The organism is Bacillus mycoides, from assembly GCF_018742245.1.
GTDB classification, from domain to species: Bacteria; Bacillota; Bacilli; order Bacillales; family Bacillaceae_G; genus Bacillus_A; species Bacillus_A cereus_U.
On sequence record NZ_CP036132.1, the window covers coordinates 1,054,729 to 1,112,399 of the forward strand.

Below are 57,671 nucleotides of genomic sequence, written 5' to 3' on the forward strand. Positions count from 1 at the left end.
GGTTTACATATGTTGTCGGAGTATAGAGGTCAAGAAGGTATATTACGCGTTATCAATGAATTCATCGTAACTGCGACGCGAAATGAAAAGTATCAGAAACGCTTATTTGAAATACAAGAAGATTTCTTAAATGGATTTCACGATTTATTGAAGCAAGGTGTGGAACTTGGTGTTGTGTCACAACATGCAACTGAAGAAAATGCTCATACGTTAGCGCTTGTGATCGATAATATGAGTAATTACATACTAATGGGATTCCAGTTAAAGTATAAAGAAATTTGGATTCAAAATGTGAAAAACGTCATGAAGGGGGAATAAATAATAAATTTTCAATTTTATGTAAAGTTATGTAAAATATAGATTGAGACAATTCATATATTAGATTACTAGATTTGGAGTGGTTACATGGAGCCATTGAAAAATGAAATTCACCCTGACATGGTCAAGGTGTGGAAAACGCGTTCCTTAATTGAGCTAGGGATCAGTATTATAGTCATTTTGGCATATCTTTTCTTTATGATTAAGTTTAATTGGTGGGCTTGGATTTTCTATGTCCTCATCGGATTAACAATTGTATATACGCCGTTTGATTACTTTACGTTTCCGAAACTGCGTCAGCGTTATTATAGCTATCAATTAAATGAAGAAGAGCTTGAAATTCAGCACGGTCTTTTCGTTGTAAAGCGCGTATTAGTACCGATGATTCGTGTACAGCACGTTACAATTGAACAAGGGCCAATTATGAGAAAACATGGATTAGCAGAATTACATATTTCAACGGCAGCAACTTCTCATAGCATTCCCGGCTTAACGATGTATGAAGCTGAAATGCTGAAAACGAGAATCGCAGAATTAGCGAAAGTGAGTGATGAGGATGTATAAGAGGCAGCATCCAATCACGATGTTATTAGAATTAAAATTAACAGATTTTATACCATTAATTATTTTCATGTTTAGTTTAAACGGAAAGTTCCCATTTTGGTATTTAATTCCCGCTGGATTCGGTTTACTCACCGTTTTTTCAGCGTTTGAAAAATGGTATTACACAACATACTGGGTTGAAAATAACGTATTACATGTTAAACAAGGGCTCTTTGTGAAGAAGGAGAGCTACTTAAATAAAGAACGTGTCCAAACGATTAATACGAGTTCAGGCATGCTGTATCAAGTGTTAGGACTAAAGAAAATTAAAATTGAAACAGCTGGCGGAGGCGATGATGCAGAAGTTAGCTTAGCTGGTATTACAGTAGAAGAGGCGACTGAGCTTATTGCAATGCTAAATGAGCCAACTCCAGAAGTGAAAGCAGAAGAAACATTAGAAGAAGTAGTAGAAACAGAAATTATTACAGAGGAAAAACAAGCGACAGAGTACAAGTTAACGTGGAAAGAAATTTTATTAGCGTCTATTACATCTGGTCAATTTGGATTATTATTCTCTTTAATATTTGTCGTTTATAACCAAGTGGATGAGTACATTCCGAAATGGATAAAAAATAGCGTAGAGTCGTATGTAATGGATCATGATATATACGGCTGGATTTACATGGTAGCCATTTTGCTCGTCGTTTCTTGGATTATATCCACAATTGGATATGCGTTAAAACATGGTAATTTCACAGTAAATCGAAAAAATGATGAAGTCCGTATTTCGCAAGGATTACTTGAGAGAAAAGAACTCGTACTAAAGCTACACCGTATTCAAGGGATTTCAATAAGAGAAGGCATTTTACGCCAACCGTTCGGTTATTGTGCTGTGCAAGTAGAAGTCATTCAAAGTGAAGGAAAAGAAGAAAAAGTTACGCTACATCCTATCATTCGAAAAGATCGCGTGCAACACTTACTCGCTCATTTACAATTACCATATGAACTGAATACAAATATTATTTCATTACCAAAAGCAGCATTGCGCCGTTATTTAATTGATAGTTTCATTTTCTTCGCAATGCTAGCAATCCCGCTTACAGGAATAATCATATACTTTGGAAAGTATTTCATCATGTGGGCGTTATTACCGCTCGCTATCCTCATCTTTACACTTGGATACGCAACATTTAAAACAAACGGTTATGGTGTAACCGGAGAGCAAATTACAATGGTACATCGTAGTATTGGGAAACATACAGGACTTGTAAGAAGAAGACACGTCCAATCAATTGAAAAGACACAATCATATTTCCAGCGCCGAGCGGATTTATGTACGTATACGTTTTCTAGTGCATCATCGAATTATAAACTAGAGCATACGAGAGTAGAAGATACGGAGAGAATGCAGGATTGGTATAAGAAGAGAATAAGTGAGAAATAACCTGAAAAGGCTTGCCTAGTATGAAAGGCAGGCTTTTTTATTATAGAGAAATGAGTAGTTTACAATTGGATTAGGCTTTCTTTAGTTTAATCCATATATTAGTACAACTACAGCGCACATTTATCAATACGTATCAGAAAAAAAGGTAGCTGCTTCTATTTCAGGGAAATTCGTGGGATTTTTGATATAAATGGTATACTAGTGTAGAAATAGTATTAGGAGGTTATATATGATAAGTCAGTTGAAAAGAGAAGCACTTGATGCATTAAAAGGAAAATGGGGATTAGCGGTAGGGGCAACCTTATTACTTGGAATCCTTATTGGAGCTGTCGAACTTCTAACCACAGGTGTTTTCTCGATGTTTTGGGGCTGGAAAGAAGCAAGTGAGTCGCTTACAGTAAGTATTATTGCAATGCTTGTTATCGGTCCGTTAACAATAGGCGCCTATTATCTTGTTTTAAATGCAATCCGTGGGACTAGTGCTCGCATTGGTCATTTATTTAGATGGTTTAGTGATGGAAGTAAGCTTATGAAGTCGTTTTTAACATATTTATTAATGTATGTATACTTGATTCTATGGACATTACTTCTTATTATTCCGGGTATTATTAAATCATTTTCTTATGCTATGACGTATTTTATTTTGAATGATCATCCAGAATACACAGCGAATCAAGCAATTACCGAAAGTCGCCATATGATGAATGGACATAAAATGGATTACTTTTTATTATGCTTAAGTTTCCTTGGCTGGTTCATTTTAAGTATTCTTACGTTTGGAATCGGTTTCTTATGGTTAGCACCTTATTTCTACGCGACATCGGCAGCATTTTATGAAGAGATTTCAAAAGAATATTATAAAAAAGAAGGTACTACTTTCTAATAAACCACCTAAACCACTTATCCCCTAAAGAATATAGGGAACAGATGGTTTAGGTGTTTTGATATGTGTTCTGTTTTCGGGGTTCACTTCAGGATGAGGTATAGGTTTTTATATAGAAATTCTTCCCTCTATGTTTTATCATAGAGGGTTATTTTTTTATGTAAAAATGATAGAAAATAAAGAATAATATATGTAAAGGGAAAAGTGAGGTGAATGAGATTGAGCAAATTTTTAATTCCGTATTCATTTTCTATATTAAGTTTATTTATTTCATTAACGGTACTTGATTTATATGATAGGATGGAAAGATTTAATGAGGAGACTTCGACCATACTTGGAAATGTAATTCAAGCTACTGCGCAAATGGGAGTCCTTACATTGTATTTCGGAGTACCTATTATTTTAGGTGGATGTCTTCTTGGAGAGTTATTATTTAGAGGTATCATTTTACGATTTAAATTAAGCTATATTATATCTTTATTATTATATCTACTTTTAGCTTTTAGTATTGTTTTTATTTTTTTGTCTGTAATGGTAGGATTTCCAGCTGCATATGAAGAAGTTCGTACTCTTCAAATGATGTATTTCATGGGGATAACTATGATTTGCGCTGTTACATTCTTTGTGAACCGGAATATATGGGAGAAAAAACAAGTTAATAATGGAGTGACAAAATGAAAAAATACACGTGTCCATGCTGCGGATATAAAACATTAGAAGAAGAACCACCAGGTACATATGAAATTTGTAACATATGTTATTGGGAAGATGATCCTGTTCAGTTTAACGATCATGACTATGAAGGCGGAGCAAATAAGCCCTCGTTAAGACAAGCGCAGAAAAATTTCATTGCATTTGGTGCTTGCGAGGAATATTTCGTTGGATCAGTTAGAAAGCCGACTAGTGAAGATGTGAAGGATGCTAGTTGGAGAGAAATTTGTTAAGTGGTTTATAAAAAAAATGATATAAAAAAAGCATCTAGCAAAAGTACTAGATGCAAATAAAAACACAAGGGAAGATAAATGTCTTCCCTTTTCCCGTAAGTAATTATATCAAAAAAATTATAAAAAACTAGCTTTATTTTTAATATAATGAATGTGTGAAGCTATGAAAGTAAAAGATTACACTATTTTCGTAGTGTTTTATTAAGGAAAGGAGTTGTATAAATGATTAATTTCAAACCAGAAAATTTAAACCAACTATTAAAAGTGATGCTGATTAGTGCGAATAAGTCTTATGATGCGATTAAAGATTATGAATTTACGGGAGAAGCGGTAGCATTCCGTATAGATTTTGAGTATATAGATGTTGCTCTTATGGTTACAGATATGTTAGGAAGATCTGCTTCTAAATTTAACATTTTGCCATATGCTTGTCCTAATACGAATGAACTAGATTATATTCAGTTTCAGGTGTATTCAATTAATGAAGGGAATTTTAAAGAAATGCTCGACACGATGTAAGGAACTATAATTTTACAAAACTGTATATAACAACTAATATGTAATTAATAAATTCATATAATTGGAGTGATGAGATGCAGCCGTTAGAAAAGGAGATTCATTCTAATATGCTGAAAGTGTGGAGGATTCACGCTTTAATTGGGGCGGCGATTATACTAGCAGTCGTAATAGCGTATTTCTTTTTTATGATTAATTTTAATTGGTGGGGCTGGTTGTTTGGATTGTTAGTGACAGGAGCGGTTATATACATACCACTTGATTATTTTGTATTTCCAAATTTACGTCAACGTTATTATAGTTACAGATTAAATGAAGAAGAGATTGAGATTCAAAAGGGAATGTTCGTTGTAAAACGTGTGCTTATTCCGATGATTCGTGTGCAGCACGTAACGATTGAGCAAGGACCGATTATGAGAAAGTATAATTTAGCAGAATTACATATTTCAACAGCGGCAACTTCTCATAGTATTCCAGGTTTAACGAAAGAGGAAGCAGAGCAGTTGAAAAGACAAATTGGAGAGCTTGCGAAAGTGAGTGATGAGGATGTATAAGAGGCAACATCCGATTACGATTTTATTAGGTATTAGAATTGCGACTTTGTTGCCTTTTATTTTTCTTGTTCTATTTCGTTCAGATGGTGAAGTAGAGCCTTGGTATTTCTTACACCTTGTTCTTTTAGCTATATTATTCATGATGGCTATTTTTTCAGCTGTAAAATGGTATTTCAAAGTGTACTGGATTGAGAATAATATTTTACATATAAAACACGGTGTTTTTGTGAAGAAGGAAAGTTATTTAAATAAAGACCGTGTGCAAAACATTAGTACATCTTCTAATATAATTTATCAAATGCTTGGACTTACGAAATTAAATATAGAAGTAGCGGGCGGCGGTAGTGAGCCAGAAGTGATGTTAGCTGGTATTAGAGAAGATGAAGCGAAGGAACTGATTGCTTTATTACATAAAGAGAGAAGCGTTGTGAGTGAAGAGACGCTCGCAGAAGAAGAAAGTAAGACAGTTTATCAGTTAACAGCGAAAGAAATTTTATTCGCATCTATTACATCCGGCAGATTTGGATTAGTGTTTTCTATGTTAGTAATCCTTTACACAGAGTTTAATGAGTTTCTTCCAAAATGGCTCATAAATAAAGTGGAAGCGTATGTGATGGATAACGGTGTATATGAATTAATCGTTATGGCCGCGATTTTAATGGTGGTTTCGTGGGTCGTTTCGACAGCTGGCTATGCGCTAAAATATGCGAACTTTAAAATAGAGCGAAAAGGAAATGAAATTCGCATCGTTCAAGGGTTATTTGATAAGAAAGAGTTTGTTTTAAAATTACACCGCATTCAAGCGATTACTGTGAAAGAAGGAATTCTCCGCCAGCCTTTCGGTTATTGTTCTGTCGAAGTGGAAGTGATTCAAAGTATAGAATCCGCCGGGAATGAAGTGATGTTACACCCTTTTATGAAGAAAAAAGATGTACAGCAGTTACTCGCATATTTACAGTTGCCGTATGAAGTAGAAGAGGAAATCGTTCATTTACCGAAGGCTGCATTGCGCCGTTACGTCGTAATGGGCTGGATTACAAGTGCTGTGCTCGCAATGCCGATCGCCGGTGCGAGTATATATTTTAAACAACATACTGCGTTGTTCGTTCTTATACCGCTATTTATTGTATTTACGTTACTTGCATACGCTAGATATAAAAGTGGTGGATATATGATACGAGAAAATCAGTTAGTAATGGTGTACCGAGGCCTTGCGAAATATACAGGGATCATGCGAAGAAGGCATGTTCAAGTAGTAGGATATAATCAGTCGCATTTTCAAAAGAAAGACGAGTTATGTACAGCTGCCGTATCGGTAGCGGGACATGGTTATGAAGTGAAGCATATGCGAAAAGAAGACGCGCTTCGCATATATAATTGGTACAAAGAAAAAGGAAACACCAGTGTGTAATGGTGTTTCCTTTTTTGTGTCGTCATTTGTCGATAAGTCGATATATTCAAAAAATCGCTGATATAATTTGAGTTGCGCCGATATATTTCAAAAATCGCTGATATATTTCGAGTTGCGCCGATATAATTTCACATATCGCAGGCTCCGAACTCCGAAAATTAAACTAACACATCAAAAGTAGTCACGAATGACGGGCGAGAGAAAATGCTTTTTTGCTGTTCTGCATGTGGATGCGCTTGTGTCTGTCCTTGTCCTTCTGCTTGTGCAGGGCGTTTTTTATGAGCGTTTTCGAATGAACGTGATTCTGTCCAGTCTTTAAAGTTTTGCTCTGTTTCCCACATCGTTAAAATGACGTATGTATCATTACTTAATGGGCGAAGAACGCGAATTGCTTGGAAACCAGGTTCGTTTTCGATAAGACCTGCGCGGTTTTTAAAACGGTTTTCAAATACAGGGCGACCTTCGTCTGTTACAGAAATGTTGTTACAAACGATGTAGCCAGGTTGTCCTTTAAATTCTCCAACAGCGTCTAATACGTCATATTGAAGTGTGGATTCTACAGATTCTTCAGTATTTTCTTTATAAAACATATCTTTTTCGTTATTTTTTGCAGTGAAATGAGCTTGTTCTAGAGGTGTTTCGTATGAAATAATAGCCTTCATTTTAATGCCCCCTTTATAGTTTTGTCTCTATTATATCAACTCTTGTGAAAAACTTCGAAGATTATATACATAAAGATAGTCCTTTTTCAAATAATAAATGTACCATCATTTGGAAAGAAGGCCGATGTATGAAGAAAGCAAAGTGGACTTTATTAGGCGGGGTAGCAACGTTTGTAGTAGCAATTGTACTCTATAAACTTATTGTGTTAACTGGTGGCTATATGATGGATGAAAAGCAGCTTGTTTTCCACTCTTCATCACGTATCGTTGACCAGAAAGGAAAAGAAATTACGAAATTATATGTAGAAAATAGAGAGCTCGTGCCAATCGAAGAAATTCCAAAGTACGTACAGCAAGCATTTATTGCTGTGGAAGATTCTCGTTTTTATGAGCATCAAGGAATTGATTACCCTTCTATATTTCGGGCGCTTTATAAAGACGCTTTAGCTGGAGAGAAGGTAGAAGGTGGTAGTACGATTACGCAGCAACTAGCTAAAAATGTCTTTTTAACTCACGAAAAAACATTTACGCGTAAATTGAAAGAGGTCGCAATTTCTCTTCAATTAGAGCAAAAATATACGAAGCAGCAAATTCTTGAAATGTATATGAACCATATTTATTTCGGTCATGGGGCATATGGTATTCAAGCGGCGGCTAAATTGTATTTTAATAAAAATGTAGAGGATTTAACAGTGGAAGAGGGAGCGATGCTTGCAGGGCTTCCGAAAGCGCCAAATGGCTATTCACCGTACTTATCTCCTGAGAAGAGTAAAGAACGCCGTGATCTTGTTTTGTCACTTATGCATAAACAAGGCTATTTAACAGCAGAAGATAGTGTTCGTTACCAAGGAAAAACAATCGCTCTTTATAAAAATGCAGATGAACGTGAACTCGCATATATGCCGTATATCGATATGGTTATAGATGAAGCAGCGCGTTTATACGGTTTATCGCATCAAGAAGTACTGCGCGGAGGATATACATTTGTCGTACCAATGGATGAAAAAGTTCAAAAGGTAGCATATAACCAGTTTCAAGATGCGAGAAATTTCCCTGGTAAAGAAAATGGGGCGCAAGGTGCATTTTTATTAATGGATAACCAGACTGGCGGAATTAAAGCCGCGATTGGTGGAAGAGAGTATGTTCCGAGAGGGCTTAATCGTGTTTTTGCAAAAAGGCAGCCGGGTTCTGTTTTAAAGCCACTTATCGTATATGGACCAGCACTTGAGACGAAGAAATATAATCCATATTCTTTATTAACGAATGAAAAAAGTTCGTTTGAAGGCTATGAACCTCGAAATTATAATCATGAGTATACGAAAGAGATGACGATGTACGATGCGGTATTAGAATCAGCAAACGTGCCAGCTGTATCTTTATTAAATGAATTAGGGGTAGATGAGGGAAAGCAATATTTAGAGAAAGGAAATGTTCATATTTCGGACTCAGGTTTAAGCACAGCACTTGGCGGGCTAAAAAACGGCGTTTCTCCATTTGATCTTGTTAAAATGTACCGCTCTTTTTTAGCAAACGGGAATATTATCGAACCGCACGTTATTGATAAAGTGTTAAATAGACACGGGGCAGTCATTGGAGAATCATCAAAAGCTGAAACGAAAGTCTTTTCAAAGCAAACGGCATGGTATATGACAAAGATGCTTGAAGGAGTTGTGAAAGAAGGTACGGCGAAAGCTGGCGTATATAATGGAGCTTTAGCTGGAAAAACAGGCACAACTTCACTGCCGAATGATGACCATGGTGCGCGCGATATGTGGTTTGTTGGATATACACCGAATTTAGTAGGTGCAGTTTGGATTGGCTATGACCGCACCGATAAAGAGCATCAATTACAAGATGGAAATGCATCGGCAACGATGTTATTTAAAAAGATTTTAACGAAAGCAAGTATACAAGATAAAGCGAGTTTTCATAGGCCAAAAGGTGTTGAAACAATTGGACTGCCAATTCGTTTAGATAAGATTCAAAACGTGGAAGCAAAACTAGCTTTTAGTCCTTTCGGTTTATTTGCAATGAAACTAAGCTGGACGCCGCTTCCTGATGAGAGAATTATGTACCGGATTTATAAAGTTGAAAAAGGAATGCATACTCACGTTGGAACGGTAAAAGGAACAGGGAAATATGAGGAAAAGTTTATAAATATATTCTCAAAACCAAGTTTTTACATCGTACCATATAACACACAAACGAACCGTGAAGGAGAAAAGTCAAAAGTAGCTAAACCATAGTTTTTCTCTGTGTTATAATAAGAATGTTGTGAAAATAGTAAGCGGTTTTACGAATGTTTGTGTCAATTTAATGAACAACGTACATAATGTTATGCATTTTGTTTTTACAAGCTGTATAGTAAAAAAAGATAAATATCGGAATAGAGCATATTTAAAGAAAAAGCATTGGTAAGGAAGGGAGCTAGGGTCTTGGTAAGAACTATAAATGAGACATTTTTAAAAGCATGTAGGGGGGAACGTACAGAGTATGTACCAGCATGGTATATGCGTCAAGCAGGTCGTTCGCAGCCGGAATATAGAAAGATAAAAGAAAAGTATTCTTTATTTGAAATTACACATAATCCAGAGTTGTGCGCTTACGTTACAAAGTTGCCAGTTGATCAATATAACGTAGACGCAGCAATTCTTTATAAAGATATTATGTCACCACTACCTGCAATTGGTGTTGATGTGGAAATTAAATCTGGCATTGGTCCAGTTATCGATAATCCAATCCGTTCTTTACAAGACGTAGAAAAATTAGGGGAAATCAATCCAGAAGATGATGTACCTTACATACTAGATACGATTCGTTTATTAACGACAGAAATGTTAGATGTACCGTTAATCGGTTTTTCAGGAGCTCCATTTACGTTAGCGAGCTATATGATTGAAGGCGGTCCTTCTCGTAACTATCATAATACGAAAGCGTTCATGTATGCAGAGCCGAAAGCTTGGTTCGCTTTAATGGATAAGCTGGCAGATATGGTTATTACATATTTAAAAGCGCAAATTAATGCAGGAGTAAAAGCGGTTCAAATTTTCGATTCTTGGGTTGGAACAGTAAATGTAGCGGATTACCGCATATTCATTAAACCAGCAATGGAACGTATTTTTGCAGAAGTTCGCACGATGGGTGTTCCAATGATTATGCACGGCGTTGGGGCAGGACACTTAGTGAATGAATGGCATGACTTACCTCTTGATGTAGTCGGTTTAGATTGGCGCTTATCAATCGAAGAGGCACGCACGCGTGGTGTTCATAAGGCGGTACAAGGAAATATGGACCCTTCATTCTTATTAGCACCTTGGTCTGTTATTGAAGAACATGTAAAAGGTATTTTAGATCAAGGGATGAAGCAGCCAGGTTATATCTTTAACTTAGGTCACGGCGTATTCCCAGAAGTAAATCCAGATACATTAAAACGCTTAACTACATTTATTCATGAGTACTCTAAAGAACAGTTAGCGAAGTAAAGGAGATTGTCTGTATGAAAAAGAGAATTGGTTTGCTTGTAATGGCATACGGAACGCCGTATAAAGAAGAAGATATTGAACGTTATTATACACATATTCGCAGAGGAAGAAAGCCAAGTCCTGAAATGCTAGAAGATTTAACAGAGCGTTACCGTGCAATTGGTGGTATTTCTCCTTTAGCTACTATTACATTAGAGCAAGCTAAAAAGTTAGAGACGCGTTTAAATGAAATGCAAGATGAAGTAGAGTACCACATGTATCTTGGTTTAAAACATATTGAACCGTTCATTGAAGATGCAGTGCAAGCTATGCATAAAGATGGAATAGAAGATGCAATTGCACTCGTTCTTGCCCCTCACTATTCTACTTTTAGCGTGAAGTCGTATGTAGGACGAGCGCAAGAAGAAGCAGAAAAACTTGGAAACTTAACAATTCACGGCATTGATAGCTGGTATAAAGAACCGAAATTTATTCAGTATTGGGTTGATGCAGTGAAAGGTATATATAACGGTATGTCAGAAGCAGAACGTGAAAAAGCTGTGTTAATCGTATCTGCACATAGCTTACCAGAAAAAATTATCGCACTCGGCGATCCATATCCAGATCAATTAAATGAAACAGCTGACTATATTGCACGCGGTGCTGAAGTAGCAAATTATGCAGTTGGCTGGCAAAGTGCCGGAAATACACCAGATCCTTGGATTGGTCCAGATGTACAAGATTTAACGAGAGAACTAAATGAAAAGTACGGATACAGTTCATTCGTATATGCACCAGTTGGATTTGTTGCGGAACATTTAGAAGTTTTATATGACAATGACTTTGAGTGTAAAGTTGTAACGGATGAAATTGGCGCGAAATATTATCGTCCAGAAATGCCAAACGCATCGGACGCATTTATCGACTGTTTAGCAGATGTTGTATTAAAGAAAAAAGAATCTGTAATGTAAGTAGAAAGGGGGAGCTTACTTGAGGAAAAAAGTTGTGATCATCGGCGGTGGCATCACAGGATTAACAACAATGTATAACTTACAAAAAGAAATTCGTGAAAAAAACTTGCCGATAGATGCATTGCTTATAGAAGCGTCCGGTAAACTTGGTGGGAAAATTCAAACCGTTCAAAAAGATGGATTTACAATTGAACGCGGTCCTGATTCTTTCTTAGCAAGAAAAAAGAGCGCAGCTAAATTAGTGAAAGAATTGGGACTTGATGCTGAACTTGTAAATAATGCGACCGGTCAATCGTTCGTTCTCGTAAACAATCGGTTACACAAAATGCCGAGCGGTTCAATGATGGGAATTCCAACGCAAATTACGCCGTTTCTATTTTCCGGATTGTTCTCCCCAATTGGTAAACTAAGAGCTGGTTTTGATCTGTTAATGCCTAGATCAAAGCCAGTATCTGACCAATCACTCGGGCAGTTTTTCAGGCATCGCCTTGGAAATGAAGTTGTTGAAAATTTAATTGAGCCATTATTATCTGGTATTTATGCAGGGGATATTGATGAAATGAGTTTAATGTCAACATTCCCTCAAATTTATCAAATTGAACAGGAGCATCGTAGCATTTCACTCGGTATGCGTACGCTCGCTCCAAAGCAAGAGAAGGCTGAATTGAAAAAGGGAATCTTTAAAACTGTGAAAAACGGTTTAGAATCTATAGTGGAATCTCTTGAAGTGAAGATTCCTAATGATATGGTAATGAAGGGAACTCGTATTGAAAAAGTTGCAAAACTTGGTGATAGTTATACGATTACTCTTAGTAACGGAAAAGAAATGGAAGCAGACGCGATTGTAGTTACAGCACCGCATAAAATATTGCCGTCTATGTTTGCGCAGTACAAGCAGTTTCGTTTCTTCCGTAACATTCCGTCTACATCAGTTGCAAACGTGGCACTTGCTTTCCCGAAGTCTGCAATTCAGCGTGATATTGATGGTACGGGATTTGTCGTATCAAGAAATAGTGATTACACGATTACAGCGTGTACGTGGACACATAAAAAATGGCCGCATACAACGCCAGAAGGAAAGGCACTTCTTCGTTGTTACGTTGGACGACCTGGTGATGAAGCGATTGTTGAACAAACTGACGAAGAAATTGTGCAGCTTGTATTAGAGGACTTACAAAAGACAATGGATATTACAGAGGATCCAGAGTTTACAATTGTAAGCCGCTGGAAAGAAGCGATGCCTCAATATACAGTTGGCCATAAAGAGCGAATGAAAAAGCTCACAACATTTATGGAGAATGAGTTGCCAGGTGTTTATTTGGCAGGTAGTTCTTACGCTGGTTCTGGTCTTCCGGCTTGTATTGAGCAAGGTGAGTTAGCGGTGAAACGTGTGTTATCTCATTTAGAGAAAGAAATGGAAACCGAATTAGTCGCACATTAAAATAGTTCAAGCAAAACGCCTTTAATTATATTGAAGGCGTTTTGTTTATTATATGAAATACTTATTAACCAATAAACATATATAAGTTATTTGACTTTATAACGGCATCTCCCGCATAAATAACCCACTCTGTTAAGTTGTCAAAATCTAAATGATAAGAATTCCCTTCATGCATCTCTTCTATAAAATACGGTTCATTAATGAGTATTCCTTGAATGAGATCTTCCGTAAGGTCTTGCATTTCAAACCACATATGTTCACTTTTCCCTTCTTCGTAAGAGACACCAAACTTAGCGAGGAAACGGAAATCTTCATTTGATTGTTCAATTTGAAAAATGTTGCTGAAATACCCGAAAGTATTTTTTGCATTATAAGCCATACGAGCCGTTTCACTATTTGTTTTATAGAACATGAGCCCTGTAGCTTCTTCATGTTCTTTGAAAAAGCTTTCTATATATTCTCCGGAAGTATTATATTGGAACAAGAGAACAGATGGAGATTGATGGTACTCATCTCGGGCATCCATCCCGCCAAGGAATACGTTTTGTGCATCTATTGGTTGTAATTTCACTTCTTCATCTTCAATTGAAGATAATTGATCCATACTCGTTTTACGTCCAATATAAGACAAACCTTTTTCCCACGGAACAGCTACTGTATGTATGGAACCTTGCTGACTATGTGCGATAACGATAGGCTCATTCATTGGGACTTGGCCATTCTCAACGGCATTATTAGCAAATGTTTGAAAAAGATCGCCAATGCCGTAGTAGGAAGAAATACGATTTGGAATAATTAATTCTATTTCTGTTACGCCTGCTCTTAAAAGGCCGTGTGTATGAAACCAATATTGTGTGGGCTCGTCTTCATAAACGGAATGAATAACGTATAAGTCAGGAATGTCAGGTAACAACTCATTTTCAACGTGATATTCAATATAGTTTCTAGATATTACTTTCATTGCTGCACTTGAATCAATTACAAATAACAAATCTGGTGCGAGGTGCCATAAAAATTGTACCTGCTGGAAAAAGCAGCTGAGTACATCGCCTACAAATAGCGTACGAGTGAAAATTTCAGTGCCGAAAGCCGCATCTTCAAAAGTACGGTCTATTATTGTGGAATCTTGTCTATTGTACATTTTATATTCTTCTGGATCATTCGTTTCATCAATATGCAGTTCATACGGTATGACTTTTTCATCCATATGTAACTCAACAATAAGGCTTGTCTCATCACTATAAACAATTTTAAATTCATCAACTTTAGTAGAGAGAGTTTCTAGCCGCTGTTTTAGCTGATCAATTGTAATTCTAGTTGGTATAACAGCAATCATATCTGAAAAATGCCGTTCTAATGTTCCATTCATAGCTGCACGGTATGTTTCTGTTTGTACTTCCATCCAATCAACTCCAATTCAAATGAATACATTTTACATGCTGATAAAAAAATTCGGTATTTTCTGTTTTCTCTCTCTAACATTATAGAGTGCATTCGTAGAAGCTGTAAAATTATTATTTTGTATTATAGTTTGAAAGCTTGTAAATTAAATAAATTTTTTGTAAAAGTTGTCGAAATAACGTTCTATATAACGAATCGTCTGATATGATAGACATGTTGAGAAAATATGAAATAGGGAGAGGAAATGGCTGTGAAGAAATTATTAAGTGTCTTTTTATCACTCTTGCTATTGCTTTCATTTACTGGAACTTTAGCGCAGGCGGAAGAAACTACTTCTATGTCAGTAGAAAAAGCAATTCAAGTATTTAAGCAGCAAGGGAAAACGAAGGGGATAGTGGAAGGATATATCGTTGGGTATACGCAAAGTCCTTCTAAATACACGAAAGATCCGGCTAAGTTTGACGACACAAACGTGGCAATTGCCGATTCGCCAAACGAAACGAATCCAGACAAGATCATGCCTGTTCAGTTGCCAAAAGGCGATGTGAGATCGGCTGTAAATGTGAAAGACCATCCTGAAAATATCGGGAAGAAAGTTAGCTTGACAGGGACGCTTGAATTATATTTTAGTAGCCCAGGTTTAAAATCAGTAACAGCTCATAAGTTTCAAGGAGAAGGACAAAACCGTGTTAGCGATGTAGTGGCATCACCAAATGGCGGGGAAGTTGCAAAAGGGACAGCGGTAACATTAACAACGAATACAGAAGGAGCAACAATCTACTATACGTTGGATGGCTCTAATCCTACAAATAAAAGCGTTCGTTATAACGGACAAATTGTAGTGAATGAAAATAGTGTAGTGAAAGCAATCGCAGAAAAAGAAGGGCTTACTTCTTCAGCAGTTTCAACATTTTCATTTATTATCGTAAACAATGAACCAGTTCGTATTCATGATATTCAAGGGAAATCACATATTTCTCCTTACAATGGGAAGAAAGTAAACAATGTGGAAGGCGTTGTAACAGCGCTTGATAAAAATGGTTTTTATATAGAAGATAATCAGCCAGATAATGATCCAGCTACTTCAGAAGGTATGTACGTATACAAAAAAGATGCGAATGTAGCAGTAGGAGACCTTGTCCAAGTTGATGGAGAAGTAGAAGAATATGTTGGGCCTGGATACGCAGAACGATTTGAAACAGACTTAACGACGACAGAAATTAAGGCGAGCCGCATTGCTGTAATCGCAAAAAATCAACCTTTACCAGCACCGGTTGTACTTGGAGAAAACGGTGTGAAAATCCCTGATCAAATTATCGATAATGATGCATTCGGTTTATTTGATCCAAATGAAGATGCAATCGATTTTTATGAAAGTGTAGAAGGTATGCGCGTTACGATGCCAACGCCAAAAATTATTGCTCCTCAGAAAAACGGGAATTTATATGTAACAGTACAAAATGGCGGTGATAAAGTAGTAACGAAATATGGCACACCTCTTTTAGATGAAAATCAATTAAACCCAGAGCGTCTTTCTGTAAAAGTACCTCGTGATTATGTGGCAAAAGTAGGCGATACTTTCACTGGAGATATAACAGGGGTAGTAGGATATGATTACGGTTCGTTCCGTATTTCGCCAGTAACAGAATTACCATCTGTAGTGGACGGTGGGTTTAAGCAAGTAGGGGCAAATATTCAGCCGCGTCTTGATAAGTTAACAGTTGCTACATATAATATTGAAAACTTCTCAGCGAACAAAAAAGAAACAACAGATGAAAAAGTAAAAGCGTTAGCGTATTCTATTAAATACAATTTAAAAATGCCAGATATTATCGGTGTAGAGGAAATGCAAGATAATAACGGATCGATTAATGACGGTACAACAGATGCTTCATTAAGCGCAAAACGTATCATTGATGCAGTGGTAGAAATTCGTGGTCCGAAGTATGAGTATGTAGAAATCGCTCCAAACAACAATCAAGACGGAGGAGCACCAGGAGCTAACATTCGCGTCGGTTTCTTCTATAACCCATCACGCGTGAAATTAGCAACAGTACCGAAGTTACTTGATAAAAATGTTGTTCGTATCGGAGACGAAAATTCATTATTTGAAAGTACACGTAAACCGTTAGCGGCAGAATTTACGTTCCAAGGACAAAACGTTGTTGTCGTTGCAAATCACTTAAACTCAAAAATAGGAGATGCAACGCCATTCGGAAAAGTACAGCCGCTCGTATTAAAGAGTGAAGAAAAACGAGTTCAATTAGCACAAGAAGTGAATCATTTCGTACAAGATATTCAGAAAAAGAATACGAATGCACCAGTTGTTGTATTAGGTGATATGAATGACTTTGAATTCTCTAAACCTTTAGAAGCACTAGAGGGAACGATATTAAAAGATATGTTAAACACAGTGCCGAAAGAGAATCGTTACACGTACATTCATGAAGGTAACGCACAAGTGTTAGATCATATTTTAGTAACAAATAACATCGCACCACACACAATTATAGACCCAGTACACTTAAACTCAAACATTATGAAAGAACATGGACGTGTAAGTGACCACGATCCAGTACTTGCTCAAATTGATTTGAAGAAGGCTTCTTAAAGTAGGGGAACGCTTAGGTATCTAAGCGTTCTTTTTTGTTTTTGCATCGTCATATAATTATGAAGATAGAATTCCTTTTTTTGTAATATGGTGATAAAATTAATTGAATATTTAGTTTTCGGAAGAGGGGCTAAAGATGCAAGCGCTAACAAGTGGGAAATTAATGAATCAAATCGCAATCTTTTTTAGTAGTATCGTCATGATTCAGTTTATAGCCGAGATAACAGGACTTACACAGAATTTAGATATTACGTATAACCTAATAAATACAGCAAGTTCTTATATAACATTTAGTTTGGCAGTTATTTTTACTTTAATAGGCGCAAGAAGAGAATTAAGTAAATATGCAATTATTTCATTATGTTTAGTGGTAGGTATTAAAGCAATTTACTTTGCGGCTGTTGTTATTTTGTGGGGATTGGCTGGTACGCCGTAAATGAATAAAAAAACCTAATTTCCAAGAAGACATGAGGAAATTAGGTTTTTATGCTTGAAACGCTTTTCTACATCGATCTCTTCTTTGTAGTCTTCTTTTGTACCTTTTTCTATCACGCTGTACGCCTTTTATATACATACATAGGCTAACGAAGAAGAAGAAGGCACATTGCATCGTTAATATGTACGGTGACATGCCATGTAACGGTTGCTTTGGGTCATATAAATGAAAAGGTGCTCCGCCTATTGTAGGGAATATTGTATTTAGCAGGACGTAAGGAATGGAGGCAACTGCAAATGGAAATAGAATTGCCATATAGTCCTTTTGTGACCACGCAGATGCAGCAAGTCCTAAAAGAGCCATTAAACCTGCAAATAAAAAATTAATTCCGATATATACAGTAATGTAAGTGAGGGGAGAATCGTAATATAAGTTTGCGAACATCCCATTATCATTTATGATGCCTGAACCAGCCGTCGGTTCTCCATCTGGAATAGTTAATTTACAAAATAATAACGATAAAATGAATGGAAACGTATAAAGAAGTCCTCCGCAAAAAAATGTAACGATATATTTCGTTACTGAATAAGGGAATAACGAAATTTCTTTACTTACAAACGGTTTAAAGCCATCTGACTTATCCGAGTTGTAACTTGTACTAAAGGGGAAACTCGCAATAACTGGCATTAATAATAAATAAACATCCATTTCATTGTCGCGAAATCCAATCCATTTAAAAGCTGTTGTTACAAACGCATCTGTCCCGTCTCCAACATAACGAATTACATAATAATAATGATAAATACAAATAAGAACCAATCCACTAAACATAATAATTAAAGAAACACGATTACAAAAAGCTTGCTTTATATTTAAACGAAGCGCACGCATCATGACTGAAAAAGCCTCCACTATTTTGATGAACTTGTCTATTTTCTATATTACTATTAATTGTAAAGATTTTCTTGTTTTTTTATTTGATTATTAGAAAAAGGGGAATTTTGTTGTTGTGAAGTAAGGTTTACATGTAATTGGTTTTTTTCTAAAATATGGTTGACAAATAAGTATTACATTTGTAATCTTTAAAGTAGATTACAAATGTAATACTTAGGAGTGAAACATACGATGACAAATCAATTACCTAAAATATCTGAAGCGGAACTAGAAATTATGAAAGTACTTTGGTCGAATTCTCCACAAACAGCGAATGAAATTATAGAGGAACTAGAAGATGCAATGGACTGGAAACCGAAAACAATCCGTACATTAATTAACCGGCTAGTACAAAAGGAAGCCGTTTCTTATCATCAAGATAAAGGGCGTATGTACGCGTATTATCCGTTAGTATCACAAGATAATTATTTACAAGTTGAAACGAAATCTTTACTAAAGCGTTTTTGCGGTGCGGCGTTTAAGCCTTTACTTGTCAATTTCTTAAAAGAAGAAAAATTGTCTTCAGAAGATATTAATGAGCTAAAGCGCATTTTAGACGAGAAGACAGAGGAGAATAAGAGGAAGGATAGATAAAAATGATAGACATGCTTATAAATATATACCTTCCTCATTTTTTTGATTGGCTTATAGAAACGTCACTTATGGCCAGTATATTGGTTGGATTTATTTTATGTATAAAAGTTCTATTTAGAAATAAGTTGACGCCCCGATGGCAATATATGCTGTGGATCGTATTAATGATAAGACTTCTTTTACCATGGTCACCAGATAGCTCTTATAGTATTTATTCATTACTTTCCTATAGTTCTAGTGTATCGGAAGTTATTCAAAAAAATACGACGTCTACTGAGAATACAGTGAACACAGAAAGCGACCCTACAGTGAAACTGGAATCAAATTCTGAAACTGTGACAAAAAATAGCGAACAGGAAGTAAGTGCGAGTGCGGAACAACATACTACATTTTCTTTATACAAACTTGCTCTATATGTTTGGCTAGCTGGGGTAATCGTATTAGCAGTCATAACGTTTATTACAAATAGACGTTTATATTCTTACATAAAGAAACAAGCGGATATTACGGATGAACAGGTCGTTACAGTGTTTAATCGCTGTAAGCAGTCTATGAAAATGAAGAAGGCAGTTTCATTACGTCTAGCAGGAAAGATTGCGAGCCCAACTGTTTTCAGTTTCTTTCGTCCGAAAGTATTACTATCAAAAAAACATATGAAAGTATTAAATGAGCAACAATTACAATATGTCTTTTACCATGAGTTAGCTCATATTAAGAGAAACGACGTAGCTGTAAATTGGATTATGTACAGTTTGCTCCTATTAAATTGGTTCAATCCGATTCTTTGGTACGCCTATTTCTGTATGCGAGAAGATCAAGAATTAGCCTGTGATGCATATGCGCTTACTTTTATAGATAAAGAGGAGCAAATTGCATACGGTCATACAATTATTACTCTTTTAGAACATTATTCCTATCAAGCACCAAGCCTAGCAAATTTAAGTAGAAATAAACGAACACTGAAAAGGAGAATCGTTATGATTAAAAAGTTCCAAAAGAAATCGTATCGTCTTTCTTTACTTGGGATCATTGCTATAGCTGCTATAGCAGGGGGATTCTTATTGAATGCAACGATAACTGAGGGAGATGAAAGACAGAAAGAAAAGGTTGTAGAAAAAAAGCAATCTAAAGCAGCATTTGAAAAAGCGATAGAAACAGTATTAGGTACACCAGAGAATGCAAGTAGAGAATGGGGTATGTCAATAAAGTCATATAAAAGGGATACAGATTTTTTGTATTTGGCAGAAAAGAATTTTACAAAAGAAGAATTTGAACAATATATTCAATTATTTAAGGAAGCTAAAGAAATTCATAAAAAAGCAATGGTTAAGAAAAAAGTGCCTGAGAATTATGATGGAGATACAAAGGAATTTAAACGTGAACGCTTGAATAAAACGGATCAAGAAAGACTAGCTATTATTGAGAAGAAATTAATTCCACTTTCGGAAAAGGTGGAGAAGTCTTTAACATATACTGTGGAAGAAGCGAAAGATCATGTACCGTTTCAAATAAAGCAGCCGACTTATATAACTGAAGGTTATGAGTTAAAAAGAGAATGGGCTGACTCATATTTTGGAAGAGATGTAGAATTAGTTATTAAATCAGAATATACAAAAGGGAAATATGGTTTTACAATTTATCAGTCAAGGATGTATGTAGGTGGTAATAAGGATCCACTACACTACATGATGCCTGGAGAAGATAATCTAGAAAGTTATAGTTTAGACGGGAAAGGAATGGTCTATAATAAATCTTCTCATGGAGAGGGTAAGTTAAAAGGGGTCAAAATGTTTGTACCAGCACAAGGCAAGAATAGTGATTATCAAATTGTCATAGTGAATGATATTTTTACAAGAGGTACAAAGATATACGAAGAGATAATCGATGATGAGCTAACTAAGAAAGAGATGGAGAAAATATTACTTTCTATGTCAAAATAAAAGACAGTGTTCTTAAACTTTTGGTTTTAAGAACACTGTCTATTTAATTAGATTTCTAGTGTGATCTAGCCAGCAATTATTATGAATATATTCTAGCTTTCCATACAAGTATAATTTTTGATACACTATGGACAGTATGATATAACTTGACTGGAATTTTTTTATACTGGGAATAACTAAAAAAGAGAACTTGTATAGAATGTAAGCGTGTGGTAATATCAAAGATGTACTAATTGACTATATTGTCCGATTGGTCATTTTTGGAGGTGATGATGTGGCGATGGATCGAAAACGTTCTATTATTGAAGCTGCAACAAAGTCTTTTTCAGCATTCGGTTATAAGGCGACGACGATGGATCAAGTTGCGAAGTTAGCGAATGTAGGAAAAGGAACAATTTATACTTTTTTCAAAAATAAAGAAGAACTATTTGGCGAAATTATTTCTAATTTAATTACAGAAATGAAGCAAGTCGCAAAAGACGCAATTCGTTCAGATATTTCATTTTTTGAAAATGTACATAGAGCATTATATAGCATATTAGAATTTAGAAAAGAACATCAGCTCATGATTAAACTAATTCAAGAAGAGCGTGATATGGGAACGAAAGAAGTACAAGAAGTGATGCAACAAGTAGATGTGGAAATCATTTCTGTCATCCAATCTTATTTAGAAATTGCGATTGAAAAAGGTGAGATTAGCAAATGTGATCCAGAAATTACAGCATTTATTATGCTTCGCCTATACGTATCGCTTATTTTTGATTGGGAAAAAAATCATGAACCGTTAGAAAAAGAAAAGATCTCGGAATTATTCGAACTTTATTTACTAAAAGGATTGTCAAATTAAGATAATCCTTTTAATATTATAAAAAAATGACTAATTGAACAAATTGGTCAAATGTATAAAGAGGGTGGTTAAATAGTATAATCAAGTAGTTGAAAATGTGCATAGTATAAATTCGGGGATAAGGCATATGTATGAACAGATATAGCCTTTTTATTTGGGTGAAAATGACTAAATAGACATTTTGGTCATTTTTGAAAAGGGGGATAAATTATGAAATGGCATAAGTTGCTTAGTAAAGAATTTGCAGAGATTATAAAAAGTAAAAAAATATTAATCCCAATCATTGCGGTTTTATTTGTACCGATCTTATATGCTGGTATGTTTTTATGGGCCTTTTGGGATCCGTATGAGCAGCTAGATGACTTGCCAGTTGCCGTAGTCAATTTAGATAAAGGTGCAGAACTTGATGGGAAACCAATTGAGGTCGGGAAAGGGCTCGTTGATAACTTAAAAGATAATAAAAGTTTTAAATGGGAATTTGTAAGTGAAAAAGAAGCGAAAGAGGGAATGGAAGGCAGAAAGTATTACATGTTAGTACGTATTCCAGATGACTTCTCAAGTAACGCTACAACGTTATTACAAGACGATCCGAAACCATTAAACTTAGAATATATTCCAAATGAAAGTTTAAACTTCTTATCTTCACAAATTGGCGGTACAGCTATTGAAAAAATTAAAAGTGAAGTATCAAGCACGTTAACGAAAACATATGCAGAGAAAATGTTTGATTCTATTAAAGACGTCTCAAAAGGATTAGCAGATGGAGCGGACGGAGCAAATAAGTTACATGATGGAGCTAGTGAATTGCACGATGGATCAAGTAAAGTGACGGATGGACTCCATACACTTCAAGGGAAATCTGGGGAGATGAAAGATGGAGTTCAGAAATTAGCAGATGGATCTAATAAATTGCAAGATGGGTCCGGAAAAGTAACAGATGGTTTAAATACATTAAATAGCAAAACGGGTGAAATACAAACTGGTATAGGGAAATTACAAGATGGGTCTGGAAAAGTAACAGATGGTTTAAATGAATTAAATAGTAAAACAGGTGAGATGCAGACAGGTATAGGGAAATTACAAGATGGGTCTCAGAAAGTAACAGCAGGTTTGAATACATTAGTAAGTAAAACAGGTGAATTAAAAACAGGAACGAATGAATTATCAAATGGTATGGAACAACTTGTTGGCGGACAAAGTCAATTAGAGGGAGCCTCTCAAAAAATTGAAAAGGGTTTGCAAGAGTTAAGTAGTACAGTGAAAAATTCTGTTGCAGGCCTAGAGGAAATACAGTCGAAAGTTCCTACTATATTAAATACGGTAAATCAGAAAATAGATGGTGCTGGAGAAAATGTAAATCAGTTAAATGAATTTACTCAATCAACAGCAGGAGATGCGAAAAATGCAGCACAAGATGTAGCTAATTTGCAAAAGCAAATCGAGAGTTTACCAAAAGAATATCAAGAGCAGTTACAACCATATATAACAAATGCGGCAAAAAGTACAGCGACAGTTCAGCAAAAAGCTATTGGAGTAGCAGGTGGAACAAATAAATTAAATGAAGAAGTAAAACAATTAAAAGGTGCAATAAATCAAACAACAAGTGATGCGCAAAACAAACTACCGAATACAGAGAAATTGCAATCTTTAACGAGTGGTATTGAGGAATTAGCCAGTGCACAAAAAGGATTTGTTGAAAAATTCCACGGGTTTGGTGAGAAGTTAAATACTGCTAAAGAAGGCGCAAATACATTTAAAAACGAATCTGGTCAATTAATTGCTGGGATAAATCAATTAGCAGATGGCTCGAGTAAAGTAACAGGTGGCTTAGACACATTATCTGCAGGAGCAAATCAAATGGCAGGTGGCGTAAATCAATTAGCAGATGGTTCAAGCCAAGTGACAGGCGGTTTAGGTACATTATCTGTAGGAACAAACAAAATAATAGGTGGCGTAAATCAATTAGCAGATGGCTCGGGTAAAGTAACAACTGGCTTAGGTACTCTAAATGGTGGTCTAAATAACATGGCAACTGGCTCAACCCAGCTAATCGACGGAGTAAATAAACTAACAGACGGCTCAGGAAAAGTGACAGACGGACTCGTAAAAGTAAATGATGGGTCAGGTACACTGGCTGAGAAACTTGGTGAAGGTGCAGAAAAGACAGGAGAAGTAAAAGGAACGGATAAAACGTATGATATGTTTGCAAGCCCAGTAAAAGTGAAGGTGGAGAAAATAGCGGAAGTTCCAAACTACGGAACAGGATTTACACCGTACTTCTTATCACTCGGTTTATTCGTTGGGGCATTACTATTATCTATCGTATACCCATTACGCGATACAGTCGGCGTTCCGAAATCAGGATTCAGCTGGTTTATTAGTAAGTTTGGTGTTTTATTATCAGTCGGTATTATTCAAGCAATAGTAGCAGATGTCATATTACTATTCGGATTAGGTGTAGAAGTGCAAAGCATCCCATACTTCATACTCTTTAGCATTATTACAAGTTTAGCATTCATTGCATTAATTCAATGTTTAGTAACAGCATTCGGTGATGCGGGCCGTTTCATTGCGATCTTAACATTAATTATGCAGCTTACAACTAGTGCTGGAACATTCCCGCTAGAGTTGATTCCGAAGTACTTACAACCCTTTAATGCTTGGCTACCGATGACATACTCTGTATCAGGGTTTAAAGCAGTCGTATCAAGCGGTGATTTTAACTTTATGTGGCAAAATATAGGGATACTCATGATCTTTATCGTTGTATTATCACTTGGAACAATTGCTTCATTAACTTGGATGCATAAGCGCCAGTTTAGAAACATTGCTGAAAATCAATCATTTGAAGCATAAATAAAAAAGCACCGAAATGGTGCTTTTTTATTTATCTTATTTTAATTAGAGGGTTATCCTCCATACTTTTGCTGTAGTTCTTTATTTTTAGTGAGCACATTTTCAAATTTTTCTTCATGTCCTTTTGGGAAGAGGACGCCTAAACCGTACGAATGTGAAAATTCTAGGTGAGGGTATTGTGCTTTTAAAGTATCCCATAATAAATGTACACCAAACCCATTTTCGAAGACGGCTATATCATGAAATAAAATAATACCGTTCTTTTTAAGTTTTGGTAACCATGTAACATAATCGTGTGAGACCGCCTCAAACGTATGAAACCCATCGATATGTAATAAATCGATGCTTTCATCTTCAAATTGATTTAAAGCATCATCAAATGTAGAACGAATCGTTTTTCCGATTCCTGGATAACACGTGTCCAGCACATTTGTTACGGTTTCGAATACATTTTCTCCATAGTAACCACCGTGTGGATCTCCTTGCCAAGTATCAATTGCAGTACATTGTGTCGGGAGTTGTTCATCTTTAACAGCCTGACAAAAACTGTAGAAGGAAGATCCGTAATATGTTCCTAATTCTACTAGTGTATTAGGTTTGAAAAATGTAACGAGATCGTAAGCAAACTTGTTATGCCCAGCCCATGGCGAAGAAGTTCTAACAGATGGAACGACTTGATCTACTTCAAACAAAGGATCATAATAAATCCACCGCATTCATATTCCCCCTTGACTTGTAATTCATCCATGTAAATATATGTGAAAGTTCATTGGATAGAACATATCACTTTTATTTAAAACTTCCTGTAGGCCTACCTAGAGGAGAGGGGAATATTAAAAAAGGGATTACAAAGATTTGAATAGAATCATATGCAGAAAGAGGAGGAGCTATGAGAAAAAAATTCAACTATTATTTCATACTATATCCATGCGTCTATTTCCTCGTTTTCACCATATCACCCATTTTGTTTCGCAAAGAAGAACATACTAGCGTAAAAGATACGTTAGCATTTCTTGGATTCTACTATTTCCTTATAAGCGTAGGGTACGCACTGGACCTTTTCGGTGAAAAAGACAAGGAAAAGGATAAATAATAAGGAGGAAAATAAAATGACTGAAAGCCAAATGAAATTTCGTGATACGACCATTCGTAATTTTTTCGATAAAGAGGATCGTTTAAAATCGATTTCAGGTCAAAAAAAGAAAAAGTTAGTACTGTTAGAGCATTTGATTAGCAAGTTAAACGCTGAAAATCAATATACAGAAAAAGAAATTAATGCATTCATAAAACAATATCATGATGATTTTTGTACGATTAGACGAGAGTTTATCCCGCATTAACGGGCGGTAAAACTCCCACCTCAAAATGCGGCTGGAGCAAAGAAGTTAGGTGGGAGATCAACTGCCCGTAAACGCCCGATTGGTTCAACTAATAATCAGTGGGGGATGAACAAAACCCCCACTGATTAAAGTTTCACTTTATCGTGCATGGGTTTATGGATCGAGAGGATAATGTGTATCGTGTAAATGGGAGAGAAGTATGGACGAAGTGGGAGGAATTAAAATAATGAATCAGCGGGGGGATTCCACTGATTATGAGTCCGCGCTAGTCGTGCATTTTCTTTGTAGTAAGTCTATGAACTCTTCAATATTTGAACTTGTAATGTATCCCAACGTTATATATTCATCTTCATAGTAAAATATTATTTTTTTATCAAAGATTCTTCTCTTCGTTTCTATAGATAGAATTTTTTCATACTCAAATTCGGCAATCAATGTATTTTTATATTGGCCCAAAAAGAGAAGTCTTCTGTTAGTAGCAAATAACATGCCTGGATACGGGACTTTATGCGTATTAATATAGTCAGTAAGTGAACATTTTAAAGTAGAGACAATAACTTCGCCTTTATGTAATAGTTGTTTTGCAGCTGTTAAAATTGGATTCATTGTATACATTCCTTTTATATAGATGTAAGAATATTATATTAAAAGTGAAAAGATTCTCAATATGTAATGTTGCATATTGAGAGTTTTGGAGATTCCTTAGTTTGATAGATTCAGTATTAGTCTTTTAAGAAAAAGGTAAGAGGTGATTTGGTGATACGATTAGCCAAAGAGGTTGATGCGGAATCAATTATGGATATTAGAAAAGAAATTGTATTATCGGAAACTACTACAAAGTTTTTTATAGTATCTCCAAATAAATTACCAGATGATATTGATTTAGAAAGAGAAAAGATACGGAAAAGTAATGAAAAAGGTAATCTTTATATAGTTTATGAAGTAGATAGTAAGGTGGTTGGATTTTTACTTTTCAATCGATATGAACTAGAACGCCTACGACATGCAGGTACAATGGGAATGGGGATTAGAGAGGCGTACTGTAATCAAGGCATTGGTACGAAGCTAATTGAATTTCTTATTAGTTGGGCTAAAGGGCAGAAAGGTTTAGAGAAAATTTGCTTAGGTGTAGTTTCTATTAATGATAGGGCAATTAAAGTGTATAAACGTACTGGCTTTGTAGAAGAAGGAAGACAAAGAAAGCAAATTAAATATGAAGATGGATCATATGGAGACGACGTATTGATGGCTTTTTATATTGGCTAAAAAAGAGAAACCTTCTATTAGTAGCAAGTAACATGCCCGGATAAGGGACGTTTTGCGTAATCATATAGCCAGTAAGTAAACACTTTGAAGTAGATATAATAACTTCGTCGTTCTGTAATAGTTGTTTTGCACCTGTTAAGATTGGATTCATTGTATACATTTCTTTCATTTGGATGTATGAATGTTGTATCGAAATTGAAAAGAATCCCAATATTGCATATTGGGATTCTCTTTTTAGTAGAAGTGTTTACACTTAGCAAACCTTAAGCTCTAGCCGATCTTTCTGACGAAGATGGTGTGCAAAATGCATAGAAATGAGCTGGAACCACTCTGCCGCATTTAAGTAACCAAGTCCAGGGTGCTCTACTTTACAATCATTAGGAATAGAAGTAAGTGTTGGCTCAATGTTTTTTACAGCTGTAATTAATTTTAGAAAACGCTCCTGTAGCTCTTCTTTGCATGATGGATTTTCAGGTGTGTATCCAGGGCGATTAGGTATTTTTATTTGTATAGGAGGGAAAGCACCCATTTCATATACTTTTTCACCCATATCCGTTTTGTTGTTAGCTACAAATGGTGTTTCAGTTTTACATTTCTCGATTGCATCTAACTGCATATATGTGGCCGAAAGTAAATGATTATACATTTGACCGAGAGACCATTCTTCAGCAGAAGGTTTTGTCTTAAATTGTTCAAGAGAGTACTTTTCTAATTCCTCTATGTAATACGTTGCTAAACTTTCAAATTTCTCTAACATAACGGTACTGTTCATATTATTAGCTCCTTTTTATGAAAATGTATTTGTTAATACCTACAATAAAGGAGGGCTACTGACAACATTATGTCAGTAGTAAAATAAAAAATTAAAGTTTTAACATTTTTTTTACTTCATCATATATTTTCTCAGAAAGAATTTTTGGCTCTAGTACTTGCACTTGGCTCCCAAAGCTTAATACCCATTGAAATACTTCGTCTATATTTCTTGATTTCAAAAAGACATGAAAACCATTATCCTGATGCTCGTATGAATCTATAAAAAAGTATCGTGATTCAATAATTTTATGTGCAATATGGGATGGAAATAATAAATGAATCGTAACAGTACGATTGTTTTCAGGTTGATAGTCTTGTAAAGAAAAGTCCTTCGATTTTGTAAAGAATTCTTGTTCTTGCTGTAATGTATCCATACGGTCTAAACGAAAATTACGTATTTGTTTTCGAAGTAAGCAATGAGCAACGATGTACCAAATTCCTGAAATATTGACTAAACCGTAAGGATGAACGGTCCGCTTTATTTTTGAAATATCTCTTGGTTTACGATAGTAAAAGGAGATAGATTGCTCTCTTTGAATAGCTTCTTGCAATAAGAAAAGTTGGTTTTCTAGTTGTTCTCGCTCGGGTTGCTGATGTGGAAATATAGGAGAAAGGAAACGGAAAGTTCCTCGCAGCTCTTCAACTTTCTTTTTTTGATCAGTAGAGAGGACAACCTCAAGTTTCTCTTTTGCCGATTGCGCATGTACAGAAAAAGAAGAAGTGAAAGTTTTCCCAATATAATCACTGCCTAATAAAAGAGTAACAGCCTCTTCAGGCGTAAGTTGAATGGGTGGTAAGAAATAACCATCCATTAATGAATAACCGTGACCAGGCATTGCGAAAAGCGGGACGCCAGATTCACTAAGTGCATCCATATCTCGATAAATAGTGCGTATACTTGTCTCAAATTTTTCAGCTAAGCTTTGTGCTGTAACGGTTTGTTTTCTTTGTAATTCAATTAATATAGCTAATAAACGATCCGTCCGATTCATGAAATATCATCCTTTATTTTATAAATATTCTTATTGTGAAATTCTAAAAGTAGTGTGTAATTTCCTGCAGTTAACAGACTTTTCCCTATGTATAATATTAATATAGTAAAATCATAAGAACCTATATTGCAGTTTCCAATAATATACTATATAATCAGGATAAGAAAACGTTTTCATGCAAAGGGGGAAAATTTCGTGTCGACTATCGAGGACGTGGCGAAATTAGCGGGGTTATCAAGGACAACGGTTTCTAGGGTGATCAATAATCATCCATATGTTTCAGATGAGAAGAAGAAAAGGGTTCAATTAGCAATGAAGCATTTAGGCTTCGTTCCTAATTCTGCGGCGAGAAGGCTTCGTAAACAAAAAACAGAAACAATTGCGGTGCTTGTTCCAAGGATTACAAATCCTTTTTTTAGTAGATTTATTGAAGCAATCGAGATTGCTGCTTCTGAACATAAATATAAACTGATTATTTGTCAAACAAGATATTTACCGGAAAAAGAGATGGAGTATTTACAATTATTATCTACGAAACAAGTAGATGGGATTATTCTATGTTCACTAGAAAATCCATGGGAGAATGTGGAGCCATACTTGCAACACGGTCCAATCGTGTTATGTAATGAATATATTGAGGAAGCAAATGTTCCGACAGTGAAGTTTGATCATGCACAGGGAGCATACATAGCTGCCAATCATGTATTAGAACAAGGATATCGTAATCTTATTTTTTGCCGTGGTAACGAAACGAAAGTAGTGAGCCAACAGCGAAAAATGGGCTTTTTACGCGCTATTACTGAAAAGAGTAGAGAAGTGGAAGCGATTGATTTTCTTGAAAACGCTTTCTCTTGGGATGATGGGAAACGAATATTCCATGAAGTATTAAAGGACAAAAAAAATCCTACCGCGATTTTGGCAGGAGGCGACGAGGTTGCAGCTGGAATTATCTCAGAGGCGAAACGCCATGATTGGAGTATTCCAGAAGATCTCGCTGTGATCGGTTTTGATAATCAAATTTTAGCGCAGATTACAGAGCCAGGCATTACGACAATTGAACAGCCAATCGACGAGATGGCCCGAAAAGTTGTGGACTTAATGATGGATAAAATCCATACGAAAAATTATCGACAAAAAGAATTGTATGAGTTTGAACTGGAGCTCTTGGTGAAAGGTTCAACGATGAAGGATACGATGTTATTAGCCTAGTAGACTATGTCTGCTAGGTTTTTTTATGTTCACAAACTACTATTCTTCGTGAACGCAATCGTCACATTTGTTATGGTATGCTTCGTGTTGCTCATCAATTTCCTTCCCGCAATGAGCACAAGTTTTCGTCGGTAAATTTCGGAAAAACTCCATTGGTTGATCAATCATGTCAATCCCTCCATTTCCATTTCTTACTATCATTGTATTAGTACAAAAAACAAAAGTCAACAACTGTTTTATAACAAAAATGAAAATTAATGAAAAAGTTTAGGAAATGGATTATAGTTAACAATGTAGGATGTAAGTAAAAAACTTTCTCAAGTACGGAGAAAAACGGCATTCCTACACGGTTTTAGAAAGGATGGATACATATGAAGATGACTGTTGTCGGCTTTTGGGGCGGCTTTCCAGAAGTGGGAGAAGCAACGTCGGGGTATTTGTTTGAACACGATGGTTTTCGTTTACTTGTAGACTGTGGTAGTGGTGTACTAGCACAGCTTCAAAAATATATAACACCATCTGATATAGATGCAGTTGTATTGTCACACTATCATCACGATCATGTTGCAGATATTGGGGTATTGCAATATGCAAGATTAATTACGAGTGTGACAAAAGGACAACTACCGGAGTTACCAATATACGGTCATTCGTTTGATGAGAATGGATTCCATTCTTTAACGCATGAACCGCATACGAAAGGAATCGCGTACAATCCAGAAGAAACACTTCAAATTGGACCGTTCTCCATTTCATTCTTAAAAACTGTTCATCCTGTTACATGCTTTGCGATGCGTATTACAGCTGGCGATGATGTTGTTGTATACAGCGCTGATTCAAGTTATATTCCTGAATTTATTCCGTTCACAAAAGATGCTGATCTTTTCATTTGTGAATGTAATATGTATGCACATCAAGAGGCTGCCAAAGCAGGGCATATGAATAGTACAGAAGTAGCAAGTATTGCGAAAACTGCGAATGTAAAAGAACTTTTATTAACGCATTTGCCGCATACAGGCAATACATCTGATTTAGTAACAGAAGCAAAACAAATTTTCAGTGACCATATTACGCTTGCGCATAGTGGTTACGTTTGGAATTCATGAGGTGATACGATGTTATTTATTGATAATAAAGGGATTACAGATCCTACGATAAACTTAGCGATTGAAGAATATTGTGTTAAAAATTTAGATATTAACGAAACATATTTACTGTTCTACATTAATGAGCCTTCGATTATCATTGGTAAAAACCAAAACACAGTGGAAGAAATTAATGCAGATTACGTAAAAGAAAAAGGCATTCACGTCGTTCGTCGTTTATCAGGCGGGGGCGCAGTATATCATGATTTAGGAAACTTAAACTTCAGCTTTATTACGAAAGATGATGGAGATAGTTTCAGCAACTTTAAAAAATTCACAGAACCTGTAACGAAAGCGCTTGGTAAACTAGGTGTAAATGCAGAGCTAAGCGGTCGTAACGACATTTTAGCTGAAGGTAGAAAAATTTCAGGTAACGCGCAGTTCTCAACGAAAGGTCGTATGTTTAGTCACGGTACGTTACTATTTGACTCTGAAATCGATCACGTTGTATCAGCACTAAAAGTGAAAATGGATAAGATTCAATCAAAAGGAATTAAATCAATCCGTAGCCGCGTTGCGAATATTACAGAGTTCTTAAACGAAAAAATGACGACAGAAGAGTTTAGACAACTTCTTCTAGAAACAATTTTTGAAGGTGAAGCAGATATTCCAATGTACGAATTAACAGAAGCTGATTGGAAAGAAATCTATAAACTTTCTGAAGAACGTTACCGTAATTGGGACTGGAACTACGGAAAATCTCCGAAGTTCAACTTACAGCATTCACACCGCTTCCCAGTTGGACAAGTTGATGTTCGTCTTGAAGTGAAAAAAGGAACAGTAACAGAATGTAAAATTTACGGTGATTTCTTCGGATCACTAGATGTTCATGACATTGAAGAACGTCTAACAGGCGTACAATTTGATAAAGATACATTCACTGTAGCTCTAGAAGGCGTAGATATCGCGCGCTATTTCGGTAATATTACAACAGAAGATTTCTTACATTTATTCTTCTAAACAGAGGAGGCTGTCAAATGGCAGCCTCTTTCTTTTTGCGTAGATTGTCAGGTTTTGTCGGTAAATCGATATATTTCAAGAATCGCTGATATAAATTGGTTTACGGTCGATATATTCGAAAAATCGCCGATATAATTTCACTTACCGCAAAACGTATATTTACAGGTCATCTGCTCCTTATAAAGGAATATATATACTAAAAGGAGGATGATCGAAATGAAAAGGATAATACACTTTATATTATTGATCAGCTTCGTTATTGGAATGACAGCTTGTAACGATGAAACTTCTTCAAACCGTACGACTTTGTCTATTGGAAAGCCAGCGGAGGATAATGTTATATATTATACGCATACAGATAACAAACAAAAAATAAATGATATACAAACTATGTTTCAAAATAAGAAATGGAAAAGAAATGAAACGTTTAGTAGCGTTAATAAAACACCAGATGTTGTCTTGTCGATAGATGAAGACAATAAAGGATTACCGACACTATATGTTACAGTCTACTTGCATGAAAATGGAGCGGACGCTCTCAATTTGTATGGGGAGTATACGGCTTTAAATAAAGAGGAAGTTGAAAAACTTAGCGGAAAGATGAGTGCATATTATCCTAAAATGATTTTAGCTACAGTTTAACTATATGTTTGTACCTGTTTCTTTCACATATAATTCTTGCATCTTACTAAAGTGTTCCGGAAGAAAGTGGTTGATGTATATTCGATTAATAGAATATCACTTGCTACTTTAATTTTCTTTTAATATAATTAATTTAGAATTTTTAAATATTCTAAATTTTATAAAGGTGGGGTTTGTGTGAATCTCGTTCAATCTTTGGCTGAAACGGCAAAAAAGAAGGGGGATAAACCGGCGTACATATTTATGGATCAGTCGGTCTCGTATGACCAATTAAACAAAGTAGTCACTAGGTTTTCTAGCAATTTAGCAAAAATGGGCATTGGAAAAGGGGACAATGTCGCATTAGCTGTAGGCAATTCACCACATTTTTTAGTAGGTTTATACGGAACAATGAAAGCCGGAGCAACTGTCATTCCGATTAATCCAATTTATACAGCAGACGAAATACATTACATATTACAAAATGGAGATGTAAAAACAATCATCGTACTCGACGTCCTTCTACCTGTTATACAATCTCTTACAACAAGACTTCCTTCACTTGAAAATATCATCATATGCGAAACCTCATCAGATTTTAACCATATAGAAACCGAAAAAATGAAAACGTTTACTAGTTTTATAGGAACTGGAGATGTAACTTACGAAGGTCCTGAATTAGATGAAGAAGATGTAGCTGTTATTTTATACACTTCAGGTACAACTGGAAAGCCAAAAGGCGCTATGTTAACACATAAAAATTTATATAGTAACGCTAGCGATGTGGCGTCATATTTACAATATACTGCGGATGATCGCGTCGTTGCGGCACTGCCGATGTTCCATGTGTTCTGTTTAACAGTTGCGGTAAATGCGCCGATTGTGAACGGGGCAACAATTTTAATGTTACCGAAGTTTAGTCCGAAAGAAGTATTTCGCATTTGTCGTACGTATGAACCAACGATTTTTGCGGGTGTACCGACAATGTATAATTACTTATATTTATTTGAAGAAGCAAGCGCAGAAGATGTGAAGACACTTCGCCTTTGTATTTCAGGTGGTGCATCGATGCCTGTTGCGCTTCTGAAAAACTTTGAAAAACGTTTTGACGTTATCGTTTCAGAAGGATACGGTTTATCAGAAGCATCACCAGTTACTTGTTTTAATCCGTTAGACCGTCCTCGTAAACCAGGGTCAATCGGTACAAATATTTGGCACGTAGAAAATAAAATTGTGAACGAACTTGGGGAAGAAGTACCTGTTGGTGCAGTTGGGGAATTAATTGTTCGCGGACCTAACGTTATGAAGGGTTACTATAATGCGCCAGAAGATACTGCGGCGACAATTAAAGATGGTTGGCTATATACAGGAGACTTAGCGAAAATGGATGAAGAAGGTTACTTCTATATCGTCGATCGCAAAAAAGATATTGTTTTAGTTGGTGGTTATAACGTATATCCTCGTGAAGTAGAGGAAGTATTATATACTCATGATTCGGTAGCTGAAGTTGTCGTAATCGGTGTTCCTGATGAAAACTTAGGAGAAGCAGTGCGAGCTTACGTCGTTCTGAAACAAACTAGCGTAACAGAAGAAGAGCTTACGCATTACTGCACGTTACATTTAGCGAAATATAAAGTGCCAATGAGTATTGAGTTTTTAACAGAATTGCCGAAGAATACAACTGGTAAATTGTTAAGAAGAGCTTTGAGAGAGAAGGCATTGCAAGTATAAAAATAAAGATATCCATCTCTATGACTACATGTTTAGAGATGGATATCTTTTTGTCCTGCAAAAGCTCGATTGGTGTGGATGGACAAAATCCCTACTGATTAAAGTTTCACTTTATTTTTTAGAATTGGTTAAGCTATAAGCCCATATATTTAAACCGTAATATGAATAATAAGGAGGAGATATACGTGGAGCAGAAGGAATTACGCTTACGGAAAGTGCAATATCTTATTTGTGACATTATGGATGAAATGAATATGGAGAGTGAAAAGAAGAACTTAGAAACATTGCAAAAGGTAATTGATCACCTTTCAGGGGCGATTGGGGATTTAGTAGATCCATCGAGTACGTATTCGTTGGACTATTTAGAGAGAAAAGTGCATACGGCTCATTATTTATTGTTTAAAAATGACCGGAAAGCGTATTTATGTAGAAAATAAAAAAGATTGGCTTTTATTTTTCTGTTCAATTGATAATTATTATCAATATGATAGTTATGATGGATAAATGAATATAAAAGGAAATGTCATATTGATAATGATTAAAAAAGATTTATTCATATATTCGTTGTTGATGGTGAAAGGGAATAGTTAGGGATATTTGTATAAGCCCCCGAAGCGATAAAGTGAAAATTCCAAGTTGACACATATGAATTACAGAATTAAAATGAAAAGAAATCAAACAGAATACAATAGAAGCTCATCAGAGAAACTGAAGGCGCACAACGTTCACTTTTGTGAATAGGTTGTGTGCCTTTTTCTATTGTACAAACTAAGGGGGCTTTATATATGAAACAGTGGGGTAAGACAGCGTTTATGAAAAGTACAGGTGTCTTATTGTCAGCATTTGTTCTTTTGTCAGGGTGTGGCTCGGCAACATCTACTAGTAATTCTGAAGGAGGCGGGGATAAGAAGACAGTTGAACTTTTAAATGTTTCATATGACCCGACGCGTGAGTTGTATCAAGATTTCAATAAAGACTTTGCGAAGTATTGGAAAGAGAAGCATGGTCAAACAGTAAATGTAAAGCAATCACACGGGGGATCTGGAAGTCAGGCACGCTCCGTTATTGACGGTTTAGAAGCAGACGTTGTAACACTAGCGCTCGCTTATGATATTGACGCGATTAGTAAGAAGAAACAACTAGCAGAAGATTGGCAGAAGCGACTTGCGGATAATTCTACTCCGTATACATCAACGATTGTATTTCTTGTGAGAAAAGGAAACCCGAAAGGAATTAAAGATTGGGATGATTTAACGAAAAAAGGTGTGTCTGTCATTACACCAAACCCGAAAACATCTGGGGGAGCACGGTGGAACTATTTAGGGGCGTGGGGATATGCACTGAAGAAATATAACAATAGTGAAGATAAAGCGAAAGAGTTTGTCGGTCAAATTTATAAAAACGTGGAAGTACTAGATTCAGGAGCACGCGGGGCAACGACGACTTTCGTTGAAAAAGGAATTGGTGACGTGTTAATTGCTTGGGAAAATGAAGCGTTGTTATCACAAAAAGAACTTGGAAAAGATAAATTCGAAATTGTAACGCCTTCGATTAGTATACTTGCGGAACCGCCAGTAGCTGTTGTAGATAAAGTAGTTGATAAAAAAGGAACGAAAAAAGTAGCAGAAGGATATCTTGAGTATTTGTATTCAGAAAAAGGGCAAGAAATTGCGGCGAAAAACTTTTATCGCCCTCGTAATGAAAAAGTAGCAGAAAAGTACGCATCACAATTTCCGAAAGTTCAATTATTTACAGTAGATGAGTTATTTGGCGGCTGGAAAAAAGCGCAAGAAAAGCATTTTAATGATGGCGGCGTATTTGATCAAATGTATAAAAAATAAGGGGGGATGAGGTGACGTTATATGAGGAAGAAGCGTGTTTTACCAGGGTTTGGATTATCTCTTGGATTTACAATGCTGTATATGAGTTTATTCGTACTTATACCACTTTCTATCGTATTTATTCAAACTTCGCAGCTAGGCTGGAAGAAGTTCGCACAAGTTATAACGAGTGAGCGCGTTTTGCATTCGTATCAAGTGAGTTTCACAACTTCACTTGTAGCGGCAATCGTAAATGCCATTTTCGGTTTATTAATTGCTTGGGTACTCGTTCGCTACACATTTCCAGGGAAGCGGTTATTAGACGGACTAATCGATTTACCATTCGCTCTTCCGACTGCAGTAGCTGGTATTACACTTACGACGCTTTATGCGGAAAATGGCTGGGTTGGAAAAATATTTAGTGTGTTTCATATAAAAGTAGCTTTTACCCAGCTCGGCATTATTGTGGCGCTTACGTTTATTGGCTTACCCTTTGTCGTCCGAATGGTGCAACCAGTACTACAAAGTATTGATAAAGAAGTAGAAGAAGCAGCTTCTAGTTTAGGAGCGTCGCGCTTCCAAATATTTGTGAAAATCATTTTGCCCGAAATATTTCCGGCTCTACTTGCTGGTTTTTCACTCGCCTTTGCGCGGGCGTTAGGGGAATATGGATCTGTCGTGTTCATTGCTGGTAATATGCCAATGAAAACAGAAATCGCACCGCTCATGATTATGACGAAACTAGAACAATATGATTATGCAGGCGCAACAGCGGTGGCGGCTGTGATGCTTATTATTTCTCTCCTTTTCCTACTACTTATTAATATGATTCAAACTTGGAGTAGAAGGCACGAACTGAAAAGCGAATAGGAGGGGAGAAAATGGAACCAACATTATTAGAAAAGAAAATAGTAAAAAGCATGTCAGCTAAAAAAGAATCTAAGTTTGTACCAATTCTATTCATTACGATAACAATTTTATTTTTATCTCTCTTTCTATTACTGCCGCTCGTGACAATTTTTATGAAAGCATTTGAACGAGGAGTTGATGTATATATTGCCGCTGTAACAGATCAAGAAGCATTTTTGGCAATTAGGTTAACACTTCTCGTTGCATTAATTGTTGTACCGCTTAATACGATATTTGGAATAGCGGCTGCGTGGCTTATTACGAAGTTTCAGTTTAAAGGAAAGCAAGTATTATTATCTCTTATTGAACTGCCGTTTGCTGTATCACCAGTCATTGCAGGATTAGTATTCGTTTTACTTTTCACACCTCGTGCGAATCTTGGCGGATGGTTATTGGAACACGGGATAAAGCTCATCTTCTCTGTCCCTGGTATTATCATTGCGACGATATTTGTTACGTTTCCGTTCGTTGCACGTGAATTAATCCCGGTAATGCAGGCGCAAGGAAAGAGTGAAGAAGAAGCAGCTCTATCACTTGGCGCAAGCGGATGGAAAATGTTTTGGCGCGTCACATTACCAAATATAAAATGGGGTCTATTATACGGCATGATTTTATGTAATGCTCGCGCCATTGGTGAGTTCGGCGCCGTTTCCGTTGTGTCCGGTCACGTGCGCGGCATGACAAATACAATGCCGCTTCATATCGAAATTTTGTACAATGAATATCAATTTTCAGCAGCGTTTGCTGTGGCGACTTTAATGTCACTCATCGCAGTCTTTACGCTCGTTATAAAAAACTGGATTGAATGGAGAATGGAAAAACGACAATAAGGGGTGAGTGCGGTGAGTATTCAAATTCAAAATGTATCAAAACAATATGGTACATTTCAAGCGCTGACAGACATTCATTTGGATATTCCAAAAGGTGAACTGGTCGCTTTATTAGGCCCATCAGGTTCTGGAAAAACGACGTTATTACGAATTATTGCAGGGCTAGAAGAAGCGGATGGAGGTTCGATTTCTTTTGATGGGGAAGATTTAACTGATATTCATGTAAAAAACCGGCAAGTCGGTTTCGTCTTCCAGCACTATGCACTTTTTAAACATATGAATGTATTTGAAAATGTCGCTTTCGGTTTAAAAGTAAGAAAGAAAAATGTAAGACCGTCAGCTGAAGTAATAGAAGAAAAAGTAATAGAACTATTGAAACTAGTAAAAATGGATGGTTTTGCAAAACGTTATCCAGCGCAATTATCTGGCGGACAACGACAGCGTATCGCATTAGCCCGGGCACTTGCAGTCGAGCCGAAAATTTTATTGCTAGACGAACCATTTGGTGCACTTGATGCGAAAGTGCGGAAAGAATTACGAAGATGGCTCCGGAAACTACATGACGAATTTCAAATTACGAGCGTATTCGTAACGCATGATCAAGAAGAAGCGCTAGACGTTGCGGACCGCATCGTTGTAATGAATGAAGGACGCATTGAACAAATGGGAACGCCGGAAGAAGTATATGAAAAACCAGCAAGTCCGTTCGTATATGACTTTTTAGGAAACGTGAATTTATTTCACGGCCGCGTTCATAAAGGTAAGCTAAATGTAGGATCAGTGGAGCTAGAAGCACCAGAGCATAAGCACGTTTCAAACGTAGACGGAGTGGGATACGTAAGACCACATCACTTATCAATTGATCGTACGAAACAAAGTATAGATGCCATCCCGGCGAAAGTAACATACTCACATGCAGTTGGCCCTGTCGTATATGTAGAATTGAAGCGCGACGGAACAGATGAGTATCTAGAAGCAGAAATTAGTAAAGAACAGTTTAGACAACTAGGCATTCAAACAGGTGAGTTTGTATACGTACATCCGAGAGAAGTGAAAGTGTTTATTCCGGAGGATTTTGTTATTTAAGAGAGTTAAAATCAGCAATCTATTAATAAGAGGAAGCCTTCTAAAATATATTTTGGGAGGCTTCCTCTTTGTTTGTAGTGATAGTTTTTCGTATGCGAAATGTAGTGGGGAAAAACTATAGATATCATAAGAAGAGGGGGAGCGTGTTCAAACAGTTATTTGGTATGAATAGTAAGGAAGATATTCTAATTACCCGCTATAAATAATGGTATTACAGTTAGGGAACCATATTTACCCCAGGAATATGAAGATCAGTGTACTAGATTCATTGAATGTTAGAACAAAATCGAAAGTGAAAATAAAAGGTTAGTTGAATGATGTTCATATCATGTCGCTAGCGAACAATAATAGATAAAATTATCGTAAATTTTTAAATATATAACAAAAACAGTTATCTGTAATGACATTTATAAAATTGTTGTTAAATTGTCGGATTTTGTGCACAAAATCTTCAAAACTTTAAAACTATATTTACTTTACTCTTTCCTTTGTTTAAATTGTGATATGTAACATTATATATGTTAAAAATATTTCAGCGAGGTGAGTTTATGAAAGAAAAGAAACAAAAGAATTGGTATAGGTATTTAATCCAACTTATGGTAGTTGCATTAATTGTTACCTCTATACCACTGAATGGATTGGCGGAAACAGCACCACCGTTTACACCATCTCCGAATTCAGAACAAAGTCCAGAAGTGGAAAAGAAAGAGGAAAAGGAGTTACCAGCTCCACATCCAGATCAGTTAAAGAAGGATAAGGCTAAAGCACAAGCAAATCCAACTGAGATTGTAGAAGAAAGAACGGAAACCGAAAAGGTTTTTGATAACAATGATGGTACTTTTACAAAGAAGGTATATACGGAACCAATTCATGCAGAGAAAGATGGAAAGCTAGAAGAGGTTTCACCAAAATTAGTAGAAGCACCAAATGAAAAAATTGTAACGGAAAATACAAAATTAGAACCAGAGTTTGAGAAAACAACACAAGATGGAAAGTACGTTCAATTTAAAGTAAAAGATCATACTATTCAGTACAAATTAATGAGTGCAAATGGTGAAAAAGGTGAAGTGAAGCCATCACCAGTAACCGCAACACATGAAAAAAATACAGTATGGTATAAAGGGATTTTCCCAAATATTGATTTAAAGAGTACGACATTTAATGAAAATGTAAAAGAAGACTTTGTATTACGTGAGTATACAGGGCATCATATTTTTACGTTTGCATTAGAAACAGATTTAACACCGAATATACAGGAAGATGGTTCAATCGACTTCCAAAATGAGAAAAAAGAAAAAGTCTTCACATTACCGAAACCGTATATGAACGATTCAAATGTAGATCAACAATCAGGTGAGGCTGTAACGTCAGATGCGGTTCGTTACAATATTGAGAAGACAGATGAAAAAACATATACGTTAACTGTTACAGCGGATCCAAAGTGGTTACAAGCGCCGGAACGAAAATATCCGGTATATGTAGACCCTTCAATTGAACTGGATAACTTTGAAAATGCTTATGCTTCAAGCGCGTATCCAACTGTCAATTATTCAGGAGGAAAGCTTTGGGATGCTGGTCAAAATGCTTATACATTAAAAGTAGGTTATTATGACGGGGCCTCTGGGACAAACTTTTCATTCATTAAACCAGACGTTTCAAATTTAAAAGGTGCAAAGATTGAAAGTGCAACATTCCATGCCTATGCAGTTTGGCATTATTATGGAAATCAACCAAATGGTGTTTGGTTAGATGAAGTTACAGGTGGATGGAATGTCGGAGGTATTAACTGGAATAATAAACCAGGTTCTAACAACATTGCACACGCTGATGTAGGCCGCGGAAAATGGGCTCAGTTCAATGTAACGAATACAGTGAAAGCATGGGTAGAAGGTGCGAGACCAAACAACGGTTTTAAGCTACATGCAAATGGAAATGGTCAGAATCATTGGAAAAAGTTTATTGCAGCTGAAAACGGAGAAAATGCACCGTACTTAGAAGTTAAGTATTCGTATGCAAAACCGAATACACCGAGAGTACAAGCTTACTCGAATGGGAGTGGAAGTAGTTCAGGTCACTTTAATGTACAATGGGATCCAGTTCCAGGAGCAACAGAGTATAAAGTAGCTATTTTTAATGGATATGACTATGAATATATTTCAGTTGGTAATGTGACAAGTTGGACAACGAAGGATAAAAAAATATTCCCAACGCCAGAAGAAATTGCACAAGGGCGTTACTGGATACATGATGACGGACAAGGTGCAGAAGCACCTACTGACCCAGGACAAATATATAAAAATGCTTATCAAGCAGGAGGTCCATACGGGGATTATAGCGGAAGAAGTAGCTACTGGATTCGTATTGTGGCAGAGTATCCATTTGGTGATAGTCCGCTTTCTGATGGAGTAGTTCCATTTATTCCACTAGAACAAGTGAAAAAGCCAGATGGCTCTGCATATATTAATGCGACAGATCAGCAAACTGGTTATGTAACGTTGAAGTGGGACTCAGTTCCAGCAGCAACAGGTTATAAAGTTTGGATTTATAACGGAAAAGATTACGAAGCGTTCGATGTGGGAAATAAAACAAATTGGACAACGCAAAATGAGAAGATTTGGCCAACGAAAGATGAAATAACGAAAGGCCAATATTTACTTCATCACGATAAAAAAGGTGCAGAATTAGCAGTTGATCCATCACCTGTGTATAAGAATTCTGGTGGAATCTATGCAGGTTCGAAAAACTACTGGTTCCGTGTAACAGCGTATAGTAAAGCTGGACATGCTGAAAGTGAAATTTCGCATGAGTTTGTTCCTAAATTCTCCCAAGATTTTGGATTTATAGGGATGTTTGATTACTGGGCATCAGTTCCGGTGTTAAATGGTAAAGTAAATGCTACAAATGGTAACTTTATCATGAGTGAGAAAGATATTACGTTATCAGGGCGCGGGCCGGATGTATCAGTAGAAAGAACGTACAATAGCCAGAGTAAAAAGGTAGGCTTATTTGGTACGGGGTGGTCTAGTGGATTAGAAGAAAGAATTTGGGCCGACGGAAATGGAAACTTACTTTTAATTTCTGCCGATGGTGCGAATATTACTTTTACTAGAACAGGAGATAATACGTATCAAGCTCCTACTGGTATATATTTAGAAATTAAGCAAGTATCAGGTGGGTATGAAATAAAAGATAAAGACCAAACTGTTACTTTCTATAAATCTGGCGATGCACAGGGGCGTATTGAGTATACAAAAGATAAATACGGAAATACGACGACATATGAGTATGATGGCGAATTCCGTTTATCAAAAGTAAAGAACGCTTCTGGCAAAGAGTTATTAGTACAATATGATGGGAATAATAAAAAAGCAGCAAGAGTAATCGGTCCAGATAATAAGACGATTACATTTAAGTATGATGGAGATTTACTCGTTTCTTCTACAACACCAGAAGGAAAAGTATATAAATACGGATATGATAATGGTTTATTAACATCTATTTATGACCCGCAACATACAGATGCAAAACCGTATAAAACATCGTATGCATACGAGAATAATAGATTAGTAAAAGTGACAGACCCATTAGGGAAAGCAACAACATTAGCATATAATACGGATGCGAAAGAAGTTACGTTAACGAATCCAAAAGGGCGTAAGACTGTTTATACGTATAACGATGCTGGAAATCCAGTGAAAACAGTCGAAGATTCTGGGCGTCTGAATTTAACAACGGCGTATGAATATAATGCAAATAATTTAGTGAAAACTACGACTCCTAAAAATCAAACAGAAACAGCGACCTATGATAATAATGGGAATGTTACGTCTGTTACCGATGAAATGGGGACAGAAAAGTTTGAGTACAATAAAGACAATGGGATTATAAAAGCGACAGATAACGAAAATCGTGAAACAACTGTTGCTTATAAATCAGCAAATACAGAAGTGTCTGAAACTGACCAAGCAGCAAATACATCATCTTTCATGCAGTATGATCAGTTTGGAAATCCAATTGCAACAACTAGAGAGCTGGGAACAGGAGAAAACCTGATTCAAAATCCAAGCTTTGAAATGAATAACACTGAGAGATGGAATGAAGAGAAGACTAATAGTCATGGATCATTGAAAAAAGATGAAATATTCGCGCCAGGTGGATTGGGTGGATCTTCATCTTTACAAATGATAGTAAAGGCGCAAAATGCTGGTTGGGGATACCATAGTGCGATTCAAGATGTGGTAGTAGAACCAAATACAACATACACATTAAGTGGGATGATGAAAACATCATTAACTCACGCTGGTGCATTTTTTAATGTTCAGTTATTAAAAGAAGATGGAACTCCTCTTGGAAGTGGAAATAACTGGTTTGATACACGTCATAATAGGATAGAGGGCGAGAAAGATTGGACGAATCGCCAAGTAACCTTTAAGACAACAGATCAAACAAAAAAAGTTAGAATATATCTACAAGTTGATTATAATCGAGCGGATTCAAGTGGTTCAGCATGGTTTGATAAGATTCAATTGGAAAGAGGAGAAGTGTCTTCCAGCTTTAATCCAATTGAAAATAGTAGTTTAGAAAATATAGCGGGAAATGGCTGTATGCCAGGTTGGATTCGAGGAGATGGAACAAGTTGTGATGCAAAAGATATTTCTCATAACGAAAGCTTTACAGGAAATTCGTCTATTGTATTAGAACGTAGCCAATATGGAGGTTCAGATGTAGGATATGGCAAGCATATCACTATAAATCAGAAAAAAGCAGAACCAATCACGCTAACAGGAATGTCTAAATCTGAAAATGTAGAAAATACTGCACCAGATAAACTTTCTCGAGATTACTCTATTTGGGCGGATGTGCATTATCAAGATGGAAGTGGGGAAAATTTCCAAGCTAAATTCCCAAGTGGGACAAATGATTGGAATCGTAGTGCATTTGTAATCCCTGCCACTAAACCAATTAAACGTATGGAAGTTTATCTTCTATTTAGAAGAGAAAACAAAGGGAAAGTTTGGTTTGATGATATACGTTTACTAGAAGGAAATGCTCTTATTAAAAATGAGTACGACAACGATGGAAGTGTTGTTGCCACGTATGATGAAGAAGGACAGAAAAACACCTTCACATATGATGCATCAGGAAATAAAAAGAGCGAGACAGATGAAAAAGGAAATACAAAATTATATGATTACAACAAAGATAATCTATTAACAAAGGTTACCCTGAAAAATGGTACCTCTGTAAATTATCTTTATGATCATAATGGAAATACAACAGAGAAATCTGTCATGTTTGGTGGGAAAACGCAAACACACAAATATGAATATGATGTAGATAACAAAAATACAGTGTATATCGACGCGTTAAACCGTCGTATTGAAAATACGTACGATGAAAATGCAAACAAGATTAAGACTAAAATGCCAAACGGCTCGATTTTAGAATCTGTTTATGATTCAGCGGATCGCGCGATTGGTGAAAAACGAAATGGAAAAGATTCATTTACATTCGAACGTGATCAAAATGGACAAGTTACGAAAGTAAAAGACCTTGTCAATGGTGTAGAACGTACAAAAACATACGATAAGGCAGACCGTGTCACTAGTGCAACGGATAGTCGAGGCGGAAAAGTTGACTGGACATATCATGACAAAGCAAACAGTAAGACAGAAAAATTAAAAGAACAAACAGTAACGCAAGGTGGATACACAAATAAAGTATCGTATGACTACAACACGTTAGATCAAAATATTCGTGTGACAGACGGTTCTCAAACGTACCGATTTGATTATGACGATCAAGGAAACGTTCGTACGTATACAGCTGGAAATGGTTCAGGTTCTACCTTCAACTATGACCACGCAAATAAACTTAAAGATTTAGTAGTAGGTACGTCAAACAGTATTCTACTTTCTGAACGATACGAATATGACCAAGCCGGTAACCGTACGAAGATTAGACATGAAGGTGCGGGCGGAAAAGTAACAGAAACAAGCTTTGTATATGATCCAATTAACCAACTATTAAACGAGGCATTACCAAACGGAACAAGTAAATCATACACATATGATGGATTTGGAAACCGTACGAGTGTGAAAGTTGTAGAGAATGGAAAAGAAACAAAGTCTATAGCGACAACGTTTAATGACGGAAATCAGCTTGTAAAATTCGGAAACGAATCGTTAACGTATGATGCGAATGGAAACCGTACATCAGACGGAAAGTACAAGTATACATGGAATGAAGATGACCAGATTGTAGCGATTACGAAACAAGGGGAAAGTAATGCATTTACGACATATAAGTATGACGATGAGGATCGTCGTATTGAAAAGAATGTAAATGGAAAAGTGACACGCTACTTCTATGATGGAGATAGTATTAATCCGTTATATGAGACAGATGGAAATGGGAATGTACTGCGTCAATATGTATATTCTACAGATGGTGTACGTTTAGCTATGAAATCACAAGGACAAACGTTATACTATCACTATAATCCTCGTGGTGATGTCGTTGCGATGACAGATCAAAATAGAGAAGTTGTAGCAACGTATGAATATGATTCGTGGGGTAACGTATTAAAGAGTGATACGAAAGGTATCGCAGCAGACAATCCATTTGGATATGCGGGATACATGTATGATAAAGAGATTGGTATGTATTATCTAATTGCGAGATATTATAACCCAGATCATGGTGTGTTCTTATCGGTGGATCCTGATCCGGGTGATGAGGATGATCCAATTACTCAAAATGCTTACACGTATGCTCATAATAATCCAGTGATGAAAATAGATGCTGATGGACATCATCCAGTTATTATTGCTGGAATATACGGATATCGTATCTATAAAGGGTATAAAGCTTATAAAAAGGTGCAAAAGCTATCTAAAATTACAAAAAGTGCTAAAAAATATAAAGGGAACATTGGGAATAAAACCTCAAGTTATAAAGATGTTACAAAACCGGGTTCTATTGTTAATAGGAAGACCAATTTAACGAGAAGACAGTTTGAAAATAATTTATCACAAAATGGGTGGAAAACTAGTAAATCTAAAGATGGAAATGTGTCCATAATGATAAAAAATGGAGCAAAATATATTGTAAGAAATAATGCAAAGTCAACAAAAAAACCAACGGCAGATTATACTCCAAAAGGTAAAAAAAGGACTACATTGAAAATTAGATTGAAAGGATAGATTAGGAGGAGCAATATTGAATTTAAAATCATTAATTATTAAAAATAAGGAAGTGTTTGATAAGTGGAAGCATGAATTAGATGGGATGATTCATTTTGATTTAAAATTACCAAATCAAGTGTTTCAAAACGATTATGGAAATTATATGTTTGGTGAATTTGATTCTTTAATGTATGATAGTGGCTGGAATGAAATAAGAAAATTAGCTCAAACTACACATGATTCTTTTGTTATTATGGGCGTGTTAGATCCTCACCCTGAAGAATATTATTATAAGGAATTTGGATATTACAATTGGTTAAAACTTCCATGTGATTTGACAGGAGAGCAATACATGGATGTATTAGAAGAATATCCTCAAGACAGTATGGCTGATTCTATTATGAATAATTCATTTGTAGTAGTCTGGTTCCCTCCATCAAGAGAATGGATTATTATTGGAGATAGAAGTTATGGTATTAATATACTGGCAACTAAAAATGAGAGTGGCTTAAAACATAAATTTACACCATTTTATAATTGGAGTTCGTTAGATAATTTTATATCCTTGGATTTTGAAGAGGAAGTACAATATAAAGAGTTTATTAAAAACATTTTGAAAAATTATAATGGGAATTAAATAAAAGAGAATGTAAAAAGATTACTGGTTCTGTTGCAAAGTTTGGACAAAGTATAAACTGTTTGGTAAATGAGGAACGATGTTTATGCAGTCGCTAGTAAGTATTGAAGTTCATTGTACGTTGGAAAGGCAGAGTCTCTTTGAAGACTTCGCCTTTGTTTATATATTATTTGTAGATAAATAAATTATAATTGAGAGTAAGCGTCAAACTTATTAAAATTAAGGAAGTTTGACGCTTATTTTTTATGCTTAGAATCGATGAGAGGGTTTTATGATTGGAATAATATGTATTAATCGAAGAGCAGTTAGAACTCTTAATGTTGTTATATGAGAGGAAAATACAAAGTCCTAATAAGGTAATTAAGCTCTCGGAAAATGAGATAGCGATGATTGGAACTGATAATGTGGAAGGGCTACAAGAAAGTAAATCTTCCTTTGAACAAATCAATATTACTTGGGAATCTTGAAGTAAAGGAGCGCGTTATAATTGGCAATGACAAATGAACAATTCGAGAATTATCTTGTTATGTGTTATGACAAATTAGAAAGTAAACAGCAAAAATTCATTTCGGATTATAATATCGATAACTTTGATGAGTATTGGTATGATCAAGATCAATGTATATTACAGTTTAAAAAAAATGGTCAAGTTTTACTTGAATTTAGTGTTGTTTTTATAGGTTCTTGGTCTGGAAAGAGTAACAGTTGGATGTGGTCTTGGGCTAATGAGAATGTGGCTGATTATGCAAGAAGTAAGTCTAACTGTTTGAGAGGTTTACAAAATATTACAGGGAGTGAGGTTTTTATAAATTCACTTTTTGAATGCGATCAAGAAATGGCGTATGAGCTAGCAGCCTTTTCCATTGAATATTTAGATGCAGCAGGAATGTATATAGCACCAGGTGAGAGAAGTGATGTATTTATGGCTGTTATGTTACCGCATCATTGTAAGTAGTGTAAACAATATATATACAATAAAAAAGGAAAAACAGTAGGAGAATTACATACCAGTCAATCATAAAAAACAAATAGGGAAAAATTCCAATTAATAAGTGCTATCCAACTCATTATTAGGCTTATTATCCAGGACCTTCAAGTGAATGGAGGCACATATCTATTTTGGGAAAAACGCTAAGTATGTGATTAGAGGTGAAGAGAAGATGTCAAAAACATACTTTATAGAAGATTTATATGATTTAAGTTTTGAACAAAAAAAAGACTTACTGAAATTATTTGTTAGTGAAAATGAAACACTATGTTTTTTCTACGTAGAAGAAAATTTAAAAAGTTTAAATAATAAAGAAGAGAAAATGATTTTAACAAATTTATATGAAAAAAGTCCAGAGTGGCTTGTTCCATTGGGGCAAGTAAGGGAACTTAAAGGAATGATGTGGTATAAGGTAAAAACAGATGAAGAAATTATTCAGGCTATTGAAATAGAACAATTATTTTGGTGTATTATTGTAAAGGATGGGGATCCTGTAAAAGATTTTTCATATAGCTTTGCATTAATTGAAGATGATTGTATAGAAGAATTGGTTATAGAAGAAAAAGAAAAAAATAGCTTTGTTAATAAAGTTTTTCCTAAAATAAGAGAGATGTTTGGAGATAAATTAAAAGTTAGTTAAAGTAGTTTTTTCTACGCAAAAACTTTAAGACAGTTATAAATAATCTCTAGGTCTAGGATATAAGGTATATCCATCAACTTTATTAATTGAAAAGGATGTGGGGGAATTCTCCACATCCTTTTTCAGTGAACTAAACGAAAGCCAAAAGATGATTTGCATGATATAAAAGCACCTGAGGTAGGATTATTCTTTAAGAGATAAAAAACTCATGTAGTATGAAAATATGGTGAGACAACATAAGGAACATTGTACAAGCAGTATAATGTTTATATGAAATTCGAAGCGTGGGGGACAAAAAAAGAAATGCATCAATGGCAATATCAAATTCAGTATATGAAAAGGGAAATAATGGGAAATTATCCCCGTTAAATAAAAGGATGAGTGATTATGAGATTTTTTTTAAGTGGTGAATTAGAAGGTGACATTGCTGAGGAATTTATAAATATAATTTCAGAAATCGGTAATGAACTTGAAGGATTAAATGGTAATGATTATGGTAGCGAAGTAGAAAAAATAGCTATAATCCCTATAGTAGTTAACATAACTCCGGAATATGAAGATGCGGGTTTTCATAAAGAAAGAAAGCTCTTTAAAAGGAAGAGTAAAGGAGCAGATTTTAGATTAAGGATTGATTATGAAACATTTTTGTTGGCAGATGATTCAGGGAGAAAAATATTAATAATCAAAAACATTATTCAATCTATTAGGATATTGGGTAAAAGGGCAAAGTCTGATTTTAATGCAATAAAGTTAGAACAAGATATTTTACAAGTTTTTGATATGAAAGAGGAGATATGAGTAGATACTCATATCGAATTATTAAATGAAAATAGTAAGATGAAATGGGAATGAAATAATTATAACCTTGAGAAAAAAGAAGGTGTATTAAGGATTTTACATTTGAAAAAATTCAATATGATAGTGCACTTTTAACCATTGCTGGTTTTTACCCTTCAGGAAAATTTGAAGTGATGTTGGATGTAAATAGTCTTTGAAGGAGAGAATTTCATGTTTCCAATAGGTGAACAGCCACGCATTCTTAAAGATTTGGCTGGAATAAATGAAGATGTACAAGAGATAGCTATTAGCGGTAAAACAAAGAATATAGAACTTTTAGGTAAGTTGAAAATTAAGGAATTATGGATTTTTGCAGTGAATCAAAAGCAGTTTGATAAAATTATGGAGTATGTTAATCCTGAATTACTATATGTTTATGAAATGAGAGTAGAAAATTTATCGATATTACAGACGATGTCTAATGTAAGGGAATTATATTTATGTTGGAATACTAAAAATACTGATTTATGGGATTTAAGCTATAATAAAAATCTTTCTTATCTATTAATAGAAGACTTTTCAAAATTAGAAGACTTAACACCAATGAAAGATGGAGAGAACTTAGGCGGTCTTTATTTAGGTGGCGGGATAACAAAAGCACTTAATGTAAAAACGCTGGAGCCAATTGGTGATTTAGTACGATTGAATGAGTTAACTTTAATGAATATTAAAGTTCAAGATCGTTCTTTAGAGCCATTAATGAATTTGAAAAGGCTTAAGAAATTGAATATATCTAACCAATTCCCTATGGAAGAATACGCTAAATTATCGGTAGTATTACAGAATACAGAATGTGAATTTTTTAAACCATATGTACGCATGGAGTCCACAGAAGGAAAAGATATAATGATGATTGGTAGAAAAAGACCTTTTCTTAATTCGAAGACAGATGCTGAAAAAATAAGAAAATATGAGCAAGAATTCAAAAAGGTGCAGGAAGAATTTAGAGATGGAATGAAATGAATGTAGTCCCTAAATAAGGGGCATGTAGAAGGAGTAATGATATGGATGTTTATGAGTTAATTAGTGATGTAGATTCAAAAGAAAAATTAGTAGAGTTTTTGCTTCATCTTCAAAAAGATTTCAAAGAAAATCAAGATGAGTGGGAGAATATAACATTAGAAGATTACTTAGAATCAATGGAAGCATGGATAAATGATTGTGAGGGAGCCTACCAAAACAGAGGTGAAGAGATGCCTAAAAATATATCATGGGGTTTTATTGCACAGGTGTTATTGGCGGCAGCTCACTATGAATAAATTTAAATAGATTAATTTATTGAGGTCTAAGTTTAAATAAAAGCGAAGAGACTAAATAGCAGGTGAAGATCTTTCAAATCTCGTAAAGAAATATAATCCTCGTGGCGACGTACGAATAGGATGCATAGGGTAGTGGGTTAAAGAGTGATGTCAAAGGCATAGCTGTAGACAATCATAAAAGACCACAACCATGGTGGTAAGAATAGGGAGGATATACTAACAAATGATAGAAGTTGTGTTTTATGATTGGCGTAAAAATAGATCGAAGAAACAGAAATTACAAGCTCATGAAATAAGAATTTTTGAATTGATTTTTTCTAGAAAGTTAAGAGAGTTTGATTTAGGACTAAATGATATTGGATTTATAGAAGTATTTTGTTTAGCTAAGGTTAATAAAGGGGATTTCTGTGAGGTCATGGTGGATATGAATCAAATTGGTATATCTATCTCATATGATTTTATGGATTTTTTAACACTTAATTCAGTCGAAGAAAAATATGAAGAGTTTTGTAAATTAGTGCGCCAATATGTAATACCTGCACTTGAAGAAAACTCAAATCTATCACCAAATATTGTAAGAGGGTATATTGAAGAGTCCTTGGATGAAATAGTAAAGCAAAACTATGAAGGGATATTTTTGGTAGGTAAAACTCCTAAGAAAAGTCCTAGCCGTAAGAAGATAGCGATATTAAAAGGAATTCATCGCGTCCAAGGTTTTCAACTTCGATGTGAGGTATATGATGAAAAGGGAATGAAAATTAAAGATAAATTACTAGTTGAAGAGGTAGGAAATGAAATGGTTTATGGCCGATTTTTGGGCACATTGAAATGGGAAAGCGAAAATTTAATTGTAGTTAATTCGAAATCCAGTAGTTGGAAAGAAGAAGTTTATATTTAAGTATGAAAGTATTTTGGAGAAATGTTTATCGATTATTACTAATTGGAGGGATTGTATGAACTTCATTTTACATGGATCTGAACATACAGTTTTAGCTTCTGTTTTTGACTCATTTCAAGGTAAGGAAAAAGAATTTAATTGGCTTATAACAGATTTGGAGATTGCCACAATTCAGGAAGAGAGACTTATACGAGATTATCCTGAAATGTCTCATCCAATAGTTTGGATAGCAGGTGAAGATCTCTCAAATCTCGTAAAGAAATATAATCCTCAATTTATTTGGGGCGTACTATCTGCTTTTGATAAGTCTATAAACATTGATATTAATAATTTGCTTGTAGAACCCTATGCAAATGGAAACGAAGAACTCTGGGTACCAAGTCCAAATATTCAGCATCCCCAAGCAACACTTGAGATTGTTTGTTGGGATTCCGGTTTGATGTTGCTATTAAGCAACGATATAAATATTGATGATAAATTTAGAAATTATTTTAAAGACGCTAGGGATTTAAATGTTTATAATTCAGAATTTTGATTTTAAATTCTGAGGAGGCGTAAAAGATGATAGGAATACCACATTATATAATTCCAGTACAGGTTCATCCCTATGCAATAGATACTTTAGAGAAAGAAAAAGATATAAATATACTAAGCGTAACACCAGTAGTATCAGAAAATGATATGAATCAAATGATAATAAGTTCAAATATATCTATTCAATTAAGAAGTGATTTGTATGTAAATATATCTGTTGATAGAGCTGATATGAATTATCAGGATGAGGTGGAATATCTTCAGATGACGCTAGATAAAGAGGTTCCATTTATAACAAATGGAAATCCTAAAAAGAAAAAGGTTTTTGAAACATTTTTTAATATTAAAGGGAATATACAATGTGAACTATTAATGGAAGAAGATCAAGAGGTGGATCTCTCTTTAAAAAAAGTATTGTATACGGCTAAATGTGGAACGGGAATGCTATTGAAAAATGAAGTAGGAAATATTTTAATAGCTTGTCATGAATTTTGTATGCTTTTAGTCACAAGAGATCAAGAAAAAATAAGTAATATATTGAGAAACCGTTATAATAAGCAGGGATTTTAGGGACTCGGATTCTGTTATAAAAAATATACTGAGATACAGTATCCCAATGCTGTTCTTGAGATTGTTTGTTGGGATTCGTCTTTAACGCTTCTTTTAAGTAAAGATGAGGACATCGATGATAAATTTCAAGACTATTTCAAGTCCGCTAAAAAATTGGATTTTTAAATAGGTCGTTCTCGAGTAATAAAATGAATGTATGAATAACAATCTCTTTCATGATTATTGGAATATTAGCTAGCATTTTTGAAAAAGTAACTTGTAAAATTTCGGAGTGAATTGTTAACTTCTGATGCGATAGGAAATCGTAAATAAATTTATGAAGGAGAATTTAGAGGTGACAGAGTTTTTTGGATATTTATTAATTTTGGTTTTAAATATGCTAGTAGCATCTATCGTATTTTTACAAGAGTACTGCATAGGTAGTATAAGACTTTCTCATTATAGGAGAATCTTTGCTACGGTCATGGCTATACGTTCATTGTTGAGTATATGGATCATTTACCCTATGACAGCTACCCTGTTAGGGACGTTAAATATTTTAGTGATTCAATCAATTATATTACTTTGTCTTTGGGGGCTTATGCAGTGTGTAAAGAAGTACGGGGGAAAGTGGTATATTACAATGATTGCACTTATTATTTATGGTCTTAGCTGTTATTTTCATATTATGTATGCGAAAACTGTATAGATAATTAGAGGGTATTTGTAGACTTAGTTACATGATAGTAAGAATCTGTAATGAAAATTATAATAAAATGATGTCAAAAGGGATACTACAGTTTGGTTAGTATCCCTTTTGTATCAGATTACAAGAGCAGTTGCTTTCCATATGAAAAATGGTAGGGATTACGAGTGTACATACTCTTGTTTTGATATACTATATCCGTTAAAGAATACGTTTTCATTTGTTTGATGATGAGTTTTAATAGTGTAGATAATTTATTTTGGATACTTTTAAAGTATCCAATGCGTATAATTTTAATATGTATTGGCAGAGGAGTGACAGGGTGACTGGATTTGATGAACGTTTAATATGGATGTATGGGGTTATAGTAATGATCTTTTTCGGGGGAAAGTTTATTGGCCTTATTATTAGGAGTAAGATGTATTCATTAGCTATGTTTTTAATCCCATTTGCTGTTCTCTATGTATTGTATTTTACGCCCCTATCATCAATTTCTGTATGGATCCGTCTATTGATATTTGGATTATTTTTTGTGATAGTATCCGTTATGTTCTATTTCATTGAGGTAAGATGATGGGTATTAATAGAATTGAGGTTAAATGAAAGGAAGCGGGAAGACGTTAATGAAGGGAGACTAAAAGTGTTTATAGAAATTTTAGAATTTGCTTCTATCTTGACTTTAGTAGTTGTATTAACATTAACTGTTATGTTGCAAGATATATTTTTTATAGATATAAATAAACAATATACTGAAACACGTATTGGGGCGATTATTTTTTGTATTCGGATGTTGTTCGGGACATGGGTAATATTTGTTACGGAAACTACTATAATTGCTGTCTCAAAAGTGACTGCAATTCAATTAATTATTTTACTTCTTATTTGGGCATGCTCGAAGTATGTACAAAAAAATAGTGAAAATTGGCTAATTACTATAGTTGCTTTTGTTATTTATGGTGTTGGTACTTACATGTATATTCAGTTTGCTTTTAGAGGCTATTAATATATCACCAGAAAAATTAGTGGTTAGAAAGATTCATTTGTTAAATATGTGTATAAAGATTTACTATATAATGTAGAAAAAAGAGGGGGAATAACAGAAATTTTATATAATCGACAACGTTGATCGATGGTTTGAGTTACATTAGGAGGTATAAAAGAAGTGATATCAATGTTAAAACGAGAGCCTTCAAAGCTCATAATAGAGGAAAATCAACTTTATATACCTTGGGTGCACTGTAGCATACAGGATAACTGTATTGTTGTGGATTCTAAATCCTGAAAGTTACAGTTTAAAATTATATGCCCAACATATAAGACCTTAGTAGAAGATGATTTTTTGGATATATATTTAAATAAGTATCCTGATTTTATACATAAGGATTATAGTTATTATTATAAAGAGTTTAATTTTCAAGAATGGGAATTTAATATAGAGGGAGAAATTTTTACTGTCCTTAATGGAAACGTTCGAATTAGTTATTTATCAATAAGGACCTTTTCTATAGAAATGGAATTAGAATTAAGAGCGAGTGATGGTTTAAGAACTATGGCTACTTTATATTTATATCCCCTTATTAAGGAAGTAGCAACAGATGAGAGCAATTTGTACTTTAGTAATCTTATTCCTAAAGTAGTTAAAGAGGCAGGATCAACGGTCGGTTCAACTAATGGAAAGCTAATAGAAGAGTTAAGCCTTGAAGATTTCTCTGTCGCACCAATTTGGGAGTGGGATCACGAGAATGAAAGTGTAGACGGTCAAGACGAGACTTGGGTTTGCCCGTCTATTGTTACAAATATATTTGAATTCGAGAATACGGATGTTTTTATAAAAGCGGACTTAGCATTAAATAATGAGGATATTCTATATCAATGTATTTTAAATATAGATATAGAACAAGGAGCACAGAAATTTTCTATTATGGAAGGAGCTGTGTTCGCAAAAGAAGATTATATCGATTTGAGAGATTTTTTATTTAATCCGACAGTGGATATACAGAAGATAGCTTTTCATATTCAAGATCAAATAGTTGAAAAGATGAATCCGATACATTATAGAAAAAAACAATGGGATTTAACATTTTCTTTGAGAGATTAAAGTGTAGGTATTATTCTTATAGAAAATGATGTGGCTATATTTGAACAAAGCTGGAAAAAGAGATTGATACAGAAACTTTCTGTGATCCACATCGTCTATCAACGGTTTGAGGATTGGGCTACTTTTGATGAAAGTAAAAGGGATAACAGATAACGGCTACACATGTGAAGATATATATATCGAATGGGTGGGTGAAATCATGCATGATTTGTTAAAAGATGCAATTTATCGAGGGGACATTGGAAATGCGATAGCACATGCAAATAAAATAAGTATTGAGGAATTAGAGGATTTTTTAATAGAATGGTCTTTTAATGAACCCAATATTATTGTATACACTTTCTTGACTAGTTATTTAGAGAGTCGAAATGATGTTAGATTACATGCACTAGCATCAGATATTTTATGTCACCCACTCTGTCATTTAGAGGGTGCATATGTAGCTGCTTTTTACCATGCAAAGAAGTGTATCGAATTGGAGCCTAATAATATGCAATATAGGGAGTTTTTATTGTTTTTTGCTAATGTTCCAGATGATGTTTTTGAAGAAAAATCAGCTATGAATTGGGCAAAGGATATATTAAAAGATGACCCAAGTAATAAGGTAGCTAAAAATTATATAAAAGAGAATTCGTGAAAAATGGATGTCTAAAAAGAAGAGCTGACGTAGGCTCTTCTTTCTTTATAGATTATGATCCAATGCATTAACGTTTTAAACACGACATTACAAAAAATCAAAAGAAGGTTTCCAGGAGTGATAAAAAGTAGATTATTATTGATTCATTGGAGGTTTGTTAGTTGTGGAAAAACTAGTATTTAATCAGCGGATGGATTTTTCAGATGTAGAAGGAGACATTCTCTGTATTACGGCGGGAAATAAAGAAGATATTATCATTTTAATATTGGATAAAAAGGTGACAGATACTTATTATTATAAAATTATACACTCGTTGAAAGATGGCGTTTTGAAAGAGTATGCGATAGAAAATGATCAATATTTTAACTTCATTCAACCTCTAGGCGAAAATTGGATTTTGGTTAAAAGCTTCGTTGAGAAAAAGGAAGATACGACGGCTACAATTTTTGATGAAAAAGGAAACATTATTGCTGCATATTACTTAGGAATTGGAATAAAATATTTTCAAGTTGATGAAGAAGAACATGTATTGGTTGGATATAGTGAAGAAGGTATATTTACTTCTGTAGATGAATTGTTTATTTCAGATGAAGAGTTTGATTCGATAGATTGGGAAAATATACATGATATTAATAAATTTGAAAAGAGCGGATTAGCTATTTTCTCTAAAAATGGCGATTTAATTACTAATGAATTCAATAATTCAATAAAGAGATCTGTCTGTGATTGTACAGCAATACATATACAGAAGACAGGTGATATTCTAATGTCTTACTATAACGAGCAAGGAACATATACATTCACACAGATTCATAAAGAACGATGCGAACAAGTTATTCTTTATGAAACAACATTGAATCATACATCACTATATTTGAAAGTGAAAAATAACATTATCTTTGGTGTAGATAACAATCAAATACATGCATATTCACTTGTAAATAAAACATTATCAACTTTGTTAGCAGTAAATAGCGATGGAAATCCTATTCAATTTGAGTATGTTTTTTCAAGGAATCAAACGATATATGCTGTTAAAGGGAAACGTGTATTTTGCTGGGAGCAATATGAAATTTTAGAAGAGGAAGAATGATTGATAGAGAGAAAAACTGATATAGGCTGTTCTCTCTTTTTGTATACATTCATTTTTGTTGGCTATAAAATCATAAGGATAAACGTTATACTATCGTTATAATTCTAAGGGGATTTAACG

At 35.1% G+C, this 57,671-nt stretch carries 54 protein-coding genes and 5 pseudogenes (1 of these 59 running past the window's edge); 49 read left to right on the forward strand and 10 right to left on the reverse strand.

Annotated elements, in window-relative coordinates; all coding sequences use genetic code 11:
• The 9 genes from EXW56_RS05325 to EXW56_RS05365 all read left to right on the forward strand — a co-directional run.
• On the forward strand, positions 1 to 318 hold the 3' portion of the coding sequence (locus tag EXW56_RS05325; protein WP_002201476.1) for a TetR/AcrR family transcriptional regulator. Its footprint begins 264 nt before the window's first position; the window shows 318 of its 582 coding nt (coding positions 265-582); its start codon lies off the left edge, out of view; the stop codon is at positions 316 to 318.
• 87 nt (positions 319 to 405) lie between these two features.
• Positions 406 to 882 carry a PH domain-containing protein gene (locus EXW56_RS05330; protein WP_002201475.1) on the forward strand — a complete coding sequence of 159 codons (477 nt, stop codon included), beginning with the start codon at positions 406 to 408 and terminating at the stop codon, positions 880 to 882.
• Positions 875 to 2,305 (forward strand): PH domain-containing protein, encoded by a 1,431-nt coding sequence (locus EXW56_RS05335; protein WP_215597282.1) that lies wholly within the window; start codon positions 875 to 877, stop codon positions 2,303 to 2,305. Before EXW56_RS05330 ends, EXW56_RS05335 begins: the two co-directional genes overlap by 8 nt.
• A 229-nt stretch (positions 2,306 to 2,534) precedes the next feature.
• Complete coding sequence (locus EXW56_RS05340) at positions 2,535 to 3,188, forward strand: DUF975 family protein (RefSeq protein WP_002201473.1); 654 nt, start codon at positions 2,535 to 2,537, stop codon at positions 3,186 to 3,188.
• Positions 3,189 to 3,407: 219 nt separating this feature from the next.
• Positions 3,408 to 3,866: a hypothetical protein gene (locus EXW56_RS05345; RefSeq protein WP_215597283.1), complete on the forward strand. Its 459-nt coding sequence runs from the start codon at positions 3,408 to 3,410 to the stop codon at positions 3,864 to 3,866.
• The gene (locus tag EXW56_RS05350; RefSeq protein WP_215558105.1) at positions 3,863 to 4,132 is read left to right on the forward strand and encodes a CPCC family cysteine-rich protein; all 270 of its coding nucleotides are present in this window, start codon (positions 3,863 to 3,865) and stop codon (positions 4,130 to 4,132) included. The genes EXW56_RS05345 and EXW56_RS05350 overlap by 4 nt, the downstream gene beginning before the upstream one ends.
• 222 nt (positions 4,133 to 4,354) lie before the next feature.
• The gene (locus tag EXW56_RS05355; protein WP_002201470.1) at positions 4,355 to 4,651 is read left to right on the forward strand and encodes a hypothetical protein; all 297 of its coding nucleotides are present in this window, start codon (positions 4,355 to 4,357) and stop codon (positions 4,649 to 4,651) included.
• Between the two features lie 74 nt (positions 4,652 to 4,725).
• Positions 4,726 to 5,202, forward strand: a complete 477-nt coding sequence (locus EXW56_RS05360; RefSeq protein ID WP_002201469.1) for a PH domain-containing protein — start codon at positions 4,726 to 4,728, stop codon at positions 5,200 to 5,202.
• Complete coding sequence (locus EXW56_RS05365) at positions 5,195 to 6,613, forward strand: PH domain-containing protein (protein ID WP_002201468.1); 1,419 nt, start codon at positions 5,195 to 5,197, stop codon at positions 6,611 to 6,613. Before EXW56_RS05360 ends, EXW56_RS05365 begins: the two co-directional genes overlap by 8 nt.
• A 158-nt stretch (positions 6,614 to 6,771) precedes the next feature.
• Here EXW56_RS05365 and hmoB read toward each other — a convergent pair whose 3' ends face one another.
• On the reverse strand, positions 6,772 to 7,275 hold the full coding sequence (gene hmoB / locus EXW56_RS05370; protein ID WP_002201467.1) for a heme-degrading monooxygenase HmoB: 504 nt from the start codon (positions 7,273 to 7,275) through the stop codon (positions 6,772 to 6,774).
• 128 nt (positions 7,276 to 7,403) lie between these two features.
• Here hmoB and EXW56_RS05375 point away from each other — a divergent pair, with 128 nt between their 5' ends.
• The 4 genes from EXW56_RS05375 to hemY all read left to right on the forward strand — a co-directional run bounded on the left by EXW56_RS05375 (position 7,404) and on the right by hemY (position 13,148).
• Positions 7,404 to 9,521, forward strand: coding sequence for a transglycosylase domain-containing protein (locus EXW56_RS05375; RefSeq protein WP_215597284.1), 2,118 nt, complete (start codon positions 7,404 to 7,406; stop codon positions 9,519 to 9,521).
• A gap of 189 nt (positions 9,522 to 9,710) precedes the next feature.
• On the forward strand, positions 9,711 to 10,757 hold the full coding sequence (gene hemE / locus EXW56_RS05380) for a uroporphyrinogen decarboxylase (RefSeq protein ID WP_215597285.1): 1,047 nt from the start codon (positions 9,711 to 9,713) through the stop codon (positions 10,755 to 10,757).
• 14 nt (positions 10,758 to 10,771) lie between these two features.
• Entirely contained in the window at positions 10,772 to 11,707 is a 936-nt protein-coding gene (gene hemH, locus EXW56_RS05385) for a ferrochelatase (RefSeq protein ID WP_215597286.1), read from the forward strand.
• 19 nt (positions 11,708 to 11,726) lie between these two features.
• Positions 11,727 to 13,148: a protoporphyrinogen oxidase gene (gene hemY / locus EXW56_RS05390; protein WP_215597287.1), complete on the forward strand. Its 1,422-nt coding sequence runs from the start codon at positions 11,727 to 11,729 to the stop codon at positions 13,146 to 13,148.
• Between the two features lie 64 nt (positions 13,149 to 13,212).
• Here hemY and EXW56_RS05395 read toward each other — a convergent pair whose 3' ends face one another.
• A complete protein-coding gene (locus EXW56_RS05395; RefSeq protein WP_215597288.1) occupies positions 13,213 to 14,550 on the reverse strand; it encodes a DUF4026 domain-containing protein in 1,338 nt (445 codons plus the stop codon).
• A gap of 243 nt (positions 14,551 to 14,793) precedes the next feature.
• On the opposite strand from EXW56_RS05395, the gene EXW56_RS05400 reads away from it, so the two are divergent.
• Positions 14,794 to 17,160: a DUF6359 domain-containing protein gene (locus EXW56_RS05400; protein WP_199659769.1), complete on the forward strand. Its 2,367-nt coding sequence runs from the start codon at positions 14,794 to 14,796 to the stop codon at positions 17,158 to 17,160.
• A gap of 136 nt (positions 17,161 to 17,296) precedes the next feature.
• Entirely contained in the window at positions 17,297 to 17,596 is a 300-nt protein-coding gene (locus tag EXW56_RS05405; protein WP_002202856.1) for a hypothetical protein, read from the forward strand.
• Between the two features lie 48 nt (positions 17,597 to 17,644).
• Here EXW56_RS05405 and EXW56_RS05410 read toward each other — a convergent pair whose 3' ends face one another.
• A complete protein-coding gene (locus EXW56_RS05410; RefSeq protein WP_002201457.1) occupies positions 17,645 to 18,490 on the reverse strand; it encodes a hypothetical protein in 846 nt (281 codons plus the stop codon).
• A gap of 231 nt (positions 18,491 to 18,721) precedes the next feature.
• Here EXW56_RS05410 and EXW56_RS05415 point away from each other — a divergent pair, with 231 nt between their 5' ends.
• The 4 genes from EXW56_RS05415 (at position 18,722) to EXW56_RS05430 (ending at position 24,766) form a co-directional block, all read left to right on the forward strand.
• Positions 18,722 to 19,123: a BlaI/MecI/CopY family transcriptional regulator gene (locus EXW56_RS05415; RefSeq protein ID WP_000184503.1), complete on the forward strand. Its 402-nt coding sequence runs from the start codon at positions 18,722 to 18,724 to the stop codon at positions 19,121 to 19,123.
• A 2-nt stretch (positions 19,124 to 19,125) separates the two neighbouring features.
• Positions 19,126 to 21,063, forward strand: a complete 1,938-nt coding sequence (locus tag EXW56_RS05420) for a M56 family metallopeptidase (protein WP_215558113.1) — start codon at positions 19,126 to 19,128, stop codon at positions 21,061 to 21,063.
• 274 nt (positions 21,064 to 21,337) lie between these two features.
• Complete coding sequence (locus EXW56_RS05425; protein WP_002202855.1) at positions 21,338 to 21,910, forward strand: TetR/AcrR family transcriptional regulator; 573 nt, start codon at positions 21,338 to 21,340, stop codon at positions 21,908 to 21,910.
• Between the two features lie 210 nt (positions 21,911 to 22,120).
• Positions 22,121 to 24,766 carry a YhgE/Pip domain-containing protein gene (locus EXW56_RS05430; protein WP_215597289.1) on the forward strand — a complete coding sequence of 882 codons (2,646 nt, stop codon included), beginning with the start codon at positions 22,121 to 22,123 and terminating at the stop codon, positions 24,764 to 24,766.
• Between the two features lie 53 nt (positions 24,767 to 24,819).
• Here the strand turns inward: EXW56_RS05430 and EXW56_RS05435 are convergent, their stop codons facing one another.
• Complete coding sequence (locus tag EXW56_RS05435) at positions 24,820 to 25,482, reverse strand: class I SAM-dependent methyltransferase (protein WP_002158968.1); 663 nt, start codon at positions 25,480 to 25,482, stop codon at positions 24,820 to 24,822.
• A gap of 173 nt (positions 25,483 to 25,655) precedes the next feature.
• Between EXW56_RS05435 and EXW56_RS27515 the strand changes: the two genes are divergently transcribed.
• The 3 genes and pseudogenes from EXW56_RS27515 to EXW56_RS05445 form a co-directional block, all read left to right on the forward strand.
• Positions 25,656 to 25,859 (forward strand): hypothetical protein, encoded by a 204-nt coding sequence (locus EXW56_RS27515; RefSeq protein ID WP_002201454.1) that lies wholly within the window; start codon positions 25,656 to 25,658, stop codon positions 25,857 to 25,859.
• Positions 25,860 to 25,875: 16 nt separating this feature from the next.
• Positions 25,876 to 26,106, forward strand: a complete 231-nt coding sequence (locus EXW56_RS05440) for a DUF2087 domain-containing protein (protein ID WP_002201453.1) — start codon at positions 25,876 to 25,878, stop codon at positions 26,104 to 26,106.
• Between the two features lie 137 nt (positions 26,107 to 26,243).
• Positions 26,244 to 26,333, forward strand: a pseudogene (locus EXW56_RS05445) (DUF2087 domain-containing protein); the annotation flags it as partial.
• Between the two features lie 25 nt (positions 26,334 to 26,358).
• On the opposite strand, the gene EXW56_RS05450 reads toward EXW56_RS05445, so the two are convergent.
• Positions 26,359 to 26,712, reverse strand: coding sequence for a PH domain-containing protein (locus EXW56_RS05450; RefSeq protein ID WP_002201452.1), 354 nt, complete (start codon positions 26,710 to 26,712; stop codon positions 26,359 to 26,361).
• A 150-nt stretch (positions 26,713 to 26,862) separates the two neighbouring features.
• Between EXW56_RS05450 and EXW56_RS05455 the strand changes: the two genes are divergently transcribed.
• The gene (locus EXW56_RS05455; RefSeq protein ID WP_002201451.1) at positions 26,863 to 27,372 is read left to right on the forward strand and encodes a GNAT family N-acetyltransferase; all 510 of its coding nucleotides are present in this window, start codon (positions 26,863 to 26,865) and stop codon (positions 27,370 to 27,372) included.
• On the opposite strand, the pseudogene EXW56_RS27520 reads toward EXW56_RS05455, so the two are convergent.
• From EXW56_RS27520 to EXW56_RS05465, 3 genes and pseudogenes are all read right to left on the reverse strand, one after another.
• Positions 27,347 to 27,532: pseudogene (locus EXW56_RS27520) on the reverse strand (PH domain-containing protein); the annotation flags it as partial. The gene EXW56_RS05455 and the pseudogene EXW56_RS27520 overlap by 26 nt on opposite strands.
• A gap of 93 nt (positions 27,533 to 27,625) precedes the next feature.
• Positions 27,626 to 28,144 carry a DinB family protein gene (locus EXW56_RS05460; RefSeq protein WP_098988160.1) on the reverse strand — a complete coding sequence of 173 codons (519 nt, stop codon included), beginning with the start codon at positions 28,142 to 28,144 and terminating at the stop codon, positions 27,626 to 27,628.
• A gap of 91 nt (positions 28,145 to 28,235) precedes the next feature.
• The gene (locus EXW56_RS05465; protein WP_215597290.1) at positions 28,236 to 29,177 is read right to left on the reverse strand and encodes a helix-turn-helix transcriptional regulator; all 942 of its coding nucleotides are present in this window, start codon (positions 29,175 to 29,177) and stop codon (positions 28,236 to 28,238) included.
• 195 nt (positions 29,178 to 29,372) lie between these two features.
• Between EXW56_RS05465 and EXW56_RS05470 the strand changes: the two genes are divergently transcribed.
• A complete protein-coding gene (locus EXW56_RS05470) occupies positions 29,373 to 30,386 on the forward strand; it encodes a LacI family DNA-binding transcriptional regulator (RefSeq protein WP_002201448.1) in 1,014 nt (337 codons plus the stop codon).
• A 39-nt stretch (positions 30,387 to 30,425) separates the two neighbouring features.
• Here EXW56_RS05470 and yhfH read toward each other — a convergent pair whose 3' ends face one another.
• Entirely contained in the window at positions 30,426 to 30,554 is a 129-nt protein-coding gene (yhfH, locus tag EXW56_RS05475) for a protein YhfH (RefSeq protein ID WP_000567010.1), read from the reverse strand.
• 203 nt (positions 30,555 to 30,757) lie between these two features.
• Here yhfH and EXW56_RS05480 point away from each other — a divergent pair, with 203 nt between their 5' ends.
• From EXW56_RS05480 to EXW56_RS05530, 11 genes are all read left to right on the forward strand, one after another.
• The gene (locus EXW56_RS05480; protein WP_215558117.1) at positions 30,758 to 31,492 is read left to right on the forward strand and encodes an MBL fold metallo-hydrolase; all 735 of its coding nucleotides are present in this window, start codon (positions 30,758 to 30,760) and stop codon (positions 31,490 to 31,492) included.
• A 9-nt stretch (positions 31,493 to 31,501) separates the two neighbouring features.
• A complete protein-coding gene (locus EXW56_RS05485; protein WP_215597291.1) occupies positions 31,502 to 32,491 on the forward strand; it encodes a lipoate--protein ligase in 990 nt (329 codons plus the stop codon).
• A gap of 216 nt (positions 32,492 to 32,707) precedes the next feature.
• The gene (locus EXW56_RS05490) at positions 32,708 to 33,133 is read left to right on the forward strand and encodes a hypothetical protein (protein ID WP_215558118.1); all 426 of its coding nucleotides are present in this window, start codon (positions 32,708 to 32,710) and stop codon (positions 33,131 to 33,133) included.
• 177 nt (positions 33,134 to 33,310) lie between these two features.
• Positions 33,311 to 34,843, forward strand: coding sequence for a fatty acid--CoA ligase family protein (locus EXW56_RS05495; protein ID WP_215597292.1), 1,533 nt, complete (start codon positions 33,311 to 33,313; stop codon positions 34,841 to 34,843).
• Between the two features lie 185 nt (positions 34,844 to 35,028).
• Positions 35,029 to 35,280 (forward strand): hypothetical protein, encoded by a 252-nt coding sequence (locus tag EXW56_RS05500; RefSeq protein WP_002149996.1) that lies wholly within the window; start codon positions 35,029 to 35,031, stop codon positions 35,278 to 35,280.
• Positions 35,281 to 35,628: 348 nt separating this feature from the next.
• Positions 35,629 to 36,684, forward strand: coding sequence for a sulfate ABC transporter substrate-binding protein (locus EXW56_RS05505; protein ID WP_002201444.1), 1,056 nt, complete (start codon positions 35,629 to 35,631; stop codon positions 36,682 to 36,684).
• Positions 36,685 to 36,705: 21 nt separating this feature from the next.
• Positions 36,706 to 37,533, forward strand: a complete 828-nt coding sequence (cysT, locus tag EXW56_RS05510) for a sulfate ABC transporter permease subunit CysT (RefSeq protein ID WP_002201443.1) — start codon at positions 36,706 to 36,708, stop codon at positions 37,531 to 37,533.
• An 11-nt stretch (positions 37,534 to 37,544) separates the two neighbouring features.
• Complete coding sequence (gene cysW, locus EXW56_RS05515) at positions 37,545 to 38,402, forward strand: sulfate ABC transporter permease subunit CysW (RefSeq protein WP_002201442.1); 858 nt, start codon at positions 37,545 to 37,547, stop codon at positions 38,400 to 38,402.
• 12 nt (positions 38,403 to 38,414) lie between these two features.
• Positions 38,415 to 39,488, forward strand: coding sequence for a sulfate/molybdate ABC transporter ATP-binding protein (locus EXW56_RS05520; RefSeq protein ID WP_199659779.1), 1,074 nt, complete (start codon positions 38,415 to 38,417; stop codon positions 39,486 to 39,488).
• 548 nt (positions 39,489 to 40,036) lie between these two features.
• Positions 40,037 to 46,693 carry a DNRLRE domain-containing protein gene (locus tag EXW56_RS05525; RefSeq protein ID WP_252197280.1) on the forward strand — a complete coding sequence of 2,219 codons (6,657 nt, stop codon included), beginning with the start codon at positions 40,037 to 40,039 and terminating at the stop codon, positions 46,691 to 46,693.
• A gap of 16 nt (positions 46,694 to 46,709) precedes the next feature.
• On the forward strand, positions 46,710 to 47,312 hold the full coding sequence (locus EXW56_RS05530; protein ID WP_002149983.1) for a hypothetical protein: 603 nt from the start codon (positions 46,710 to 46,712) through the stop codon (positions 47,310 to 47,312).
• A gap of 83 nt (positions 47,313 to 47,395) precedes the next feature.
• Here the strand turns inward: EXW56_RS05530 and EXW56_RS27925 are convergent.
• Positions 47,396 to 47,488: pseudogene (locus EXW56_RS27925) on the reverse strand (IS6 family transposase); the annotation flags it as partial.
• Positions 47,489 to 47,596: 108 nt separating this feature from the next.
• Between EXW56_RS27925 and EXW56_RS27525 the strand changes: the two are divergent.
• The 14 genes and pseudogenes from EXW56_RS27525 to EXW56_RS05595 form a co-directional block, all read left to right on the forward strand.
• Positions 47,597 to 47,779 (forward strand): annotated as a pseudogene (locus EXW56_RS27525) (hypothetical protein); the annotation flags it as partial.
• A gap of 20 nt (positions 47,780 to 47,799) precedes the next feature.
• Positions 47,800 to 48,267: a DUF6882 domain-containing protein gene (locus EXW56_RS05535; RefSeq protein ID WP_002149981.1), complete on the forward strand. Its 468-nt coding sequence runs from the start codon at positions 47,800 to 47,802 to the stop codon at positions 48,265 to 48,267.
• Between the two features lie 205 nt (positions 48,268 to 48,472).
• Positions 48,473 to 48,940 carry a hypothetical protein gene (locus tag EXW56_RS05540; RefSeq protein ID WP_033718016.1) on the forward strand — a complete coding sequence of 156 codons (468 nt, stop codon included), beginning with the start codon at positions 48,473 to 48,475 and terminating at the stop codon, positions 48,938 to 48,940.
• Between the two features lie 387 nt (positions 48,941 to 49,327).
• Positions 49,328 to 49,738, forward strand: a complete 411-nt coding sequence (locus EXW56_RS05545) for an Imm44 family immunity protein (RefSeq protein WP_002149978.1) — start codon at positions 49,328 to 49,330, stop codon at positions 49,736 to 49,738.
• Positions 49,739 to 49,948: 210 nt separating this feature from the next.
• Entirely contained in the window at positions 49,949 to 50,740 is a 792-nt protein-coding gene (locus tag EXW56_RS05550; RefSeq protein WP_002149977.1) for a hypothetical protein, read from the forward strand.
• A 41-nt stretch (positions 50,741 to 50,781) separates the two neighbouring features.
• A complete protein-coding gene (locus EXW56_RS05555; protein WP_002149971.1) occupies positions 50,782 to 51,036 on the forward strand; it encodes a DUF7660 family protein in 255 nt (84 codons plus the stop codon).
• A 223-nt stretch (positions 51,037 to 51,259) separates the two neighbouring features.
• Positions 51,260 to 51,934 (forward strand): hypothetical protein, encoded by a 675-nt coding sequence (locus EXW56_RS05560; RefSeq protein WP_002149962.1) that lies wholly within the window; start codon positions 51,260 to 51,262, stop codon positions 51,932 to 51,934.
• A 55-nt stretch (positions 51,935 to 51,989) separates the two neighbouring features.
• Complete coding sequence (locus EXW56_RS05565; protein ID WP_002149959.1) at positions 51,990 to 52,469, forward strand: hypothetical protein; 480 nt, start codon at positions 51,990 to 51,992, stop codon at positions 52,467 to 52,469.
• 26 nt (positions 52,470 to 52,495) lie between these two features.
• Positions 52,496 to 53,038: a hypothetical protein gene (locus EXW56_RS05570; protein WP_002149955.1), complete on the forward strand. Its 543-nt coding sequence runs from the start codon at positions 52,496 to 52,498 to the stop codon at positions 53,036 to 53,038.
• A 334-nt stretch (positions 53,039 to 53,372) separates the two neighbouring features.
• Positions 53,373 to 53,726, forward strand: a complete 354-nt coding sequence (locus tag EXW56_RS05575) for a hypothetical protein (protein ID WP_002149953.1) — start codon at positions 53,373 to 53,375, stop codon at positions 53,724 to 53,726.
• 637 nt (positions 53,727 to 54,363) lie between these two features.
• Positions 54,364 to 54,726, forward strand: coding sequence for a hypothetical protein (locus EXW56_RS05580; protein WP_002149948.1), 363 nt, complete (start codon positions 54,364 to 54,366; stop codon positions 54,724 to 54,726).
• A gap of 168 nt (positions 54,727 to 54,894) precedes the next feature.
• A pseudogene (locus tag EXW56_RS05585) lies at positions 54,895 to 55,821 on the forward strand (hypothetical protein).
• Positions 55,822 to 56,020: 199 nt separating this feature from the next.
• A complete protein-coding gene (locus EXW56_RS05590) occupies positions 56,021 to 56,458 on the forward strand; it encodes a hypothetical protein (RefSeq protein ID WP_002149946.1) in 438 nt (145 codons plus the stop codon).
• A 163-nt stretch (positions 56,459 to 56,621) separates the two neighbouring features.
• Entirely contained in the window at positions 56,622 to 57,551 is a 930-nt protein-coding gene (locus tag EXW56_RS05595; RefSeq protein WP_002149945.1) for a hypothetical protein, read from the forward strand.
• Positions 57,552 to 57,671 lie beyond the last annotated feature (120 nt).

Bases quoted from the DNA above. Each gene is read 5' to 3' on its own strand.
- EXW56_RS05330 (WP_002201475.1), top strand. From the start codon at position 406: ATGGAGCCATTGAAAAATGAAATTCACCCTGACATGGTCAAGGTGTGG.
- EXW56_RS05555 (WP_002149971.1), top strand. From the start codon at position 50,782: ATGGATGTTTATGAGTTAATTAGTGATGTAGATTCAAAAGAAAAATTA.
- hmoB (WP_002201467.1), bottom strand. From the start codon at position 7,275: ATGAAGGCTATTATTTCATACGAAACACCTCTAGAACAAGCTCATTTC.
- EXW56_RS05490 (WP_215558118.1), top strand. From the start codon at position 32,708: ATGAAAAGGATAATACACTTTATATTATTGATCAGCTTCGTTATTGGA.
- EXW56_RS05540 (WP_033718016.1), top strand. From the start codon at position 48,473: ATGTCAAAAACATACTTTATAGAAGATTTATATGATTTAAGTTTTGAA.
- EXW56_RS05365 (WP_002201468.1), top strand. From the start codon at position 5,195: ATGTATAAGAGGCAACATCCGATTACGATTTTATTAGGTATTAGAATT.
- EXW56_RS05560 (WP_002149962.1), top strand. From the start codon at position 51,260: ATGATAGAAGTTGTGTTTTATGATTGGCGTAAAAATAGATCGAAGAAA.
- EXW56_RS05360 (WP_002201469.1), top strand. From the start codon at position 4,726: ATGCAGCCGTTAGAAAAGGAGATTCATTCTAATATGCTGAAAGTGTGG.
- hemH (WP_215597286.1), top strand. From the start codon at position 10,772: ATGAAAAAGAGAATTGGTTTGCTTGTAATGGCATACGGAACGCCGTAT.
- EXW56_RS05415 (WP_000184503.1), top strand. From the start codon at position 18,722: ATGACAAATCAATTACCTAAAATATCTGAAGCGGAACTAGAAATTATG.
- EXW56_RS05355 (WP_002201470.1), top strand. From the start codon at position 4,355: ATGATTAATTTCAAACCAGAAAATTTAAACCAACTATTAAAAGTGATG.
- EXW56_RS05590 (WP_002149946.1), top strand. From the start codon at position 56,021: ATGCATGATTTGTTAAAAGATGCAATTTATCGAGGGGACATTGGAAAT.
- EXW56_RS05485 (WP_215597291.1), top strand. From the start codon at position 31,502: ATGTTATTTATTGATAATAAAGGGATTACAGATCCTACGATAAACTTA.
- EXW56_RS05420 (WP_215558113.1), top strand. From the start codon at position 19,126: ATGATAGACATGCTTATAAATATATACCTTCCTCATTTTTTTGATTGG.
- EXW56_RS05395 (WP_215597288.1), bottom strand. From the start codon at position 14,550: ATGGAAGTACAAACAGAAACATACCGTGCAGCTATGAATGGAACATTA.
- EXW56_RS05480 (WP_215558117.1), top strand. From the start codon at position 30,758: ATGAAGATGACTGTTGTCGGCTTTTGGGGCGGCTTTCCAGAAGTGGGA.
- EXW56_RS05405 (WP_002202856.1), top strand. From the start codon at position 17,297: ATGCAAGCGCTAACAAGTGGGAAATTAATGAATCAAATCGCAATCTTT.
- EXW56_RS05440 (WP_002201453.1), top strand. From the start codon at position 25,876: ATGACTGAAAGCCAAATGAAATTTCGTGATACGACCATTCGTAATTTT.
- EXW56_RS05435 (WP_002158968.1), bottom strand. From the start codon at position 25,482: ATGCGGTGGATTTATTATGATCCTTTGTTTGAAGTAGATCAAGTCGTT.
- EXW56_RS05505 (WP_002201444.1), top strand. From the start codon at position 35,629: ATGAAACAGTGGGGTAAGACAGCGTTTATGAAAAGTACAGGTGTCTTA.
- EXW56_RS05565 (WP_002149959.1), top strand. From the start codon at position 51,990: ATGAACTTCATTTTACATGGATCTGAACATACAGTTTTAGCTTCTGTT.
- EXW56_RS05400 (WP_199659769.1), top strand. From the start codon at position 14,794: ATGGCTGTGAAGAAATTATTAAGTGTCTTTTTATCACTCTTGCTATTG.
- EXW56_RS05570 (WP_002149955.1), top strand. From the start codon at position 52,496: ATGATAGGAATACCACATTATATAATTCCAGTACAGGTTCATCCCTAT.
- EXW56_RS05430 (WP_215597289.1), top strand. From the start codon at position 22,121: ATGAAATGGCATAAGTTGCTTAGTAAAGAATTTGCAGAGATTATAAAA.
- EXW56_RS05525 (WP_252197280.1), top strand. From the start codon at position 40,037: ATGAAAGAAAAGAAACAAAAGAATTGGTATAGGTATTTAATCCAACTT.
- EXW56_RS05550 (WP_002149977.1), top strand. From the start codon at position 49,949: ATGTTTCCAATAGGTGAACAGCCACGCATTCTTAAAGATTTGGCTGGA.
- EXW56_RS05340 (WP_002201473.1), top strand. From the start codon at position 2,535: ATGATAAGTCAGTTGAAAAGAGAAGCACTTGATGCATTAAAAGGAAAA.
- yhfH (WP_000567010.1), bottom strand. From the start codon at position 30,554: ATGATTGATCAACCAATGGAGTTTTTCCGAAATTTACCGACGAAAACT.
- EXW56_RS05350 (WP_215558105.1), top strand. From the start codon at position 3,863: ATGAAAAAATACACGTGTCCATGCTGCGGATATAAAACATTAGAAGAA.
- cysW (WP_002201442.1), top strand. From the start codon at position 37,545: ATGGAACCAACATTATTAGAAAAGAAAATAGTAAAAAGCATGTCAGCT.
- EXW56_RS05375 (WP_215597284.1), top strand. From the start codon at position 7,404: ATGAAGAAAGCAAAGTGGACTTTATTAGGCGGGGTAGCAACGTTTGTA.
- EXW56_RS05545 (WP_002149978.1), top strand. From the start codon at position 49,328: ATGAGATTTTTTTTAAGTGGTGAATTAGAAGGTGACATTGCTGAGGAA.
- EXW56_RS27515 (WP_002201454.1), top strand. From the start codon at position 25,656: ATGAGAAAAAAATTCAACTATTATTTCATACTATATCCATGCGTCTAT.
- EXW56_RS05450 (WP_002201452.1), bottom strand. From the start codon at position 26,712: ATGAATCCAATTTTAACAGCTGCAAAACAACTATTACATAAAGGCGAA.
- EXW56_RS05465 (WP_215597290.1), bottom strand. From the start codon at position 29,177: ATGAATCGGACGGATCGTTTATTAGCTATATTAATTGAATTACAAAGA.
- EXW56_RS05410 (WP_002201457.1), bottom strand. From the start codon at position 18,490: ATGATGCGTGCGCTTCGTTTAAATATAAAGCAAGCTTTTTGTAATCGT.
- EXW56_RS05335 (WP_215597282.1), top strand. From the start codon at position 875: ATGTATAAGAGGCAGCATCCAATCACGATGTTATTAGAATTAAAATTA.
- cysT (WP_002201443.1), top strand. From the start codon at position 36,706: ATGAGGAAGAAGCGTGTTTTACCAGGGTTTGGATTATCTCTTGGATTT.
- EXW56_RS05460 (WP_098988160.1), bottom strand. From the start codon at position 28,144: ATGAACAGTACCGTTATGTTAGAGAAATTTGAAAGTTTAGCAACGTAT.